General features: G+C 61.5%; 41 protein-coding genes, 1 tRNA gene and 1 riboswitch (1 of these 43 running past the window's edge). Of the genes, 27 read left to right on the top strand and 15 right to left on the bottom strand.

Going from position 1 to position 40,964, the window contains the following annotated elements; genetic code table 11:
• Together AC07RZ_RS20725 and AC07RZ_RS20730 are read left to right on the top strand one after the other, a co-directional pair.
• On the top strand, positions 1-275 hold the final stretch of the coding sequence (locus AC07RZ_RS20725) for a c-type cytochrome (protein ID WP_494669400.1). Its footprint begins 496 nt before the window's first position; 275 of the gene's 771 nt are visible here — the last part of the coding sequence; the start codon falls outside the window, past its left edge; the stop codon is at positions 273-275.
• Between the two features lie 16 nt (positions 276-291).
• Entirely contained in the window at positions 292-1,587 is a 1,296-nt protein-coding gene (locus tag AC07RZ_RS20730; protein WP_494669401.1) for a c-type cytochrome, read from the top strand.
• Between the two features lie 68 nt (positions 1,588-1,655).
• Here AC07RZ_RS20730 and AC07RZ_RS20735 read toward each other — a convergent pair whose 3' ends face one another.
• Complete coding sequence (locus tag AC07RZ_RS20735) at positions 1,656-2,633, bottom strand: NAD(P)H-quinone oxidoreductase (RefSeq protein ID WP_494669402.1); 978 nt, start codon at positions 2,631-2,633, stop codon at positions 1,656-1,658.
• Positions 2,634-2,811: 178 nt separating this feature from the next.
• Here AC07RZ_RS20735 and AC07RZ_RS20740 point away from each other — a divergent pair, with 178 nt between their 5' ends.
• From AC07RZ_RS20740 to AC07RZ_RS20775, 8 genes are all read left to right on the top strand, one after another.
• Positions 2,812-4,266, top strand: a complete 1,455-nt coding sequence (locus AC07RZ_RS20740) for a GGDEF domain-containing protein (protein WP_494669403.1) — start codon at positions 2,812-2,814, stop codon at positions 4,264-4,266.
• Positions 4,267-4,461: 195 nt separating this feature from the next.
• Entirely contained in the window at positions 4,462-5,115 is a 654-nt protein-coding gene (locus tag AC07RZ_RS20745) for a hydrolase (RefSeq protein ID WP_144741593.1), read from the top strand.
• A gap of 67 nt (positions 5,116-5,182) precedes the next feature.
• The gene (locus AC07RZ_RS20750; protein ID WP_494669404.1) at positions 5,183-7,030 is read left to right on the top strand and encodes an amidohydrolase; all 1,848 of its coding nucleotides are present in this window, start codon (positions 5,183-5,185) and stop codon (positions 7,028-7,030) included.
• 59 nt (positions 7,031-7,089) lie between these two features.
• Positions 7,090-7,281 carry a DUF1427 family protein gene (locus tag AC07RZ_RS20755; RefSeq protein ID WP_494669405.1) on the top strand — a complete coding sequence of 64 codons (192 nt, stop codon included), beginning with the start codon at positions 7,090-7,092 and terminating at the stop codon, positions 7,279-7,281.
• Positions 7,278-7,430, top strand: a complete 153-nt coding sequence (locus tag AC07RZ_RS20760; RefSeq protein ID WP_144741600.1) for a XapX domain-containing protein — start codon at positions 7,278-7,280, stop codon at positions 7,428-7,430. Before AC07RZ_RS20755 ends, AC07RZ_RS20760 begins: the two co-directional genes overlap by 4 nt.
• Positions 7,431-7,448: 18 nt before the next feature.
• A complete protein-coding gene (locus tag AC07RZ_RS20765) occupies positions 7,449-8,153 on the top strand; it encodes a YoaK family protein (RefSeq protein ID WP_494669406.1) in 705 nt (234 codons plus the stop codon).
• 86 nt (positions 8,154-8,239) lie between these two features.
• Complete coding sequence (locus AC07RZ_RS20770) at positions 8,240-9,163, top strand: rhodanese-like domain-containing protein (protein WP_342831480.1); 924 nt, start codon at positions 8,240-8,242, stop codon at positions 9,161-9,163.
• 25 nt (positions 9,164-9,188) lie between these two features.
• Positions 9,189-10,112: a LysR substrate-binding domain-containing protein gene (locus tag AC07RZ_RS20775; protein WP_342831479.1), complete on the top strand. Its 924-nt coding sequence runs from the start codon at positions 9,189-9,191 to the stop codon at positions 10,110-10,112.
• Positions 10,113-10,174: 62 nt separating this feature from the next.
• Here the strand turns inward: AC07RZ_RS20775 and AC07RZ_RS20780 are convergent, their stop codons facing one another.
• Positions 10,175-10,876, bottom strand: a complete 702-nt coding sequence (locus tag AC07RZ_RS20780) for a pirin family protein (protein ID WP_494669407.1) — start codon at positions 10,874-10,876, stop codon at positions 10,175-10,177.
• A 71-nt stretch (positions 10,877-10,947) separates the two neighbouring features.
• Here AC07RZ_RS20780 and AC07RZ_RS20785 point away from each other — a divergent pair, with 71 nt between their 5' ends.
• Positions 10,948-11,124, top strand: a complete 177-nt coding sequence (locus tag AC07RZ_RS20785) for a hypothetical protein (RefSeq protein WP_494669408.1) — start codon at positions 10,948-10,950, stop codon at positions 11,122-11,124.
• Positions 11,125-11,437: 313 nt separating this feature from the next.
• Here the strand turns inward: AC07RZ_RS20785 and AC07RZ_RS20790 are convergent.
• From AC07RZ_RS20790 to AC07RZ_RS20835, 10 genes are all read right to left on the bottom strand, one after another.
• Positions 11,438-11,513 (bottom strand) — tRNA-Lys (locus AC07RZ_RS20790).
• A gap of 90 nt (positions 11,514-11,603) precedes the next feature.
• On the bottom strand, positions 11,604-12,350 hold the full coding sequence (gene ybgF, locus AC07RZ_RS20795) for a tol-pal system protein YbgF (protein WP_371326611.1): 747 nt from the start codon (positions 12,348-12,350) through the stop codon (positions 11,604-11,606).
• 2 nt (positions 12,351-12,352) lie between these two features.
• Positions 12,353-12,871 (bottom strand): peptidoglycan-associated lipoprotein Pal, encoded by a 519-nt coding sequence (pal, locus tag AC07RZ_RS20800; protein WP_494669409.1) that lies wholly within the window; start codon positions 12,869-12,871, stop codon positions 12,353-12,355.
• A 51-nt stretch (positions 12,872-12,922) separates the two neighbouring features.
• Complete coding sequence (gene tolB / locus AC07RZ_RS20805; RefSeq protein ID WP_144741620.1) at positions 12,923-14,206, bottom strand: Tol-Pal system beta propeller repeat protein TolB; 1,284 nt, start codon at positions 14,204-14,206, stop codon at positions 12,923-12,925.
• 3 nt (positions 14,207-14,209) lie between these two features.
• A complete protein-coding gene (tolA, locus tag AC07RZ_RS20810; protein WP_494669410.1) occupies positions 14,210-15,136 on the bottom strand; it encodes a cell envelope integrity protein TolA in 927 nt (308 codons plus the stop codon).
• 10 nt (positions 15,137-15,146) lie between these two features.
• The gene (locus tag AC07RZ_RS20815; RefSeq protein WP_120234731.1) at positions 15,147-15,581 is read right to left on the bottom strand and encodes a biopolymer transporter ExbD; all 435 of its coding nucleotides are present in this window, start codon (positions 15,579-15,581) and stop codon (positions 15,147-15,149) included.
• The gene (gene tolQ / locus AC07RZ_RS20820) at positions 15,581-16,282 is read right to left on the bottom strand and encodes a protein TolQ (protein ID WP_092399746.1); all 702 of its coding nucleotides are present in this window, start codon (positions 16,280-16,282) and stop codon (positions 15,581-15,583) included. The genes AC07RZ_RS20815 and tolQ overlap by 1 nt, the downstream gene beginning before the upstream one ends.
• A gap of 223 nt (positions 16,283-16,505) precedes the next feature.
• Positions 16,506-16,970, bottom strand: coding sequence for a tol-pal system-associated acyl-CoA thioesterase (gene ybgC, locus AC07RZ_RS20825; RefSeq protein ID WP_494669411.1), 465 nt, complete (start codon positions 16,968-16,970; stop codon positions 16,506-16,508).
• A gap of 90 nt (positions 16,971-17,060) precedes the next feature.
• Positions 17,061-17,807, bottom strand: a complete 747-nt coding sequence (locus AC07RZ_RS20830; protein ID WP_494669412.1) for an SDR family oxidoreductase — start codon at positions 17,805-17,807, stop codon at positions 17,061-17,063.
• Positions 17,752-18,048, bottom strand: a complete 297-nt coding sequence (locus tag AC07RZ_RS20835; RefSeq protein WP_494669413.1) for a hypothetical protein — start codon at positions 18,046-18,048, stop codon at positions 17,752-17,754. Before AC07RZ_RS20835 ends, AC07RZ_RS20830 begins: the two co-directional genes overlap by 56 nt.
• A gap of 35 nt (positions 18,049-18,083) precedes the next feature.
• Here AC07RZ_RS20835 and AC07RZ_RS20840 point away from each other — a divergent pair, with 35 nt between their 5' ends.
• The 11 genes from AC07RZ_RS20840 (at position 18,084) to AC07RZ_RS20890 (ending at position 29,358) form a co-directional block, all read left to right on the top strand.
• The gene (locus AC07RZ_RS20840; protein ID WP_494669414.1) at positions 18,084-20,432 is read left to right on the top strand and encodes a TonB-dependent receptor; all 2,349 of its coding nucleotides are present in this window, start codon (positions 18,084-18,086) and stop codon (positions 20,430-20,432) included.
• Between the two features lie 133 nt (positions 20,433-20,565).
• Positions 20,566-20,691: riboswitch (ZMP/ZTP riboswitch) on the top strand.
• An 86-nt stretch (positions 20,692-20,777) separates the two neighbouring features.
• Complete coding sequence (gene glyA / locus AC07RZ_RS20845) at positions 20,778-22,025, top strand: serine hydroxymethyltransferase (RefSeq protein WP_494669415.1); 1,248 nt, start codon at positions 20,778-20,780, stop codon at positions 22,023-22,025.
• Positions 22,026-22,231: 206 nt separating this feature from the next.
• Positions 22,232-22,699, top strand: coding sequence for a transcriptional regulator NrdR (nrdR, locus tag AC07RZ_RS20850; RefSeq protein ID WP_014007375.1), 468 nt, complete (start codon positions 22,232-22,234; stop codon positions 22,697-22,699).
• A gap of 112 nt (positions 22,700-22,811) precedes the next feature.
• The gene (locus AC07RZ_RS20855) at positions 22,812-23,354 is read left to right on the top strand and encodes a GspH/FimT family pseudopilin (RefSeq protein WP_494669416.1); all 543 of its coding nucleotides are present in this window, start codon (positions 22,812-22,814) and stop codon (positions 23,352-23,354) included.
• Positions 23,348-24,271, top strand: a complete 924-nt coding sequence (locus AC07RZ_RS20860; RefSeq protein WP_494669417.1) for a PilW family protein — start codon at positions 23,348-23,350, stop codon at positions 24,269-24,271. The genes AC07RZ_RS20855 and AC07RZ_RS20860 overlap by 7 nt, the downstream gene beginning before the upstream one ends.
• Positions 24,272-24,383: 112 nt before the next feature.
• Positions 24,384-25,472 (top strand): bifunctional diaminohydroxyphosphoribosylaminopyrimidine deaminase/5-amino-6-(5-phosphoribosylamino)uracil reductase RibD, encoded by a 1,089-nt coding sequence (gene ribD / locus AC07RZ_RS20865; RefSeq protein ID WP_494669418.1) that lies wholly within the window; start codon positions 24,384-24,386, stop codon positions 25,470-25,472.
• A 17-nt stretch (positions 25,473-25,489) separates the two neighbouring features.
• Positions 25,490-26,116, top strand: a complete 627-nt coding sequence (locus tag AC07RZ_RS20870) for a riboflavin synthase (RefSeq protein ID WP_494669419.1) — start codon at positions 25,490-25,492, stop codon at positions 26,114-26,116.
• 19 nt (positions 26,117-26,135) lie between these two features.
• Positions 26,136-26,786 carry a Pr6Pr family membrane protein gene (locus tag AC07RZ_RS20875; RefSeq protein ID WP_494669420.1) on the top strand — a complete coding sequence of 217 codons (651 nt, stop codon included), beginning with the start codon at positions 26,136-26,138 and terminating at the stop codon, positions 26,784-26,786.
• 144 nt (positions 26,787-26,930) lie between these two features.
• Positions 26,931-27,251 carry a hypothetical protein gene (locus tag AC07RZ_RS20880; protein WP_144741649.1) on the top strand — a complete coding sequence of 107 codons (321 nt, stop codon included), beginning with the start codon at positions 26,931-26,933 and terminating at the stop codon, positions 27,249-27,251.
• 124 nt (positions 27,252-27,375) lie between these two features.
• Entirely contained in the window at positions 27,376-27,600 is a 225-nt protein-coding gene (locus tag AC07RZ_RS20885) for a hypothetical protein (protein ID WP_038492120.1), read from the top strand.
• A 162-nt stretch (positions 27,601-27,762) separates the two neighbouring features.
• Complete coding sequence (locus AC07RZ_RS20890; RefSeq protein ID WP_494669421.1) at positions 27,763-29,358, top strand: GMC family oxidoreductase; 1,596 nt, start codon at positions 27,763-27,765, stop codon at positions 29,356-29,358.
• Between the two features lie 500 nt (positions 29,359-29,858).
• Here the strand turns inward: AC07RZ_RS20890 and AC07RZ_RS20895 are convergent, their stop codons facing one another.
• Both AC07RZ_RS20895 and AC07RZ_RS20900 read right to left on the bottom strand, forming a co-directional pair.
• Positions 29,859-31,631, bottom strand: coding sequence for a M14 family metallopeptidase (locus AC07RZ_RS20895; protein ID WP_494669422.1), 1,773 nt, complete (start codon positions 31,629-31,631; stop codon positions 29,859-29,861).
• A gap of 139 nt (positions 31,632-31,770) precedes the next feature.
• Positions 31,771-32,613, bottom strand: coding sequence for an isocitrate lyase/PEP mutase family protein (locus AC07RZ_RS20900; RefSeq protein ID WP_494669423.1), 843 nt, complete (start codon positions 32,611-32,613; stop codon positions 31,771-31,773).
• A 128-nt stretch (positions 32,614-32,741) separates the two neighbouring features.
• Here AC07RZ_RS20900 and AC07RZ_RS20905 point away from each other — a divergent pair, with 128 nt between their 5' ends.
• From AC07RZ_RS20905 to cfa, 3 genes are all read left to right on the top strand, one after another.
• On the top strand, positions 32,742-33,590 hold the full coding sequence (locus AC07RZ_RS20905; RefSeq protein ID WP_494669424.1) for an aldo/keto reductase: 849 nt from the start codon (positions 32,742-32,744) through the stop codon (positions 33,588-33,590).
• A 44-nt stretch (positions 33,591-33,634) separates the two neighbouring features.
• Positions 33,635-34,282: a LysE family translocator gene (locus AC07RZ_RS20910; RefSeq protein ID WP_494669425.1), complete on the top strand. Its 648-nt coding sequence runs from the start codon at positions 33,635-33,637 to the stop codon at positions 34,280-34,282.
• Positions 34,283-34,653: 371 nt separating this feature from the next.
• Positions 34,654-35,814 (top strand): cyclopropane fatty acyl phospholipid synthase, encoded by a 1,161-nt coding sequence (cfa, locus tag AC07RZ_RS20915; RefSeq protein ID WP_494669426.1) that lies wholly within the window; start codon positions 34,654-34,656, stop codon positions 35,812-35,814.
• A gap of 82 nt (positions 35,815-35,896) precedes the next feature.
• Here cfa and AC07RZ_RS20920 read toward each other — a convergent pair whose 3' ends face one another.
• A complete protein-coding gene (locus tag AC07RZ_RS20920; RefSeq protein ID WP_494669427.1) occupies positions 35,897-37,483 on the bottom strand; it encodes a porin in 1,587 nt (528 codons plus the stop codon).
• 230 nt (positions 37,484-37,713) lie between these two features.
• On the opposite strand from AC07RZ_RS20920, the gene AC07RZ_RS20925 reads away from it, so the two are divergent.
• Positions 37,714-38,355, top strand: coding sequence for a LysE family translocator (locus AC07RZ_RS20925; protein WP_092399842.1), 642 nt, complete (start codon positions 37,714-37,716; stop codon positions 38,353-38,355).
• A 347-nt stretch (positions 38,356-38,702) separates the two neighbouring features.
• Positions 38,703-40,964, top strand: a 2,262-nt coding sequence (locus AC07RZ_RS20930) for a pertactin-like passenger domain-containing protein (RefSeq protein ID WP_494669428.1), incomplete at its 3' end; no start/stop codon positions are given.

Here is a 40,964-nt window from a genome sequence, read left to right on the forward strand (position 1 = left end):
TGACCGGCGTTTTGCCGACCACGCCAGGCTTGCTCGGCTTGCCGCGCGATTACCTGGTCGGCCAGATCGGCGCCTGGAAAAACGGCGCACGCCACGCGGTTGCGCCCGACTGCATGGCGCAGGTGGTGCAGCGCCTGAGTGCGGAAGACATCGGCGCCGTCGCCTCCTGGCTGGCGGCGCAGCCGGTGCCTGCCGACGCTACGGCGGCCGCCCCCGGCACGGCCAGATTGCCGCTGGCGTGCGGCAGCATTCCCCTCCCTTCGGCCAACCCTTGATCAAGCAGAGCGCAGAATGAAACGATTATTCAAGTGGGTGCTAGGCGGGTTGCTGCTGCTGATCGCGGTTGCTGCCGGCGTGCTGGTGGTCTTCAACGCCGATGACAACAGTGCGCCGCCACAACCGGCGCAAGCCGCGGCGAGTCCCGGCGACCAGATAAGCCGCGGCGCTTACCTGGTGCGCGGCGGCGACTGCATGGCCTGCCATACGGCGCGCGGCGGCAAGGAACTGGCTGGAGGGCGCGCAATACAGACGCCGTTCGGCGCCATCTATGCGCCGAATCTCACGCCCGACAACGACACCGGCATCGGCGCCTGGTCGGCCGACGATTTCTGGCAAGCCCTGCACAACGGCAAATCGAAAGACGGCAGCCTGCTGTATCCGGCCTTCCCGTACACGAATTACACCAAGGTCACGCGCAGCGACGCCGACGCCATGTTTGCCTACCTGCGCAGCGTGCCGCCGGTGCCGCAAAAGAACCGCCGGCACGAATTGCGCTTTCCCTACAACAACCGGTTCCTGCTCTACGGCTGGCGCGCCCTGTATTTCCGGCCTGGCGTATACCAGGCCGAGACGCAGCAATCGGTGGAATGGAACCGCGGCGCCTACCTGGTGCAGGGACTGGGCCATTGCAGCGCTTGCCACACCACCCGCAACGCCCTCGGCGGCACCGACCTGAAAGCGGACCTGGGCGGCGGTTTCATCCCGGTGGTCAACTGGTATGCGCCGTCGCTGACCTCGGACCAGGAAATCGGCCTCGGCGACTGGGACATCGAACACATCACGGGCCTGCTGAAAAACGGCGTCTCGCCGCGCGGCACGGTGCTGGGGCCGATGGCGGAAGTGGTCGGCGCCAGCCTGCAGCACCTGAGCGACCAGGATGTGCGCGCCATGGCGGTTTACCTGAAGTCCTTGCCGCGCCAGAAGGAGGCCGCGGAAACCGAGGAACGCGCCAGGCCGGACGAGGTGGCGCGGGTGATGGAGCTGGGCCAGAAGATCTACAAAAACCATTGCATCGATTGCCACCAGGCTTCCGGCAAGGGGCAGTGGCCGGCTTACCCGCCGCTGGCAAGTAATCACGCGATCACCATGCCGGCGCCGGTGAATGCGATCCGGGTGGTCCTGAACGGCGGCTTCGCACCCAGCACCGCTGCCAATCCGCGTCCTTACGGCATGCCGCCTTACGGGCCGACGCTGAACGATGGCGAAGTCGCCGCTGTGGTTTCGTACATCCGCAACAGCTGGGGCAACAAGGCGCCGATCGTGGGTGCGTCCGAGGTCAGCCGCTATCGCGCGGTGCCGCTGGATTAGCGCTGCGGTTCCTCCGTCCCTCCCCCCAAAAAAAAGCAGCCTCGGCTGCTTTTTTTACATGGCGCGGCTTAGACGGTCAGCATGATCTTGCCGATATGCGAACTGCTTTCCATCAGCGCATGCGCTTGCGCCGCCTGCTCCAGCGGAAAGGTCTTGAAGATCACCGGCTTGATCTTCTTTGCCGCCAGCAGCGGCCAGACGCGCTCCTGCAGCTGGGTCGCGATGGCGGCCTTGAAGGCGACCGGGCGCGGACGCAGGGTCGAGCCGGTAATCGTCAGGCGCCGCATCATGATGTGGCGGAAATCGATGCTGGCGCTGCTACCGCCCAGCGTGGCGATGAACACCAGGCGGCCGTCGTCGGCCAGGCAGCTGATTTCGCGCGGCACGTAATCGCCGGCCACCATGTCCAGGATGACATTCACGCCTTTGCCGTCGGTCGCGGCCTTGATGACGGCGGCGAAGTCTTCCGTGCGGTAATTGATCGCGCGTTCGGCGCCCAGCGCCTCGCAGGCGCGGCATTTTTCATCCGAGCCGGCGGTAGCGAATACCCGGTGGCCGAGCGCCGTGGCGATCTGGATCGCCGCGGCGCCGATGCCTGAGCTGCCGCCTTGCACCAGCAAGGTCTCGCCGCTCGCCAGTTTTGCGCGGTCGAAGACATTGCTCCATACGGTGTAAAAGGTTTCCGGCAGCGACGCCGCTTCCGCCGCGCTCCAGCCGTCGGGCAGCGGCAGGCATTGGACGGCCGGCGCGCAGCAGTATTCGGCATAACCGCCGCCTTGCACCAGTGCGCATACCAGGTCGCCTTTCTTGAACGGGCTGTTGCCGAAGTCGCCGTCGACGATTTCGCCGGCGATCTCCAGCCCCGGCAGGTCGGAGGCGCCCGGCGGCGGCGAATAATTGCCGGTGCGCTGGAACACGTCGGGCCGGTTGACGCCGGCAGCCTGCACCTTGATCAGCACTTCGCCTGGCTTGAACGAGGGCAGGGGGCGTTCGCAGATCTGCAATACTTCCGGGCCGCCGGGATGGGTGATTTCGATAGCGCGCATGGCATGGTTCCAAGGTAAAGAGGCCATTGTATGACAAGTCTTATTTCTCTTTTGAAAGCGAGAGTGATAGCTTTTCTGTATTAGCCCAGCGCAGGCATTCAAGTTATTATTTTAATGCTCAAAAACAAGATTTCTATACAGAAATTCTTTCAATCAAGGGCTTCATAAAGAACAGGCAATGACCGACCGTGCAAGCAATGCAGGTAACAAAGCCATATCCAAGCCGGCCTGGCACCACATGAACGCTTCGCCGGTGACGCGGCAAGCGACCAGCCGCCAGCGGCGGCGCGCATTGTGGACCTGCATCGGGATTGCTGCGGGAACATTGCTGCTGCTGCCGCTGGCGGCGGTCATGGGGCCGCGGGTGCCGGCCTTCCTGCCTTCCTACCAGACGGCGACGGTGGTTGCTTATGTCATCATCACCTACCTGATTTTTGCCCACTATCGCGCCACCAGGGCTCTCGATCTGCTGTTTGTCGGCGGCGCCTGCTTTTATTGCGCCGGGATCTTTTTACTGCAGTTCCTGGCCTTGCCCGACATGTTCCTGCCGCACGGATCGCTGCTGGGCGGCGAGCAGACTGCGATCTGGCTGTGGTTTTTATGGCATGCCGGCCTGGCGCTGGGGATCCTGGCCTATGCCGCCAGCAACTGGCGCTATCCGGCCCTGATGTACAGCTACTCCCAGCGCCTGGCGCATTGGCTGATGGCCGCCGTGGCGGCGGCGCTGCTTGCCAGCATGGCCCTGGTCACCGTATTCCATGCATATTTGCCGCGGCTCGACGACAACGGCGATTTCCGCCGGCTGGCCAGCAGCGGCGCCGGCCCTTTGCTGCAGTGCATGACCGGCCTTGCCTTCCTGGTCTTGTGGCAGGCCACGCGCTTCCGCGCGGTGTTGCACGTATGGCTGGGGGTTGCCCTGGTTGCGCTGCTGTGCGACAACGCCATCACCATGGCCGGCGGCAGCCAGTTCTCGGTGGGCTGGTACGTCGGCCGCTGCAACGCCCTGGCGTCGGCCACGCTGCTGCTGCTGATCTACCTGCGCGAAATGAACCAGGTCTACCTGAAGACGGTGCAAGACGCTCGCCTGCTGGCGCTCAACAACGCCATGCTGGAAGTCAGGATGGACCAGGTGCGGCTGGACGACTTGACCGGGCTGCCCGGCCGTTCGCTGTTTCTCGAACTGGCCGAAACCTTGCGCAGCCGCGATTTGGCGAGCCGCCAGGCGGTGGCCTTGCTGTTCATCGACCTGGACGGCTTCAAGCGCGTCAACGACGACCTGGGGCACGACCGCGGCGATACGGTGCTGGTCGAAGTAGCCGCCGCCCTCAGGTCGGTGCTGCGCGACAGCGATATCGCCGGCCGTGTCGGCGGCGACGAATTCGTGGTGTGCCTGGCGGCTCCCGCCGCTGCCGTCAAGGCTACCGCCACCGCGGTCGCCGGCCGCATCGTCAGCCGCGTCGCCGCCATCGGCGACGGCATCGGCTGCAGCATCGGCATCGCCCTGTGCCAGGCCGAGAACCTGGAGTGGGATGCCGCATTGCGCCAGGCTGACGCAGCGATGTACCAGGCCAAGCGCCAGGGTAAAAGCCGCTTCACGGTATACGGCCATGCGCTGCTGGACGAGATGGCCTGAAGCTTGACAGTTCCTTTGTGAAAATAGCATTAAATTAATGATCGATGAATTCGATCATTGGGCTATAAATTTTCCGTTTTTCTTTTGAATTCCTCTCGACCATACTGCAATTCATTGGCAATGACCCCATGCCAATCAACAGGAATCGATTCCTGTTTTAATTTCGAATTAATCGCATATAAGAGAGGAAACATCATGCCAATCGCAACCGCCAAACCAGGAAGCACGCTGCTGAACCCTGCCAACCACACCCTGATCATGATCGATCACCAATCGCAAATGGCGTTCGCCACCAAATCCATCGACTTGGCTTCGCTGCGTAATAACGTCGCCCTGGTGGCCAAGGCCGCCAAAGAGTTCGAGGTGCCGACCATCCTGACCACAGTCGCCGAAAAGTCGTTCTCCGGCCCCATCTTCGACGAAATCAAGACCGTGTTTCCAGGACAGGAAGCGATAGACCGCACCACCATGAATACCTGGGAAGATGCGCGCATTGCTGAACGCGTCAACGCGATCGGCAAGGACAAGATCGTGCTGGCCGGCCTGTGGACTTCGGTATGCATCGTCGGTCCGGCGCTGTCGGCCCTGGACCAGGGATTCGAGGTGTATGTCATCACCGACGCCAGCGGCGATGTCTCCGACGAGGCTCACCAGCGCGCGGTGGAACGCATGATCCAGCAAGGCGCGCGTCCCATGACCTCGCTGCAGTACCTGCTGGAACTGCAACGCGACTGGGCGCGCGGCGAAACCTACAACGAAACCGTGGCCACTTCGATTGCGCACGGCGGCGGCTACGGCCTCGGCTTGATCTATGCCAAGACCATGTTCAATGCCTCTGAAGCCCATTAAAGACCAAGAGGCCCTGTCCATTGGCGGGGCCGCGTTACACCAGATCCGATAGCGTGAGGAGAAAACCATGAGTGCAGACATGATTTTGTTGAACGGCCGCTTTCACACGGTCGACAAGGCACAGCCGCTGGCGACGGCGGTAGCGATACAGGACGGCAAGTTCGTCGCGGTCGGCGATGCGGAGGAAGCGATGCGCCATCGCGGCGCCGCGACCCAGGTGATCGACCTGAACGGCCGCACCGCGGTCCCGGGCCTGAACGACTCCCACCTGCACCTGATACGCGGCGGCCTCAACTACAACCTGGAATTGCGCTGGGAAGGCGTGCCTTCGCTGGCGGACGCCTTGCGCATGCTGAAAGAACAGGCGCTGCGCACTCCGCATCCGCAGTGGGTGCGCGTGGTCGGCGGCTGGACTGAATTCCAGTTCGCCGAAAAGCGCATGCCGACCCTGGAAGAAATCAACGCCGCCGCGCCCGACACGCCGGTATTCATCCTCCACCTGTACGACCGCGCCTTGCTCAACCGCGCCGCCTTGCGCGCCGTCGGCTACACCAAGGACACGCCGAATCCGCCCGGCGGCGAAATCCAGCGCGACGCCGGCGGCAATCCGACCGGCATGCTGATCGCCAAGCCGAATGCGATGATCCTGTATGCGACCCTGGCCAAGGGCCCGGCCTTGCCGCACGAGCAGCAAGTCAACTCCACCCGCCAGTTCATGCGCGAGCTGAACCGGCTCGGCCTCACCAGCGCCATCGACGCCGGCGGCGGTTTCCAGAATTATCCCGAGGACTACGCCATCATCGACCAGCTGGCGCGCGACCAGCAGCTGACGATCCGCATTGCCTACAACCTGTTCACCCAGCGCAAGGGGCAGGAGCTGGACGATTTCCAGAAATGGACCGGCATGGTCGCGCCGGGCCAGGGCGACGACTTTTACCGCCATAACGGCGCCGGCGAAATGCTGGTGTTTTCGGCGGCGGACTTTGAAGATTTCCTGGAGCCGCGGCCGGAGCTGGCGGCCGGTATGGAAAACGAGCTGGAGCAAGTGGTGCGGCACCTGGTCTCGCAGCGCTGGCCGTTCCGCCTGCACGCCACTTACAACGAATCGATCAGCCGCATGCTGGATGTGTTTGAAAAAGTGAACCGCGAGATTCCATTCGACGGCTTGCACTGGATCTTCGACCATGCGGAAACCATCACGCCGCAGAATATCGAACGGGTGCGCGTGCTGGGCGGCGGCATCGCGATCCAGCACCGGATGGCGTTCCAGGGCGAGTATTTTGTCGACCGCTACGGCGCTGAAGCTGCGGCCCACACGCCGCCGATAGCGCGCATGCTGGAGATGGGCGTGCCGGTCGGCGCCGGCACCGATGCTACCCGGGTGGCCAGCTACAATCCCTGGACCGCGCTCTACTGGCTGGTGTCGGGACGCACCGTCGGCGGCATGAAGCTGTACGACGCCGCGGCCAGCCTGCCGCGCGAAACCGCGCTCGAACTCTGGACCAACGGCAGCGCCTGGTTTTCCAGCGAGCAGGGCAAGAAGGGCCGCATCAAGCAAGGGCAGCTGGCGGACCTGGCGGTATTGTCGGCGGATTTCTTCAGCATCGACGAAGACAGCATCAAGGCGCTGGAATCGGTGCTGACGGTAGTCGGCGGCAAGATTGTCTACGGCGCCGCAGAGTTCGCGCCGCTGGCGCCGCCGCCTATCCCGGTGCTGCCGGACTGGTCGCCGGTGAAAACCGTGCCGGGCCATTACCGTCCTGTGGCGCAGCAGCGCCAGGCCCTGCCGCATCAGTGTGCCGGCGCCTGCGGCGTGCACGCTCACGCGCATGACGCAGCAAGGAAATCGACGGTGCCGATCTCGGATCATTCGGGGTTCTGGGGCGCGCTGGGGTGCAGCTGCTTCGCTTTTTAAACTTGCCGCGGACTTCCGCCCGGAAGTCCGTTTCTGTTAGGGACGGATTAAGGATTGCCATGCGCTATACAAAAATCATATTGGGTTTGCTGTTGTCGTTCGCGGTCGGCGCCGCCTGCCACCTGGCGCAGATTCCGGTGCCTTCGCCGCCGGTGCTGAGCGGCGCCATACTGGTGTTCATGATGAGCAGCGGCTACTGGCTGGTGGACCGCTACCTGGCGGCGCGCGCCGCGGCCGGGAGCAAGTTATGATTGCCCTGTTGCTGGGCATGGCGCTGGGTTTGCTGGTCGGCGCCTTGTGCCGCTGGTTCGACCTGCCGTCGCCGACGCCGCCGACCCCGGTCGGCGCACTGCTGGTGGTGGCGATGACATTGGGTTACCTGGCCGCCGGCCAGGTTTGACAGAGGGGAGGAGGCAGGATGGAGGCAGGCAATCGCAGGACCCACCAATCGGTCGTATTGAGTTTCCTGGCCGGTTATGTCGATACCGTAGGCTTCATCGCCTTGTTCGGCCTGTTCACTGCGCACGTCACCGGCAACTTCGTGCTGATCGGCAGCGAACTGGCCAATCATTCGCACGGCGTGCTGATCAAGCTGCTGGCGTTTCCGGCATTCATACTCGCAGTGGCGCTGACGCGCGTCACGCTGATCTGGCTTGAGCGCAGCGGCCGCCAGCCCATGCCCTACCTGCTGGTGCTGCAATTGATTTTCTTGCTGGGCTTCATGATCGCCGGCTGCCTGGCGCAACCGCTCGGCAATACCGAAGCGCCGCTGGCCCTGCTGGCGGGCATCTGCGGCGCCGCCAGCATGGGCGTGCAGAACGCCAGCAGCCGCCTGGTGCTGCAGCACCTGACGCCAACCACGGTCATGACCGGCAATGTCACCCAGCTGGTGATCGACCTGGTCGACATCCTGCGCGGCGCGGCGGACGAAACGGTGCGCCAGCGCTGCGTCAAGTTCTTCTGGCCGGTGGTGATGTTCGGCGTCGGCGCCATCGCCGGCGCCTTTGCCTACAAGTACCTGCGGTTCCTGTCCCTGCTGCTGCCGTCGGTGCTGCTGGCCTGGCTGGCGGTCACGGAATATCTTTCGGAAAAGAGCGAAGCCGGATCGCCATCAACTTTATAATGATCGAGGAATTGAACGCAGTACCCTGATATTGCCGACCTGGCAATTCTGGCAATTATCGACATGGCAACGAGGCGACGAAAGCGATGACCTACCTGTTTCATCTGATCGAGCAATATGGGCTGGTCATCGTATTTTTCAATGTGCTGGCGGAACAGCTGGGGGCGCCGGTGCCGGCCTATCCGACGCTGGTGATCACCGGCGCCTTGATGCATCGCGGCGAGTATTCGGCGCCGGTGCTGTTGCTTACCGCGGTGGCGGCGGCGCTGATCGCCGATTTCCTCTGGTACCTGGCGGGCCGGCGTTACGGCAGGAAGGTGTTGTCCACGCTGTGCCGGATTTCGCTGTCGCCCGATTCCTGCGTGCGGCAGACCGAATCCATCTATTCGCGCTGGGGCGCACGTTCGCTGCTGGTCGCCAAATTCATCCCGGGCTTTGCTTCCATCGCCAGCGCGCTGGCCGGCACCATCGGCACCAGCCGCACCACCTTCATCCTCTACGACAGCATAGGCGCGGCCTTGTGGGCCGGCCTGGCGATTTTCCTCGGTTCCCTGTTCAGCACCGCCATCGACGACCTGCTGAACGTGCTGACCGAGCTCGGCCAGTACGGCATGATGCTGGTGGCCGCCGGCTTTGCGATATTCGTCGCCAGCAAATGGTGGCAGCGCCGGCGTTTCCGCATGTCCTTGCGCATGGCGCGCATCTCGGTGGAAGAGCTGGACCAGCTGTTCAAGCAGGGCATCACGCCAGCCATCGTCGATGTCCGTTCGCCGGCTTCGCAGCAGGCCGGACGGATCCCCGGCGCACGCACCATCTCGCACCAGGAAATCAACAGCTTCGTGTTCGATGCGCCGGTGGACCAGGAAGTGATCGTCTACTGCGCCTGTCCCAACGAAGCCTCGGCGGCGCTGGTCGCCAAGCAGCTGATGCTGCGAGGCTACAAGAAAGTGCGGCCGCTGTCGGGCGGCATAGACGCCTGGATCGCGGCCGGCTACGCGATCGATTCCTAATTCTTTTCTCTCTATCGGGAGTTCCATGTTCAGAATCAGTCTCGATGCGCTGTTGATTCTCGACGCCATCGACCGCCGCGGCTCGTTCTCCGCCGCCGGCAGCGAATTGCACCGGGTCCCTTCGACCATCTCCTACACCGTATCGAAACTTGAGCAAGACCTGGGCGTGCAAGTCTACGAGCGCCAGGGGCCGAAGGTGGCGCTGACGCGCGCCGGCGCCGAGCTGCTCAAGGAGGGGCGCTACCTGCTGAAGGCGGCGGAAGACCTGGAGCACCGCGTGCGCCGCGTGGCCTCCGGCTGGGAGACCGAGCTGACGATCTGCATAGACTCGCTGTTTTCGGTAACGGCGCTGGAAACCGATATCGCCGCCTTCTGCGCGGTAGCCGACAAGACCCGCTTGCGCATCGCCAGGGAATCGCTGGCCGGCACCTGGGAAGCGCTGCTGGAGCGCCGTGTCGATTTGCTGATCGCGGCGCCGGGGCAGGGGCCTGCGGGCGGCGGTTATATCGCCGAGAAGATGGGAACGATTTCTTTCGTGTTCGTAGTGGCGCCAAACCATCCGCTGGCCAAGGTGAAGCGTGTGCTGGGCAAGGCCGAATTGTTGCCGCACCGCGCCATCAGCGTAGCGGATTCGGCGCGCAGGATGGCCTCGCGCACGGTCGGCCTGCTGTTCGGGCAAGACACGCTGACGGTGCCGGACATGCGCAGCAAATACGACTTGCAGCTGGCCGGCATCGGCTTCGGTTTTTTGCCGGAACCATGCGCGCGCGCGGCGATTGCGTCGGGCGCCTTGGTCGTGAAAGAAGTGGAAGAGCCGAAGCCGGACGAAACCTTTTCGCTGGCGTGGCGCACCGGCGACGACGGCGCCGCCTTGAGCTGGTGGATGGAGCGCATGCGCGGCAGCGACGCCATGGCGCGCCTGGTCCGGCATGTGCCTGGAGCGCTCTAAAAAACCAGGCCGGGCAGCTTGGCGCTGTCCCGGCCTGGTTCACTTCCGCTGCGCCTGCAAAATCAATACGGCAGGTCGAACAGCAATACTTCCGCAGCGTCGGCCTTGGCCAGCGTGACCGCAGTCTCGGCTGTCACCTTCACTGCGTCGCCGCCGTTCAGCGCGAGACCGTTGACGCTGACGCGGCCGCGTATCACATGCACATACGCGTTGCGTCCTTCGGCCAGCGTGTGCTGCAGCGGTTCGCCGCCGTTCAGGATCGCTGCATAGATCGACGCATCCTGGTGTATCAGCACCGAGTTGCCGCGGCCGTCGGCCGATGCGATCAGGCGCAGCTGTCCTTGTTTATCGGCGACGGTGAAATGCTTTTCTTCATAGCTGGGCGGGATGCCGGCGACATTCGGCTTGATCCAGATCTGCAGGAAATGCACCGGCGCCGTCGCCGAGTGGTTGAACTCGCTGTGGCGTACGCCGCTGCCTGCGCTCATCCTTTGCACATCGCCGTAATGCAGGACCGAGCCGGTGCCCATGCTGTCCTTGTGTTCCAGCGCGCCGTCCAGCACATAGGAAATGATTTCCATGTCGCTGTGGCCGTGCGTGCCGAAACCCTGGCCGGCTTTTACGCGGTCTTCGTTGATCACCAGCAGCGGCCCGAAGCCGGTATGCTCGGCGTCGAAATAATGGCCGAACGAAAATGTATGGTGCGAATTCAGCCAGCCGTGGTCGGCAACGCCGCGTTCCTCGCTTTTACGAATTTGAAGCATGGTTTTTCTCCGTCAATGACTGCAGGCGGCCCCATTTTTCACCATGAAGAATGATTGCGGCGGATGCAGTGTTGAAGCAACTGGAAGAAGTATGCGCGTTGCCAAATCAAAAGAAAAACGGAAAAAATAGGGATGTATGTTCGAATTTATCGATCATTGTGGAAGTGCCTTTGTTTATGCGGCTCACGGGATGGCAGGCTGATGCCTGCAAGCGTCTTGGGGGCAGGGAAACCGGCATTGCAACATAAAATTCGAAAATAGGTAGCCAGGCAGAAATTATTTGCAACAATAGGCGAGGGCCTGGTCTTGTAATGACACTAATGCTGTTCGTTGCTGACCTGTTTTTGCCTATAAATAAAACCAGCTCCTTAGCCCGTAAATTGCCCCGGGCAAGGAGCTGATTCTTTAACTCGAAACAGCCAGATCGAACACAACGAATAGAGCGGCAATGACCTTGCCAATTCAAATTTGGCGGGACTCGTCAAGAATTGCGGGGAACTGAGGAAGAGGGCAAAGAAAAAGGCCCCCATTGCTGGAGGCCTTATCTGTACTGCTTATTCGTGGTAGGCCGTGCGGGATTCGAACCTGCGACCAACGGATTAAAAGTCCGCTGCTCTACCAGCTGAGCTAACGACCCGAAAGACCGCTATTATATGTAAAGTGCATATGAGCTGTCAAACCCATATGCACCTTTATTTGCACAATCTGCAAAATTAAATTTTGCCGCTTACTTCAGCGTGGACAGCCGTTCCTTTGCAGTCTGGGCTGCCGGCGTGTTCGGATACTGTGACAGCAACTGTTCCAATGCGCGCTTGGACTGTGGCTTGTTCTTCAGCTCGGTATAGCTGCTGGAGATGTTCAACAGTGCATCGGCGGCCTTGGGATTGTCGGCATATTTAGTGACGACCACCTGCTGTGCCGCAATCGCATTCTTGTAATCGCGCAGGGCGTAATACGCGTTGCCCAGCCAGTACTGCGCTGACGGCGCCAGGCCTGAATCGGGGCTGGACCGTATGAAATTCGAAAACGCCGTTGCCGCGGTTTTATAGTCGCCGGCCTTGAAGGTCGCCAGCGCTGCATCGTAGGCTTTCTGGTCGTTGGCGCCGATGCTGACTTCCTGGCCGTCGACGCTGACCTTCTGCGGCTCCAGCTTGCGCAAGCGGGTATCGAGGTCGACGTAGAAATCTTTCTGGCGCTGCTGGGTATTGGCCAGTTCGTTGGTCAGGACTTCGATCTGTCCGCGCAGCTTGGCGATTTCCTGGTTCAGGTGTTCATTCTGGTCGGACAGGCTCAAGGAGCTGGTCTTGTCTGCCTTGGTGTCGACCCTGGCATTCACCGCATCGATCTTGCTGCGTATATCCAAAATCGCCCGACGTGCTTCATCGTCGTCAAACAGCCCGGCGCGGGCGGTCGGAGCGGAAAAAACCGCGGCCAGCATGGCCGCAGTCATCGTGGCTTTGAAGAACGTCCGCATCATTATTGATAAACGATGTCGGAACGGCGGTTTTCAGCGTAGGACGCTTCGTCGCTGCCGAGAGCCTTAGGCTTTTCCTTGCCCAGCGAAACTGCTTCGACCTGGGTATCCGATACGCCCAGCAATACCAGTGCCTTGCGCACTGCCTCGGCACGTTTTTGTCCCAGCGCCAGGTTGTATTCGCGGCCGCCGCGGTCATCGGTATTGCCTTGGATGATGATCTTGCGGTTCTTGTGGCTGTTCAGGTACTGGGCGTGGGCTTCGACCACGGACTTGAACTCGTCCTTGACGATGTAGCTGTCGAAGTCAAAGTAGATGCTGCGCTTGGAGAGGATGCCGCCTGGCTGGTTCAGCGGATCGCTGGAGCCGGCGTCAACCGTATTGACGGAACGGGTATCAGCGCCGGCAGCGCCGCTGTCGACGACCGGGACTGCCTTGTCGTCCAGCTTGACAGGGGACGAGCAAGCGGCCAGCAGAATGGCGCTGGCAATGACGAGGGCAAAGTTTCTGATATTTAGCATTTTTAATTCTCCAGAGTGGGAAACGAACGTCGATTCAAAGCAACTACGTGATTATTTCATGAAAGGACCCCAAGTAGGCTCCCGTATGTCGCCGGCTTGCATAGTTAAGCGCTGTTTTACGCGGCCGTCAACCGAGACCACCGCCAGCGAGCCGCGGCGGCCCGATTCGGTGGCGTACATGATGTATTTGCCGTTCGGCGAAAAACTCGGCGATTCATCCTTGACCGTATCCGACAAGCGCTGTTCCTGACCGTTGGTCAGGTCCAGCGCATACAGCTGGAAGCGGCCGCCGCGCTGCGAAATATAAGCCAGCGTCTTGCCGTCGGGCGAAATGCGCGGGCTGATGTTGTAGGTGCCGCCGAAGGTGACGCGCTGGGCGTCGCCGCCGTTGGCGCTCATCTTGTAGATTTGCGGGCCGCCGCTGCGGTCGCTGGTGAAATAGATGTTCTGGCCGTCGGCCGAAAACTGCGGCTCGGTGTCGATGCCGTTGGTCTGGGTCAGGCGCCGCAAGCCGCCGCCGTCGGAGTTCACCACGTAGACCTGGGTCAGGCCGTCGCGCGCCAGTGCGATCGCCAGCTTGCTGCCGTCAGGCGACCACGACGGCGCCGAATTGCTGCCCTTGTAGTTGGCCACCACGATGCGCTGCTTGGTGATCAGGTTCTGCACATAGACCACCGGTTTCTTGGCTTCGAACGAGACATAGGCGACCTTGGTGCCGTCCGGCGACCAGGCTGGCGAAATGATCGGTTCGTTGGAGCGCAGCGCGACCTGCGTGCCTTCGCCGTCGGAGTCGGCGACTTCCAGGCGGTATTCCTTGCCGGCCTTGATGATGTAGGCGATGCGGGTAGCGAAGGCGCCGCGCGCGCCGATCAGTTTTTCATAGATGTCGTCGGCGATCTTGTGGGCGGTAACCCGCGTGTACTGTGGCGCGGCAGCCATCGCCAGGGCCGACAGCTGGGCCGATTTTACCGTGTCCATCAGGCGGTAGCGGACATCGAAACGGCCATCGGCCAGGCGCTGCACGCTGCCGACCACCAGGGCGTCGGCGCCGCGCGCTTTCCAGTCGCCCAGGTTGACCTGGGTTGCTTCGGAGATGACGTCGCCGGTATCGATGATCTTGAAAAATCCGCTGCGCGCCAGGTCGGCTTTGATGATGGCTGTCACCTGTTGCGGCGCCAGGTCTTCGTTGCTGAAACCGGCGATCGCGATCGGAATCTGGGTAGCGCCGACGCCGGAGGTTTCGATACGCAATTGGGCATTGGCCGGGGCGCTGAATACCAGCGCGGTAAGCGCTAGCCCGATGACCGCGAATATCTGGTGCAGTTTATTTTTCATGGCTTACTGATCTTTCGGTTTATGGGTTCCGATGAAGCTGGACGGTACAGAACCCGTTTTGTCTTTTGGATAAGGCGCCGATTTCTCAATCGCTCGTTTGACCGCCTCGTCGAAACCGGACACCCCAGACGACTTCCTGAGGCGTACGCTTGCTACCGAACCGTCCGGGAGCAGTTGGACATCAAATTCCGCTGCAGGGTTTCCAGCCAGCCCTTCGGGCACATTAAAGATGATGTTCGACTTGATCTTGCTGGCGACCTTTTGCGCATAGCCGGGATCGCCGCGCGGCCCTTGCGACTGGGCTGCGGTGCCGGTGCTGTTGGCAGCGCCGTTGCCCACGGCCTGGCCCAGCATGCGCTTCATTTCATCGCTGCGGCGCTTGGTTTCGGCGGCGGCCTCGGTTGCTGCCTGTTTCTTCTTGGCATCGGCTTCAGCCTTTTTGGCGGCATCCAGCTTCTGCTTTTCCTGCGCGGCGGCCTTGTCCTTGGCGGCTTTTTGCTCGGCTTCAGCCTTCAGCTTGTCCTTGAGCTCATCCTCGGCTTGCTGTTTTTGCAATTTCTTCTGCTTTTCCAGCTCTTCCTGGCGCTGCAGGTCCTTGCGTTCCTGTTCTTTGCGTTTCTTTTCCTGTTCCAGCGCGATTTCCGGGTCCGGCAATGGCGGCGCCACCACTTTCGGCGGCGTGGTTTCCTGGATCACCGGTTCCGGCTTCGGTTCTGGCGTCGGCTGCGGCACGGGTTCCGGCGGCGTCGGCGCGGCGTCCTTGATCTGCGGATCCCAGATTTCAGCCTCGACCGCTATCGGCTGCGTGCTTTGCCAGTGGATGCCGAACCAGAGGAAGGCAAACAGGGCGGCGTGCACCGCCGCTGCAAGCAAGATGGCGCGTATGCTGCCGGGTTCTTTTGGTACGGAATACGGGGAGTTGCCTGTCATAACCAGATCGTCACTTTGTCGCCAGTCCGACGCGGTTAATGCCAAGCATCTTGGCTTCCGAAATGACCTTGATCACTTCGTCGTATTTAATATCCTTGTCGGCCGAAATCATCACCGGCATGTCGGGTTTGTCGGCATGCAGGAGCTGCAGCTTTTGCTTCAAGCCGTTCCTGGGCACGCTCTCGGCCTTGCTGGTGCCGCTTTTCTGGCCGTTGATGCGGACGCTGGTCAGGTCGCCGGGCTTGAGGGTGATCTCGATGTATTCGGTCGGCGGCGTCGCCGATTTCGCCGCATTCGGCAAATTGATCACGCTCGGGTTGGTCAGCGGCGCCGACACCATGAAAATCACCAGCAATACCATCATCACGTCGATGTACGGAACGACGTTGATGTCCGCCTTGAATTTGCGGGTGCGGCCGCCGCGCATGGATGAGGAGCCGGACATTAGCGCGCCTGACGTTGCAAGATGTTGGAGAATTCTTCGATGAAGCTCTCGAAGCGGATGGCCAGGCGATCGACATCATGCGAGAAACGGTTATAGGCAACCACCGCCGGAATCGCGGCGAACAGGCCGATCGCCGTGGCGATCAGGGCTTCGGCGATGCCGGGCGCGACCGCCGCCAGCGTCGCCTGCTGGACGTTTGCCAAGCCGCGGAATGCGTTCATGATGCCCCACACGGTGCCGAACAGGCCGACATACGGCGATACCGAGCCAACCGAGGCGAGGAACGCCAGGTGCGATTCCAGCGCATCCATTTCCCGCTGGTAAGCCGCGCGCATGGCGCGCCGGGCGCCGTCCAGCATGGCGGCGGAGTCGCCTGCGGCCTTGTGGCCGAGCGAAGCCTTGACCTTGTTGAACTCATCCATGCCGGCTTCGAAAATGCGTTCCAGCGCGCCGGTTTGTCCTGCGCCCTTGCGGCGGTTCGAGGTGGCGTCCTGGTACAGGGTGGCGAGGTTGCCGCCGGACCAGAAAGCACGTTCGAATTCTTCCGTCTGCGAACGGGCGCTGCGGATCGCGAACATCTTGCGGAAAATGTAAGTCCAGCTCATCACGGAGACTGCCAGCAGCAGCGCCATGACCAGCTGTACTAACACTGAAGCATTGGTGATGAGGGTAATAAACGAAAGATCTTGGGTGACATTCATGGATAGCGGTCTTGAGGAATGGTCTTAGGTTTAAGTAAAAGACTTAAACGGTGAATTGTAATCGTAAAGTGCTTACCGCAAAATTAGCAATTGCTGAAGAAATTGTTACCGGACGTTATCGCAGGCCCCGGGTTTGTTGCAATGTTGCTCAGACCATGCCCGGCGCCGGAAGGTTCAAGGGTTGCCGCCGCGAACTATTTGGCTGAGTGCATTCAAGCAAGCTTTATGCCGCTGCCGGCACGGAATCGGCGGCGCCGAGCTTGATCTTGTGCAGCACCTGCTTGGGAATGGCTTGTGGCCGGAAGCTGCTGGCGTTCACGCAGGCCACGCTGATGCGGCCGGTGGCCAGCAAGGTTGGTCCTTCCTCGCCGAGGCGCCAGGCTTGCTGGATGAAGTCGACTACCACCCGGCCGATGCGCTCGACCACTACGGTCAGCTGCAGCTCGTCGTCCAGCTTGGCCGGCGCATGGTAGTCGACGCTGGTGCTTTTGACCACAAACATGACGCCGTCGGCCTGCTCCAGCGCGCGCTGGCCGACGCCGGCCGCGCGCAGCCATTCGGTGCGGGCGCGCTCGAAAAATTTCAGGTAGTTGGCATAAAACACCACGCCGCCGGTATCGGTGTCTTCGTAATAGACACGGATGCGCCAGCTGAAGTCTGGGTGCGGGGCGGGGGTCGGGTTGCTCATCGTCTGGCTTGCTTCTGTCGTAGAGGGGAATCAGGAGGGGCGGGCTGCAGGCGGGAATCGCGCTGCAGCCGTTTCAGCTTGGCCTGCGGCTCAGTTGCGCTTGATGCTCATGCCGGCGAAACCCTGGCAGGTCGGCATCATTTCGATGCGGTTGATGTTGATGTGGGGCGGCAGCGTCGCGACCCAGTAGGCGGTGTCGGCGATATCGCCAGGCGTCAGCGGCTGGGTGCCTTCATACACCTTGGCGGCCGCTTCGTCGTTGCCGCGGTAGCGCACGTTGGAGAATTCGGTGCCGCCGCACAAGCCCGGCGCGATATCGGTTGCGCGCACGCCGGTGCCGACCAGGTCGGCGCGCAGGTTCAGCGTGAACTGCTTGACGAAAGCCTTGGTGGCGCCATACACATTGCCGCCCGGATAGGGATATTCGCCGGCGATGGAGCCGAGGTTGATGACGGTGCCGCGCCCGCGTTCCACCATGCCGGGCAATACCAGGCGGGTCATGGTCACCAGGCCCTTGCAATTGGTTTCGATCATGGTTTCCCATTCTTCCAGCGCGGCTTGCTGCGCCGATTCCACGCCCAGCGCCAGGCCGGCGTTGTTGACCAGCACGTCGATTTCCTGCCATTCCGGCGGCAGCGCCGCCAGCGCGCTGCTGATCGAAGCCTTGTCGGTGACGTCCATGACGATCGGCAGGACGGCCGCGCCCAGTTCGGCCGCCAGCTGGTCGAGCCGGTCCTTGCGGCGGCCGGTAGCGATGACCCGATGGCCGTTCTTGGTGAATTTACGTGCCATTTCGGCGCCGAAGCCGGCGGTTGCGCCGGTAATCAAGACAATCATGGTCAATGCTCCTGTCGTTGCGTATTGCGTTGCGGTGTAGGCCCAGCCGGAAATTGTAGCCCAATTTGGCAGGCTGCCATTGCCTATCGCAGAACGGCGGCCCGGTATGTGCCTTGGTGCAGGCCGCACCAGAACGTGGCACAGGAACCGGCGCCGGTTTTGGCCAGGCAAGATTGCTGCCGGTCTCGATGCCTGGTTTTGCCGGAAAGCGTGGCGTGGCATAAATATTGCTGATAAGCATTTTTCACTGCTGTCTACGATAGGGGTTATAAAACAATGAGACCTGGTTCCTCGAATCTGACCTGCGCGATTGCTGCGGCCGCGGCAACTTCCACCTTGCTGCTGGCGACAGCGACGGCTGCAGCGCAGCAGCTGCCTGCCGGCGCCGATCCCGCCACCGCGCCCGAAATGAAAAAAACGGCGAAGCAGAGCGAGCAGATTGAAGCAGTGGTGGTGACGGCGCAAAAGCGCAAGGAAGACGCCAGCAAGGTGCCGCTCAGCATTTCGGTGATCAGCGGCGAGGAACTGCAAGCCGCCCACATCAACAACTTCGCCGACGTCACGCGGGCCATGCCGAATATCTCGTTCTCCGGCGCCAGCGGCGCGGGCGCCGGCCTCAGCAACATCGAAATCCGCGGCATCAGCTCGGCTGCCGGCTCGGCCACCGTCGGCGTCTACCTCGACGACGTTTCGATGACCACCCGCAACCTGTACAGCATGGGCAGTTCCGAACCGAAGTTCTTCGACATCGACCGCATCGAAGTGCTGCGCGGCCCGCAGGGCACGCTGTATGGCGCCAGTTCGATGGGCGGCACCATCAAGTTCATCAGCAACCAGCCCAACCTGAAGGAGCGCGAAGCCAGCGTCTATTCCGAAGTGTCGGGGACCAAGGGCGGCGGCACCAACTACACCGTCAACGGCGTCGTCAACCAGCCGCTGATCCCAGGCGAGCTGGCGCTGCGCATCGGCATCCAGACCGGCCATGAGAGCGGCTATATCGACCAGGTATCGCCAACCACCGGCAACGTGATCGCTTCCGGCATCAACTCCCAGGATTCAAGCGTGGTGAAACTGGCCATGAAATGGCAGCCGACCCGCAACCTGAGCATCACGCCCTCGGTGTTCTACCAGGAAGTCAATTCCAAGGATATCGATGCTTCCTACCTGGCCCTGCCCAAGAACCAGACCAGCAAGCTGGTGCGCGAACCGGGCAACGACCGCCTGCTGGTGCCTAGCCTGACCGTCAATTACGACATGGGCAAGGCTGACCTGGTGTCGGTTTCCAGCTTTTACCAGCGCACCTTCAACCGCACCCAGGACGGCACCACCGTCAACAACCTCGGTTCCGCAGTGCCGGACACGCCGCCCGGCCTGGCGGCCGCGATCGGCGCCTTGCCGTCGGCGGTGTACCTGCAGAACCAGGTGCGGCAGTTCTCGCAGGAATTCCGGGTCGCATCCAAGCCGTATGACCAGAAGGTGTCGCCTTTCACCTGGCTGGGCGGCGTCTATTACGCCAACCTGCACACCAATGTGACCGACAACGAGCCGATCTTCGGCCTGAATGCGACTTACGCCGCGTTCGGCGCCAATCCGGCCGATCCGGGCCAGCTCGGGATCGCTTTCCCGAACGACAATTCCTACTTCAGCGAGCGCCACTACCGTACCGAGCAGAAAGCGGTGTTCGGCGAGCTCAATTACTATTTCGTGCCGACCCTGCACGGCACCGTCGGCCTGCGTTACCTGCAAGCCACCGACAGCCTGAGCCGCAACGGCGACGATTACTGGAACGGCGGCCCGACCAGTTCATCGGTCAGCAGCAGTTCTTCCAAGCTCACGCCAAAGTTTTCGCTGATCTGGGAAGTCGATCCCAACAACACCGTGTACACCTCGGCCACCGAAGGATTCCGGCTGGGCGGCAATACCCGCCCGATCCCGGCCTCGCTGTGCGCGTCCGACTTCGCCAATCTCGGCATCACCGAGGCGCCGACTTCGTTCAAGTCCGACAAGCTGTGGAGCTATGAGCTGGGCAACAAGTCGCGCCTGCTGGGCAACCGCCTGTCGGTCAACGCATCCGTGTTTTACATCCAGTGGGACGGCCTGCAGCAGGATATCCAGCTGCCAGGCTGCGGCTTCGATTACGAAACCAATGTCGGCAAGGCCAAGAGCTACGGCGCCGAGTTCGAGATCAAGGGCAAGCCGACTTCCAGCATCTTGCTCGGCCTGTCCGGCGGCTACACCAAGGCCACCCTGTCGTCCGACGTGCCGTCGCTGAAAGCGCACGCCGGCGATCCGATCCAGGGCGTACCTAAATACAACGTGAGCCTGACCGGCCAGTACTCCTTCAACCTGCCCGGCGACTATTACGGCTTCGCCCGCGCCGCCGCGCATTGGACCGGCAGCAGCCACGGCACCCTGGTGGCTACCGACCCGGATTACCAGCGCCCGGCCTACAGCACCGTCGATGCTAGCGTCGGCGCCACCTATGACCGTTGGGAGCTGACCCTGTTTGTCAAGAATCTAACCAATAGCGACAAGGTGATCCAGCGTCCGAACGTGCAATCGGTGTCGGAAGGCTACCGGGTCGCACCGCGCACCATAGGCGTCAGCCTGGCGGGCAAGATATAAATATCTGCAATAATTATCTTTTTGGTATGTTTCGTGCAAGAGCCGTCCTTCGGGACGGCTTTTTTTATTCCGCCTCAAGGCCTACGCCCAATCTTGCCCAAACCAGGTGCTTCGCTTACAATAGCCGCACCATTTCGTCTCACGTGACTGGCGAAAAAACCGGACCGCGCGGATTCATAAGATCGCGGCGGCTTCGGCAAAAGGTGGGCATCCACCGGGAAGCGTGAGATTTCATCCGCCGTGCGCCTGGGCAGCCCTAATGGAAAGTACGACTGAGGCTGCCGCATTTCCCCTTATCCTGGCCCTCATTCGATTTAGGCACACCCTTATCGTTTGGAGTATCACATGTTCGAAAAAAACCATACCATCGCCAATGTCGATCCGGAATTGTGGAGCGCCATCCAGAAAGAAAACCACCGCCAGCAAGAACACATCGAGCTGATCGCGTCGGAAAACTACACGTCGCCTGCCGTCATGGAAGCGCAGGGCACCCAGCTGACCAACAAGTACGCCGAGGGTTATCCAGGCAAGCGCTACTACGGCGGCTGCGAATTCGTCGACATCGCCGAGCAGCTGGCGATCGACCGCGTCAAGCAACTGTTCGGGGCCGAAGCCGCCAACGTCCAGCCTAATTCCGGCTCGCAAGCCAACCAGGGCGTATTCTTCGCCATGCTGAAACCAGGCGACACCATCATGGGCATGTCGCTGGCGGAAGGCGGCCACCTGACCCACGGCATGGCATTGAACATGTCCGGCAAGTGGTTCAACGTGGTGTCCTACGGTTTGAACGAAAAAGAAGAAATCGACTACGAAGCATTCGAGCGCCTGGCGCACGAAAAGAAGCCGAAGCTGATCATCGCCGGCGCCTCGGCCTACGCCCTGCGCATCGATTTCGAACGCATGTCCAAGGTTGCCAAGGCGGTCGGCGCTTACTTCATGGTCGACATGGCGCACTACGCCGGCCTGATCGCCGCCGGCGAATATCCGAACCCGGTGCCGCATGCCGACTTCGTGACCTCGACCACCCACAAATCCCTGCGCGGCCCGCGCGGCGGCATCATCCTGATGAAGGCTGAGTTCGAGAAAGCCATCAACTCGGCGATTTTCCCAGGCATCCAGGGCGGTCCGCTGATGCACGTCATCGCCGGCAAGGCAGTGGCGTTCAAGGAAGCGCTGACGCCGGAATTCAAGGCTTACCAGCAGCAAGTCGTGAAGAATGCCGACGCCTTGGCGAAAGCACTGATCGCGCGCGGCCTGCGCATCGTTTCCGGCCGTACCGAATCGCACGTGATGCTGGTCGACCTGCGCGCCAAGAAAATCACCGGCAAGGAAGCCGAAGCGATCCTGGGCGCCGCGCACATGACTTGCAACAAGAACGCGATTCCTAACGATCCGGAAAAGCCGTTCGTCACTTCCGGCATCCGTGTCGGCAGCCCGGCGTTCACTACCCGCGGTTTCAAGGAAGCGGAAGCGACCAAGGTCGGCAACCTGATCGCCGACGTGCTCGACAATCCGCATGACGCAGCGACCATCGAACGGGTCAAGGCCGAAGTCAAGAAACTGGCCGATGCTTTCCCTGTGTATGCAGCTTGATGCTTGAAACACCGGTTGCCGATGCGCTGCAGAGCCTGTCGGTAAGCGGGTAGAGCCATGGGCCCGGCGCAGCTTGAACTCTGCACGGGCCCATGCGCCATGTAACGCCGGTTTGTTTTGGATCGGCGCATGGCCGCAAAAAGGAATAATGTAGAGATGGAACTGCCGACACAGCCTGTTGCAATCACTTTCGGATTACCGCCATCATGAAATGTCCATTCTGCCAGCATGAAGAAACCCAGGTGCTCGACACGCGCGTGTCGGAAGAGGGCGATTCGATTCGCCGCCGGCGCCGTTGCATGCAATGCGACAAACGGTTCACCACTTTCGAGCGGATAGAACTGGCGATGCCGGTGATCGTCAAGAAGAACGGCAGCCGCACCGATTTCGATCCGCTCAAGCTGCGCGCCAGCCTGATGCTGGCCCTGCGCAAGCGGCCGGTCTCGGTCGAGGCGCTGGACGAGGCCCTGCAGCGCATCAAGGAAAAACTGCTGTCGAGCGGCGAGCGCGAAGTGCTGTCCGGCCATGTCGGCGAGCTGGTGATGCGCGAACTCAAGCGCCTGGACAAGATTGCCTACATCCGTTTCGCCTCGGTCTACAAGAGTTTTGAAGATGTGGCGGAATTCCAGAACATGATCGAAGAATTCTCCGGGCCGCCAAGCCGCAGGAAATAAGTCCTGCAGGAAGTCATTTCTTAAATGCGCTAGCGCCGGCCTGTCCGGCGCTATTTTTTTGTCAGAATGGTTATTCAAAATGAAATAAATATTTTCCAGCCAGGAGCACCTTATGCATTTGCTGCGAACCCCCATGCGCGTGATTGCGCCAGATTCGGGCTTGACCCTGATCGAGACAATGGTCGCGCTGGCAATCGCCGGCATCCTGCTGAGCCTGGCGGCGCCGGCCATGCGAGGGTTCCTGGTCCAGAACCGGCTGGCCGCCGACACCAGCCAGCTGGTAGCGGCGCTGACGCTGGCGCGCAGCGAAGCCATCCAGCGCGGCCGCGCGGTGCAGGTGTGCCGCAGCGTGGATGTCGACTCGGCCGCAGCCGCATGCAGTGCGGCCGCTACGGCCAAGCGCGCCGCCGACGACTGGGGCGCCGGCTGGCTGGTGCTGGTGGCCGGCAGCGGCCAGATCCTGTCGCGGCAGGGGGCGCTGGACGACAACAGCCGGGTCGCCGCCACCAGGAAAACGATCACCTATCACAGCGGCGGCAACGCCAGCAACAGTTTCGCCAGGCTGGCCGTCAGCCACAACGGCGAGTTCGTGCGCACGGTATGCATCTCCAGCACCGGCCGCATCAGCGTAAAGCCTGACACCGCCGAATGCTGAATCCTGCATCCATCTGCAACAGGCAAGCCGGACTTTCGATGGTGGAATTGCTGGTGGCGCTGGCGATTGCTTCCGGTTTGCTGCTGCTGTGCACGTCGCTTTATCTCGGCAGCAAAGCCAGCTTCCGTTTGAACGAGGATAAACGGCGGCTGCACCAGGACGGAAATTACGCCATGGTCCTGATGGAAAGGGATCTGCGGCAGGCAGGGTTTGGCAACCTGGCCAGCGCCACGCCCGGGGCCGCGCCCATCACCGATTTTATCCTGGCAGACGGTGCGCCGGCCCAGGGGCTGCGCGGCTGCGAGCATGGTTTCGTCAAGCCGCTGGGGCCGGGAGGCAAGGATTTCTCCTGCAGCACGGCGCCCGGGATGGCCGCTTTCGAAGTCCGCTACCGGACGGATGACTACCCGGACCCGGCCAGCGGCGCCGGCGTCGATTGCCATGGCGCGGGAGTGGCTGCCAGTACGGTGCCGCCAGGCCATCCGGCATACATGCTGGCGCCGTCCGTCGCCATCGCCGGCAATCATTATTTTGCTGCGGTGCGCGCCGGCAGCGGCGCCAGCTCGCTTTATTGCCAGGGCAACGGCAGCAACAGCGCGCAACCGATCGTCAATAATGTCGAGGACCTGCGGCTGACGTACGGCGTGGCGGCGGCCGGCGATGCGACGCCGCGCCAGTTCCTGGACGCAACCCAGGTAGCGGCTTTGTCCGACGACCAGCTGCAGAACTGGGAGCGGGTCGTCAGCGTCAGCCTGTGCCTGCAGCTGCATGGAGAAACGCAGCTGGCTACCGGCCCCCAGCGCTACGTCGATTGCAGCGGTACAGCCAGGCTGGCGGGCGACCGCCGCTTGCGGGCGGTATTCAAACGGGTGGTTACCTTGCGCAATCGCGCCGCGGCGAGCCTGGCGCCGCCTTGAAACCGGCAATACCCGGCATCGCATTTTAATTAACGATGGCGGCGGCATATTTTTGTACAATCAACGCATCTATCCTTTCTCACGGCTTTCACATGATTTCCAGGTTTTTTCCATGAGCGCGGCCGAACAGTTGATGTCGCAAGCCCTGCAGCTCGCCGAAAACGGCCTGCTGTCGAGCGCGCCGAATCCCGCCGTCGGCTGCGTGATCGTCAAGGACGGCCAGGTCATCGGCAGCGGGTTCACCCAGCCGCCGGGCGGCAACCACGCCGAGATCCAGGCGCTGCAGGATGCCGCCGCCAAGGGCCACGATGTGCGCGGCGCCACCGTCTACGTCACGCTTGAGCCATGCAGTCATTTCGGCCGCACGCCGCCTTGCGCCGACGCCTTGGTGCAGGCCGGCGTGGCCAAGGTAGTTGCGGCCATAGGCGACCCCAACCCGCTGGTGGCGGGGCAGGGCATGGCGCGCCTGCAGGCGGCAGGGATCGCGGTCGAATCGGGCGTCCTGGCGGCGCAGGCGCGCGAGCTCAATATCGGGTTCTTCACGCGCATGCAAACCGGCAAGCCCTGGGTCAGGCTGAAAGTGGCCGCCAGCCTGGACGGCAAGACCGCACTGCACAACGGCCTCAGCCAGTGGATCACCTCGCAGGCGGCGCGCGACGACGGCCACATGTGGCGCGCCCGCGCCGGCGCCATCCTGACAGGCATCGGCACCGTGAAAGAAGACAATCCGCAGCTGACGGTGCGTACCGTGCCGCCGGTGTCGCGGCAGCCGCTGCGGGTGATCGTCGACAGCAAGCTGAGCATCAGCCCGGACGCAAAGATCCTGGTGGGCGGCGGCAACCTGGTTTTCAGCGCTGCCGCCAATCCGGAAAAGCAGGCTTTGCTGGAGCAGCAGGGCGCCGAAGTGGTGGTGCTGCCGAACGCCGCCGGCAAGGTCGATTTGCCGCAAGTCATGCGCGAACTCGGCAAGCGCCAGATCAATGAATTGCATGTGGAAGCCGGCTCCAAGCTGAATGCTTCGCTGATCGGCGAACATTGCGTCGACGAATTGCTGGTCTACCTGGCGCCCTCGATCCTGGGCGACGGCCGCGGCATGTTCAGCCTACCCGCGCTGGAAAACCTCGACGACAAGCTAAGCCTGAAATTTCATGAAATCAAGCAGATAGGCGAGGATTTGCGTATCCTTGCACGATTCCGCTAATTTTTTATATTGCCATCATGTTCACTGGTATCGTCGCCGCCGTCGGCAAAATCACTTCCGTCAAACCGCTGGGCTCCAGCACCGATGATGGGGTCCGGCTCAAGATCGACGCCGGCGCCCTGGCGCTGGCCGATGTCGCGCTGGGCGATTCGATTTCCCTCAACGGCGCCTGCATGACCGTGGTCGAGAAGAGCGCCGGCAGCTTTGAAGTCGACGTCTCGCGCGAAAGCCTGAACCGCACCGTCGGCCTCGACGCCACCGGCGAAGTTAACCTGGAAAAGGCCTTGACCCTGGCCGACCGCCTGGGCGGCCACCTGGTGTCGGGCCATGTCGACGGTCTCGGGCTGGTGCAGAAATTCGAGCCGGTGGGGGAGTCCTGGGAGCTGGTGATCAAGGCTGCGCGCGATCTTGCCAAATATTTTGCCTACAAGGGCTCGGTGGTGGTCAACGGCGTCTCGCTGACGGTCAACCGGGTCGACGATGTGGCCGACGGCTGCCTGTTTTCGATCAACCTGATTCCGCACACGATCGAAGTGACAACGCTGAAACATCTGCGGGTCGGCAAGCAGGTCAACCTGGAAGTGGACCTGATCGCACGCTATGTGGAACGCATGCTGAGCGTCGACCAGGGCGCGGCTTCTTAAAACATCCCGGAATGCGCCCATGAAAAAAGCTATCGCGCCGCAGCTGTTGCTGCTGCTGATTGCGCTGGTTGCATGGTTCTCCATCGCCGCGCAATTTTCCATTTCGATCCCGATCCTGGTGGCCAAGGGCATGACATACGGCGAGGCCGTCTGGCGCATGTTCGGCTACCTGACCATCTTGACCAATGTCCTGCTGGCGGTGTGCTGCACGCTGCTGCTGCTTCAGCCGGATTCCGCGCCCGGCCGGTTTTTCTCGCGGCCCGGGGTGCTCACCGCGATGGCCCTGTACATCATCTTTGTCGGCCTCGGCTACAACCTCCTGCTGCGCAACCATGCGCCGTTTACCGGCCTGCACAGGCTGTCGGACGAGGGTTTGCACACCGTGGTGCCGTTGCTGTTCGTGTTGTACTGGCTGCTGTTCGCGGTCAAGAGCGGCCTGCAGGCAAAAGACAGCCTGCTGTGGCTGATCTACCCGCTGGCTTATTTCGTGATGGCAATGGTGCGCGGCAGCTTGTCGGGGTTTTATCCCTATCCGTTCCTGAATGTCGTCCAGCTCGGTTATCCGCGGGTGATGGCCAATGCCGCCATGCTATTGGTGGGATTTTTCCTGATTGCAATGGCCCTGGTTGCGATTGCCCGGTACAGGCGCCAGGACTTGGCGATCGATTAAGTTCGCGTTTCGCGTGTACGAAAAAAGCCACAGTTCATATACGGCGATACATGTTGTTACAGGCCTTACGACTTGTACGTAGCGCCACCTTCAAAAATTAGGTTAAATATAGTCATGTTTAACTCAAAGCCATCGAGAATTGCCATGAAAAACCCCATGCGCGTTGCCCTGTTCGGAATGCTTGCTGTCGGCATGTTCGCGGCGGCCCCGGCGTTTGCCGGAGCACATTGGTCGGTGAATATCGGTGTGCCTGGCCCCGCCTACTATGCCCCGCCGCCGGTCTACTATGCCCCGCCACCGGTTTATTACGCACCGCCGCCGCCCGTGTATGTGCGGCCGCCTCCGGTCGTGGTGTATGGCGCCCCTGGCTACTATCCGCCCGCATATTACGGCCGTCCGGCTTATTATTGGCGCGAACGCGGCTGGCATGACCATTACTGGCATGACCGCGGCTGGCGCCGTTAATTAGAATCACGTCACGCTGCCGGCCCGCAGCGTGACTAAAAACAGACACACTGCAATTTACTGTATGCATATACAGTAGTTATGGTACAGTGCAATTCCCTTCAACGAGATTGGAATTGCTGCCATGACGAACTTGGACATTACCTCCGGCTCCCGCTTTGGTATGGAGTCTACCCCTTCCTCAATCCTGATGCGTTTCGGCAAGCGTGAGCTGTTCATCTGCCGCGATTTTTACAAGCGCCTCTATCGAAGCAATCCCGTGGTCGAATGCAACGCCGGCATCCAGGCTGGCCATCTCGAAATATTGCTGTTTCGCAAATGGCTGGTGGTCATGTCGAAAGCCCATTGAAGCGATTGCCGCATTTCCCTCCGATTGTTTCCAGATTGCATATTTTGCGTAATTGAAACAAATGTTCTAGCCCGCCACGTGGCGTGATTCTCCCGCAGCTGTTAAATTTGTTGCCGTTGGCTTGTCCAGGCACATAAATATAACCAGAGCGGGAGGCGCACAGTGAGCGATGAGTTCGACTTCGTGGTGATAGGCGGCGGTTCGGCCGGCAGTGTCATGGCAGGCCGCCTGACGGAAGATCCTGAGATATCCGTATGCTTGCTGGAAGCCGGCGGCAGCGGCGACAGCTGGGTGGTGAAGATGCCGGTCGGCACGGTTGCCATGGTGCCGACCCGGATCAACAACTGGGCGTTCGAGACCGTGCCGCAAGCCGGCCTGAACGGCCGCCGCGGCTACCAGCCGCGCGGCAAGGCGCTGGGCGGATCGTCTGCCATCAACGCCATGGTCTATGTCCGCGGCCATCGTTCCGATTACGATCGTTGGGCCCAGCTCGGCAACAGCGGCTGGTCGTTCGACGATGTGCTGCCCTATTTCAAGAAATCAGAGCATAACGAACAGTTTTCCAATGCCTGGCACGGCCAGGACGGGCCTTTATGGGTCAGCGGCCTGCGCAGCGACAACCCGATCCAGCAGCACTACCTGGAAGCCGCGCGCCAGGCCGGTTATCCGCTGAGCGCGGATTTCAACGCCGAGCAGCAAGAAGGTCTCGGCGTTTACCAGGTCACGCAGAAAAACGGCGAACGCTGGAGCGCCGCGCGCGCTTACCTGATGCCGCACCTGGGACAGCGCAGCAACCTGCGGGTGGAAACCGGCGCCTATGCCGAACGCCTTGTCATCGAGCAGGGGCGGGCGGTCGGCGTTGAAGTCCGGCAGGGCGGCACATTGCGTGTGCTGCGCGCCCGGCGCGAAGTGATCCTGGCCGCCGGCGCTTTCCAGTCGCCCCAGCTGCTGATGCTGTCGGGGATCGGCGACGGCACCGAACTGCGCAAGCTGGGCATCCATGTACAGCACCACCTGCCGGGCGTCGGCAAGAACCTGCAGGACCATCCCGACTTTGTGTTTTGCCATCAGTCCGACAGCCTGGACACCTTCGGCATTTCCGCCGGCGGCGCGCTGCGCATGTTCAAGGAGCTGCAGCGCTATCGCAAGGAGAGACGCGGCATGTTGAGCAGCAATGTCGCCGAGTGCGGCGGTTTTTTAAAGACCCGGCCGGATTTGCCGGCGCCGGACCTGCAATTGCATTTTGTCGTCGGCTGCCTGGAGAACCACGCCCGCAAGCTGCGCTGGGGACACGGCTTTTCCTGCCATGTCTGCCTGCTGCGGCCGAAAAGCGTGGGGCAGGTCAGCCTGCGCAACACCAATCCGCAGGACGCGCCGCTGATCGACCCCAAGTTCCTGGACCATCCGCAAGACCTGGAAGACATGGTGGCCGGCTTCAAGGCCACCCGCAAACTGCTTGAAGCGCCGGCGCTGGCCGCCTACAGCACACGCGACATACGCACCGCAGGTGTGCAGTCGGACGAACAGATACGCGCCATCCTCAGGCAGCATGTCGATACGGTCTACCACCCTGTGGGCACCTGCAAGATGGGCGTCGACCAGGCCGCCGTGGTGGATCCGACCTTGCGGGTGCGCGGCGTCCAGGGCCTGCGGGTAGTCGACGCCTCTATCATGCCGACCCTGATCGGCGGCAATACCAATGCTCCCACCATCATGATTGCCGAGAAAGCGGTCGATTTCATACGGCAAGGGCGATGATGCCAAAGGCGCCGGCAACGGCAACGGCGAATTTCGCTGCCGCTACGCGAAAACAGGCCGGCAAGGCAAGCGGCATATGCGCCTGTTGGCGCAAAACAACGCTATGTTGCGGCGCATGATGACGGTTAAAGTTTTTTGGCTCAGTATCGCTTCACGCAAAAAAGAGTCCATCTCTCTAGAGGTGAGGAGACAGGGAAAGCCCGCATCGTTAAAGATAGCGGGCTTTTTATATGGTGGAGCCGGTTCGGCGGCGAGAGTGATATTCACGAACCTTATATAAGGAATCAGAAATAACAATTGGCAATAAGTCCTCCGTTTTTATATGCTGCGATGCATCAACACAGTCTATCTAATCGGAGCCCTGCCATGACTTTCGTTCAAACCCTGCCTTTAATCGCCGTTGTCGCCGCCTTTGCCCTGCGTTTCTACCTGTCGAAAAAAATCGGCAACAACCAGAAGTAATTCCCGGCCGGCAGCCCCGGCTGCCCAGCCAGGCAAGTTTATCCCGGCACAACCGCGGTCCGCATCACCGGATACAGGTTAAAGCGCTCATCCCAGGAAGAGTGACGGCGCGCGAAGAACTCCAGCCGCGCCGCCGGATCTTTGGCAAACGCCGGATCGTCGGCCAGTTTCTGCTTGAACTCGGCCGCCAGCGCCGGATCCGCCGCCAGCTGTTCGCGCGCGACATCTTCCGCCACATACGCTTCCATATACTCCTTCTTTTCGAAGGCATTGTTGAAACGGCCCCACGCCGCCAGCGAGTCCGGCGCCTGCGGTTCCAGCAAAGCCATCACCAGCCGTGCCTTGGCCTGGGCTATCGGCACGAACAAGGCGCCGGCGCCGAGGTCGCGCGTTTCGCTGCGCCATGCGCCTTGCAGCTTGAGCAGCTGGTGGCTTTCCAGCGATTGCGCATCGAAGGTGCACTTGGTGGCGCGGAAAGTTTCCAGCGTTACCCGGTTCAGCGCCGCCGGCAGCACGCGGAAAGCGATGCCGTGCTGCTGCAGTTTTTGCCCGACCCAGGCGGCGTGCGCCGCCGGCACCAGGTAACCGGCCTGCGGCGCGTTGACGCTCAGGTCCGGCTGCAGGTCGTCGCGCACCGTCACATTCCAGATCTGCGGTTTGCTTTCGTCGTAGCGCGTCATCAGCGCGCCCGAAATATCCGACTCGGTGCGCGTATATTCATATCCGCGGAACGCCACCGGACGGGTCTTTTCGCTTGCCTCGTAAGCCAGCGCAACCGGCTGGCCGCCCAGCCTGGCGGCGCGCAGGTCGGCCTGCTGCGCATTCTTTAGCCAGGCGTCGCCGTGCGCGGCGATCTGCGCCATGATCGAGACAATGGTGTTGTGCGTGATGCGCACCCGGGTCGGGTAATCTTTCCAGGAATGGGTTTCCACCAGCATGCCGAAGCGGTTGCGCAGATGGAAATAGCCGGTTGAAAAACGCGGCGGCGAGACGCTGTCGACAAAACCGGAACTGGGATCGTCGTCGACCTTGAACGACATGTAGAACGGTAGCGGCAGCGAACCCTGCTTGCTCAAATCGCTGATGACAGCGTCGCGCAAAGCCTCGCCGTCCTTGCGCTGGGCGAGGTCGCTGGCGTGCACCGGTTCGACCTGGATCGAAACGTCGTGCTCGAACTTGGCGCCGTCGGTGACATGCAGGTCGATATACGCCAGCGGATCCCAGCGGTTGACCAGCTGCAGCATGGCCTGCATTTCCGGCGCGTCGGCCTTCGCGTAGTCGCGGTTCAGGTTGAAGTTCTGGCCGGTGGTGCGCCAGCCCATTTCTTCCGGACCGCGCTGGTTAGGGCGGTTCCAGCGGCCAAAGCGCTCATGGCCGTCGATATTGAACACCGGCACGAAGACCAGCACCTGCTTGTCCAGCACGCTGTTGGCGGAGCTGTCCTGCAGCGCTTCACGCAAGGCCAGGAAACCGGCGTCCTTGCCGTCGATCTCGCCGGCGTGGATGCCGCCCTGTACCAGCAGCACCGGCAGGTTGCGCTTGTGCGCGGCTTCCGCGGTCAGCGCGCCGCTGCGCGAGGCGATCAGCGCCAGCATCGGCCGGCCTTCCGGCGTACGGCCGAACTCGGTGCAGCGCACCTGCTTCGGATAGGCTTTCTGGAAAGCGGCGCAGAGCGCGATGACTTCGTCGTAGCGTCCGGTTTTCTGGAAACCGGAACGCTCGGCGACCGTGCTCAGGGCAGGGTCGGCGGCGTGGGAGAAGGGAGTGGCGGAGAGGGTAAGCAGGGCGGACAGCACGGCAGAACGCAGCATGAATCAAGCTCCAACGGTTAGGTGACGGACAACAAAATGATGGAGGGATTCTAGCGCGCCTGCCGGAATATTGCTTGGCGGCATCTGGTTGTTTGCCTGTCGCCGCCCGCGGCCGGATCCTCGCAGGCTGGCGGCGAAATTACCTGGAAAAAAGGGCGTTGATTTCGCCGGCTGCAAGCATGCCGTCGCCCATGGCGCCGAAGCTGCCCTGGCCGAGCGCCTCCCCGGCGATCCGGTGCAGCAGGCCGAGCGCCGACTGCATGGGGCCGCAGCCAACACTGATGCGCCGCACACCGGCCTGCCTGAACACATCGACCGCAGGCGCGCCGGCGTAACCGGCGTAGATATTCACCGGCAGCGAAATCGTTTGCATGAAGCGGGCGATCTCCTCGATGCGCGCCAGGCCCGGCACGAAGATGCTGTCGGCGCCGGCCGCAGCATACATCTGCGCGCGCCGCACAGTGTCTTCATAACGTGCCACGGGATCATCGTTGGCGGCAAAATAGGTGTCGCTGCGGGCATTGATGAACAGCCGCGCATCCATTTGCGCCAGCATCTTGCGCAGCGCGCCTATGCGTTCGCACAGGATCTCCGGCGGCGCCAGCCGGTGCGTTCCGGGCAGCACGCCGTCCTCGATATTGATGCCGGCCACGCCCATCCCTACCAATGCCCGCACCACATCGCACACTTCCTCGGTGCTGCGGCCGAAACCGCGCTCGATATCGACGCTCATCGGCACGCCGGCGACCCGGCAGATGCGGGCGCAGGCAGCCAGCAGTTCAGCCGCCGGCATCTGCTCGCCGTCGGCGTAACCGGCGGCCCAGGCCATGCCGGCGCTGGTGGTGCCGATGGCCGGGGCGCGGGCGCGTTCGAGGATGCGAGCGCTGACGGCATCCCAGGCATTCAATAAAGTCAGCGGCGCAGGGCCGAGGTGCAGCTGGTGAAAGGCGTTGGCATGCTGCTGGGCGGCGCTGGATTGCATGGTTTTCTCCATTTGATTACGTTGTAGAATGACATCGAGTTTAAGAGCAATACTGCTTCAAAACTTGGAAAAAACTGCTGTTCCCGACCCGTGGCGCAAAATCAACCATACGGATTGCAATTCCAGCAATGAAAACTTTGCTTTTACCTTCAGGCGTCGTCATCCCCGCATTGGGACAGGGAACCTGGTACATGGGAGAAGACCAGGCGCAAAAAAAGCGTGAAGTCGACGCGCTGCGGCTAGGCATGGAGCTCGGCATGACGCTGGTCGATACCGCCGAGATGTATGCCGACGGCGGCGCCGAGAAAGTCGTGGGCGAGGCCATTGCCGGGCGCCGCGACCAGGTCTTCCTGGTCAGCAAGGTCTATCCGCACAACGCCGGCCGGCGCAGCATGCAGGCCGCCTGCGAACGCAGCCTGAAGCGGCTCGGCAGCGACCACATCGATCTCTACCTGCTGCACTGGCCCGGTTCGGTGCCGCTGGCGGAAACGCTGGAGGCGTTCGAATCGCTCAAGAAGGCCGGAAAAATACGCGATTTCGGCGTCAGCAATTTCGACCGCGACGGCATGCAGGAAGCGAGCGAATTGCCCGGCGGCGCAGAGGTCGCGGTCAACCAGGTGCTGTACAACCTGAAGCGGCGCGGCATCGAATGGGATTTGCTGCCGTGGTGCCGTGAACGCGCGATACCGGTGATGGCGTATTCGCCGCTGGAGTCGTCCGCCAACGAACAGCGGCGCCTGCTCGGCAACCCGCATCTGCTGGCGGTCGCGGCAAGGCACGCAGCCAGCCCGGCGCAGGTCGCGCTGGCGTGGCTGCTGCAGCAAGAGCAGGTGATCGTCATTCCCAAGGCAGTCGATCCGGCGCATGTGCGCGAGAACCGCGCGGCGCTCGATATCATGCTTACGGCGCAGGACCTGGCGGAGCTTGACCAGGCGTTCCCGCCGCCGCGGCATGGCAGCGCGCTGGATATGAGATAAGCGGAGATAAGCGTTTTTCTAAAAACCACTGAGAGGCACATCCGATGTCATTCCAGAACTACTGGCTTTTCCTGCCCGCCTGTTTCGCACTGAACATGGCGTTCGGTCCGAACAACGTGCTGTCGCTGTCGAACGGCGCGCGCGACGGCATGCGCTATTCGGTCCTTGCCGCGTTTGGAAGGCTGCTGGCGTTTGCGGCCATGATCGCCATTTCCGGCCTCGGACTGGGAGCGCTGCTGCTGGCGTCGGAAACGCTGTTCACGTTGCTGAAATTCGGCGGCGCGGCTTACCTGGTCTGGCTCGGCATCAAGCTGTTCCGTGCCGCGCCGGTCGCGCTGGCAGGCGCGGCCGATAAGATCCCGGCCAGCCTGGAAACGCCGGCGGACAAGCTGCGCCGGCTCGCCAGGCAAGAGTTCCTGGTAGCGGCGGGCAACCCAAAAGCGATCCTCATCTTCACCGCATTCTTCCCGCAGTTTGTCGACCGCTCGGCCTACGCCGCCAGCTTCGTCGTGCTCGGCGCGACCTTCCTGCTGCTTGAACTGATCGCGATCGCCATCTACGCCGCCATCGGCGCCAGGCTTGGAACCTTTACCGGCGCCGCCGGACGCTTCCGCTGGTTCAACCGCGCCAGCGGCACGCTGATGATCGGCTTCGGCTTGCTGCTGGCGTTCCTGCGGCGTCCTGCAAGCTGAGGCCGACATGTCTGTCTTGTTCTTATTGAGAGTTGCATAATTCATGACATCGCGACGGTAAGAGTCATCTGGGGTCAGAGTCAACTTTCGCAGCGCTTCATCGCGAAACTTGACTCTGACCCCACATGACGGATTCGGAGAAAGACAGAGTGCACCGCGCGGTTTTTTTTAACGATGAGGCAGGTGCTCCGTGGCCCGCTAAGTGGGGTCAGAGTGAAGTTTCTGCAAAAAGCGTGCAGAAAGTTCACTCTGACCCCACTTAGCTGCGTTGGTTAATCGCGCAGAAAAAGCGGGCAAGGGCATTGTCATGTTTTATGAAACTCTCAGTAGGCTCTTCTGTTCTTTAGCGCTGCCCTTGAAGGAAGTACTACATGGATAAAGTGAAGGTCGTCCCCGCAACGTTCGACATGACGGCGAATGCGCCGAGGATCATCCGGCAGCTGTTCGAGCATGCCGGCATCCGGCTCAACGGCGACCAGCCGTGGGACATGCAGATCCACGATCCGGCGTTCTTCCAGAAGATGTTTACGAAATGGGAGCTCGGCATCGGCGAGTCCTACATGGATGGCGACTGGGATTGCGACAGGCTGGATGAATTCTTCTTCCGGGTCACCAGCCACGACCTGGAACAGACGGTGGTCGGCCCCGCGAAGATCGGCTTTTTCCTGGAAATCCTGCGCCAGAATTTTTTCAACCTGCAAACCAAGGGCCGCGCTTTCCAGGTCGGCGAGCAGCACTACGATATCGGCAACGACCTGTTCGAGAGCATGCTCGATCCGTACATGATGTATTCCTGCGCGTATTGGCCGCGCGCCGCCAACCTTGAAGAAGCGCAGCAGCACAAGCTGGAACTGATCTGCCGCAAGCTGGAGCTCAAGCCCGGCGAGCGCCTGCTGGATATCGGCTGCGGCTGGGGCGGGCTGGCCCGCTATGCGGCCGAACGCTACCAGGCGCAAGTGACCGGCATCACGATTTCCAAGGAACAGCAAAAACTTGCGCAAGCGCGCTGCGTCGGCCTTCCGGTCACGATTGAATTGACCGACTACCGGCAACTCAGCGGGCAATACGACAAGATCGTTTCCGTCGGCATGTTCGAGCATGTCGGCGCCAAGAATTATGCCGAGTACTTCGATGTCGCCGGCAAGCTGCTGGCGCCTGAGGGTTTGTTCCTGCTGCATACGATCGGCAACTACGTCACCGAAAAGAAGCGCGACGTCTGGCTCGACAAGTACATTTTCCCGAACGGCCACCTGCCTTCGGCGAAGGAAATCACGCAGGTGCTGGAAGGACGTTTCCTGATCGAAGACTGGCATAACTTCGGCCGCGACTACGACTTGACCCTGATGGCCTGGTGGGACAATTTCGAGCGCGCATGGCCGCGCCTGTCGGAAAAATACGACCAGCGCTTTTACCGCATGTGGAAATACTTCATCCTCTCTTCAGCAGGTTTCTTCCGTTCTGGCCAGGGCCAGCTCTGGCAGCTGGTATTAAGCAAGCGCGGACGCAGCGCCCCCTATCGTTCGATACGATAGGGGAAGAAGAGAGTAGGCGGGCAAGGATTCTTGCCCGCGCGCTACCGGGCTGGATTCATGTGGGTGCAACTGCACGCCCTGCTCAGAATTTGTAATTCACGCCCGCCGATATGCCCTGCAGGCGTCCTCCCGCATAACAGTTCGGCGCACCCGCCGCAATCGTTTGGCCGTCGTGGCAGTCGGCCGTCACGCCGCGTCCGCCCGCCCCCAGGTCATAGTGGGCCAGGGCGTGGTTGGCGGTCACCGCATAGTTCGCATACCAGGTGGTCTGCTTGTCGATCTTGTGCTTATACGCCACGGTGTACATGTTGGCGGCATTGTCCGGGCTGATGGTGCCGATGCCGTCGGCCGCGCTGGTATTGTGCTGGCCTGGATCGCCAGGCGTAGCGTTGGCGTGGGCCCAGCCGACCGAGATGCTGTCGTCCGGCGTCAGCTCCTGCGTCAGCGCCAGCCAGTAACCGTTGCGCGAGCGCTCGTTCTGCTCGTTCAGGTAGGCCGGGATATTCCTGCGCATCACCTCGTAGATGGCGCTCAGCGTGGTCTTCGTCGGGAAGGCGTACTGGGCGCCGATCTTGTAGGCATACTCGTTGCCGACATCGTTCGGATCCAGTCCTATCGGGCTGGCCAGCGCCTGCGGCGTGCCGGCCACATCGCCGGTGCGGTTGACCCTGGAATGCAGCTCATAGGCGCCGGTCACGTACAGCGGCCCGTTTTCATAGGCGACATTGGCGCTGTAGGCGGTGCCGTAGCTGCCGTCGACGCAAGCGATCGCGCCGCCGCCGCTGCCCGGGATATTGCCGCCGGTGCAGCTCGATTCGCCGCTGGCCTGGATCGAGTTTTCATAACCGCGGTTCTGGCCCGGCGAGATCAGCGCATTGAAACTCCAGCCATGCCACTTGGGCGATTCGTACCAGAGCGCATGGTCGAGGCGGGTGCCGAATTCGACCCGGTTGTCGCCGCCGGTATTGCCCATGATGACCGAGTAGTCGCCCCACATGCCGGAGAAAGGATTCATGCGCGCGGTGGAGGTCTTGTACGGCGCGTCGGTCTTGCCGATCTTGACGGCGCCCCACCTGGCGTCGGCCAGCCCGACATAGCTGTTGCGCGTGGTCAGCGCGCCTTTGACGGTGGTGTCCTGGGCGCTGGTGGAATTGGCGGAACCGGCGGTCGCAGTGATGTCGATCTGCGTTTCCAGCTGGTAGACCAGCGACAAGGTGTCGCCGATCGGATGCTTGCCGCGTATGCCGACGTAGGACAGGTTGGTGGACAGGTCGGACTGCCAGCCGTTTTGCCCGACCGGCGACACCACCCGGTTGCCGCCGACGTCGTTATAGGAATTCTTCAAGCCCTTGGTGCTGCCGTCGACCGATACATCCAGGTTGCCGTAGAACTCGACATCCTTGATCGCCTCGAAGAACTTGCGCGCCCGTTCGCCCAGCGCCGGCGACGCCGCAGGTGCGGCGGCCACTTCCGCCGCAGCCGCAACTGGAGCGTCTTGTTTGGTCGACACCTGCTGCAGTTTTGTCGTCAGCAGTTTTACCTGCTGCTCCAGCGCTTCGATGCGGGCGTCGGTTGCCGGGTCGGCCTTGGCGGCGGTGGACAGTGTCAGTGAGGGAAGGGAAAATGCAACGATAAATGCCGCTTGCAGCGGCTTCAGTCTGAACGTCATGTTGTCTCCATCGTTATAGGAAAATTTTTTTGTACGACGGTTCAGAGTGCTGCCATCGACGGCTGCATTGCGTTGACTTAGCTCAAGTTTTTTAAAAATAATCGCAGCGCGGGGCGCGTGCTGAAAAGTCCCTGTGGTAATTTTGCAGCGCTTGCGCGCAAGCCTGGATCGGCGGTCGGTGATATCCTCCTGAATTCCGTCCAAGGCCGTTAAATCCTCTTTTTTTGATCATGAACTTCCATACCTGGTTTACCTTTTTCGCCGCCTGCTGGCTGATCGCCATTTCTCCCGGTTCCGGCGCGGTGTTGTCGATGTCGCATGGCTTGTCGTACGGCGTCAAGAAAACCTCGGCGACCATCGCCGGCCTGCAGCTGGGTTTGCTGCTGATCCTGTTTGTGGCCGGCGCCGGCGTCGGCTCGATCCTGCTGGCGTCGGAGACCATGTTCACGGTGGTCAAGACGGTCGGCGCGCTGTACCTGATCTACCTCGGCCTGAGCCAGTGGCGCGCCAAGGTCGACGCCGCCGCGCTGCAGCAGCCTGAACCGGCCCTGCAATCGACGCCGCCGACCATGCGCAAGCGCATGCTGCTGGGTTTCATGACCAATGCCACCAATCCCAAGGGAATCATTTTCATGGTGGCGGTGCTGCCGCAATTCATCAGCGCCGGCAGCGCCTTGCTGCCGCAGTTGCTGCTGCTGGCCGTCACCATGTGCACGGTCGACCTGGTGGTGATGCACAGCTATGCCTTTGCCGCATCGACCATGCAGGGTTATTTCCGCGATGCGCGCGCGGTCAGGAAACAGAACCGTTTCTTCGGCGGCGTGCTGATGGGAGTGGGGACGGCCTTGTTTTTTGTCAAGCGCAGCGCCTGAGCGCGCCCAACTGCATCTGACGAGCTCGGACATGCGGATGTCCGGGCCGCGTTCTAAGTTTTTTCTTAAATATCAGCGGGGCGGCATCGCGCCCGATTCTCCCGCGCGCCACGTTGTGGGTAATTCCCAGCTGGCGTAAGAATTTTCTTGTTCCCTTCAGCAAGCCGGCCTCATGCCGGCTTTTTTGTTTCCTCTGTGTATGTTTCTCGCAGGAATTTAAGAATCACCTTAATTAAAGATTAGGCATTTCCTTAATTAAGACTTTTCTTATATTCGATAACGAGTCGGTTCCGCATAGTTGCAAGTTGCTTATTCCAGGCATCACTTTCAACTAACTGTAAAGAACCATGAGTACACTGACTTCACCACCGCAATTCCGAAAGCACACCCTGGCGCTTGCCGTCAGCAGCCTGCTGTCCATGCCGCTGGCCTCCGCCCATGCCGCCAATCCGCCTCTGCAGGCGGGCCCCGGCGTGGATCTTGTTGCATCGGGGGATTACGAGTCGAACACGGGTTTTGCGCTGCGCGCCTTCGGCGGCGGCACCATCGTCACCAGCGGTCTGGTCAATGTGCTTAACACCAACACCGTCAGTGGCGTGGGCTTGTCCACCAATGGTGCCGGCAGCCGGATCAATTTTCAGGGCGGCACCATCGACGCCAAAGTCGGGGTGCAGATGGGCCAGGGATCGCGCATCGACATCAGCGATACCACTATTAATGCGAGCGATACGGGCATTCTCCTGGGTCTCCCGGATTTTGGTTCGATGCAGGTGTTCGTGACGAACAGCCAGATTAACGCGTCGGCAACAGCGGGTGTCGTTCCTGAGATGGGAGTTGTTGTCGGCATCGGCAGCTATTTCGGCCGCGCCGTCGGTAGTCGTGTCGAGATCACCGACAGCGCCATCCAGGTCTCCGGGGGAGCCGGTATCGGCGCCATCGGTCTTTTCGGGCACGGTCTCACCATCATCATGAACGGCGGCAGTATCGTAGCGAGCAACGGCGGCGTAGGCGTGGACGTGTCAGACGGCTATACCGAGTTGAATAATGTCGATATATCAGCCGATGCAGGTGGCGTCCATATCTCAGGTGGTAATGTTGCCACGGATACTGTGATTAATGGCAGCCGGATCATCAGCAATGGAGGCCCTGGTTTGAGTATCTCCTCGTTGGGTCTTGAGTCCGTCCGGACAGTGGTGAATGATACGCAGATTGTCACCACCGGTCCGGGTGGCATCGGTGCTGCGGTCCGTGGTGCAAACAACTCATTGCAGCTGTCTAACAGTACGATTTCCACGGCTGGCACGGGAAGTTCTGGTATTCAAGTGGGTGGTGGAGCAGTAGGGACGGCGCAGGTAACACTATCCAACACGGATATCGTGACAACGGGCGATCAGGCCGATGGCGTGCGCGCCAGCCAGGGAACCATCTTGCAGACGAGTGGCGGTAGCATTCAGACTTACGGCGCCAACGCCAACGGAGTCTATCTCAATGCAAGTTACACTGGCGTCGGTGTATCGGCCAGCATGAATGGCACCGCGATTGCCACGCACGGCACCGGTGCGAGCGGTCTGTTTGTTTCGCAGTCCGATATGCTCTTCGCCAACGCCAGCGTCACGACCGGTGGCGATGACGCACCGGCGGTCTGGGCCGCTTCTGGAAATACCACGATCTTGCTCGGTCAGGACGATGTGATCAGCACGCAGGGTGTCAACAGCGATGGCCTGCGGTCAGGTAATCCGCTGACGGGCGAGGCCGGTACACTGACGCTGCAAGGCGGTACGGTGCGGGTCAGCGGCGATGCAGCGTCGGGCGTGCAGGTCCATGCAGGCGCCAGCGCTACCTTACTGGACACCAACATCGAAGCTAGCGGCGCGAACGGCAGCGCCTTGTCGATGGTTGGCGGAATGAGCGCCGCGGCCACGGCACAGATCAGCAACAGTACGTTGCATAGCACACAGGGAGCGGCGATCCAGGTCGGCGGCGCCAGCGGCGGACAGGTCGCCATTGATCTGCTGAATGGCACGCAGGTCAGCAGCGGCACTGGCGTTCTGCTCGATGCCGGCGCCGGCACCCAGTCGATGCTCAATCTGAACGGCCAAGTACATGCTGTTGGCGATATCGTCGCCAACGGTAACGCCATCGTCGATGTATCGTTGGAGAAGCGGTCGTTATGGAACGGTGCGACCAGTACCGTGCGCAATGTGTCGCTGGACGCCGGCAGCCAGTGGCAGATGGCAGGCAGTTCGACGGTGCAGAACCTGAACCATGCCGGCCTGGTATCGTTTGCCGCCCCGGTGGCGGGCAACTACCATACGCTGACTGTGCAAGGCGACATCGCCGGTCAGAACGGCGTAGTGGCTTTGAACACCGTGCTCAACGAAGGCGGCGCGCTGAGCAACCAGCACACCGACCGCCTGCTGGTCGAAGGCAACGCCACCGGCACCACCCTGATCGAAGTCAAGCAGACCGGGCAGGGCGGCTTGACCGACGCTAACAAGAACGGCGTGGTCGATGCCGACGAAGGTATTTCGGTGGTGCAGGTGGGCGGCGATTCGCGCGCCGATGCGTTCGCGCTCAAGGGCGGTTATGTGGCCGCCGGTCCGTGGCAG

This window comes from Collimonas sp. GW821-FHT07E08, from assembly GCF_059418905.1.

What these genes read in the sequence shown, in the direction of transcription:
- AC07RZ_RS20730 (WP_494669401.1), top strand. Translation starts at nt 292, where the DNA reads ATGAAACGATTATTCAAGTGGGTGCTAGGCGGGTTGCTGCTGCTGATC.
- AC07RZ_RS20735 (WP_494669402.1), bottom strand. Translation starts at nt 2,633, where the DNA reads ATGCGCGCTATCGAAATCACCCATCCCGGCGGCCCGGAAGTATTGCAG.
- AC07RZ_RS20740 (WP_494669403.1), top strand. Translation starts at nt 2,812, where the DNA reads ATGACCGACCGTGCAAGCAATGCAGGTAACAAAGCCATATCCAAGCCG.
- AC07RZ_RS20745 (WP_144741593.1), top strand. Translation starts at nt 4,462, where the DNA reads ATGCCAATCGCAACCGCCAAACCAGGAAGCACGCTGCTGAACCCTGCC.
- AC07RZ_RS20750 (WP_494669404.1), top strand. Translation starts at nt 5,183, where the DNA reads ATGAGTGCAGACATGATTTTGTTGAACGGCCGCTTTCACACGGTCGAC.
- AC07RZ_RS20755 (WP_494669405.1), top strand. Translation starts at nt 7,090, where the DNA reads ATGCGCTATACAAAAATCATATTGGGTTTGCTGTTGTCGTTCGCGGTC.
- AC07RZ_RS20760 (WP_144741600.1), top strand. Translation starts at nt 7,278, where the DNA reads ATGATTGCCCTGTTGCTGGGCATGGCGCTGGGTTTGCTGGTCGGCGCC.
- AC07RZ_RS20765 (WP_494669406.1), top strand. Translation starts at nt 7,449, where the DNA reads ATGGAGGCAGGCAATCGCAGGACCCACCAATCGGTCGTATTGAGTTTC.
- AC07RZ_RS20770 (WP_342831480.1), top strand. Translation starts at nt 8,240, where the DNA reads ATGACCTACCTGTTTCATCTGATCGAGCAATATGGGCTGGTCATCGTA.
- AC07RZ_RS20775 (WP_342831479.1), top strand. Translation starts at nt 9,189, where the DNA reads ATGTTCAGAATCAGTCTCGATGCGCTGTTGATTCTCGACGCCATCGAC.
- AC07RZ_RS20780 (WP_494669407.1), bottom strand. Translation starts at nt 10,876, where the DNA reads ATGCTTCAAATTCGTAAAAGCGAGGAACGCGGCGTTGCCGACCACGGC.
- ybgF (WP_371326611.1), bottom strand. Translation starts at nt 12,350, where the DNA reads ATGCGGACGTTCTTCAAAGCCACGATGACTGCGGCCATGCTGGCCGCG.
- pal (WP_494669409.1), bottom strand. Translation starts at nt 12,871, where the DNA reads ATGCTAAATATCAGAAACTTTGCCCTCGTCATTGCCAGCGCCATTCTG.
- tolB (WP_144741620.1), bottom strand. Translation starts at nt 14,206, where the DNA reads ATGAAAAATAAACTGCACCAGATATTCGCGGTCATCGGGCTAGCGCTT.
- tolA (WP_494669410.1), bottom strand. Translation starts at nt 15,136, where the DNA reads ATGACAGGCAACTCCCCGTATTCCGTACCAAAAGAACCCGGCAGCATA.
- AC07RZ_RS20815 (WP_120234731.1), bottom strand. Translation starts at nt 15,581, where the DNA reads ATGTCCGGCTCCTCATCCATGCGCGGCGGCCGCACCCGCAAATTCAAG.
- tolQ (WP_092399746.1), bottom strand. Translation starts at nt 16,282, where the DNA reads ATGAATGTCACCCAAGATCTTTCGTTTATTACCCTCATCACCAATGCT.
- ybgC (WP_494669411.1), bottom strand. Translation starts at nt 16,970, where the DNA reads ATGAGCAACCCGACCCCCGCCCCGCACCCAGACTTCAGCTGGCGCATC.
- AC07RZ_RS20830 (WP_494669412.1), bottom strand. Translation starts at nt 17,807, where the DNA reads ATGATTGTCTTGATTACCGGCGCAACCGCCGGCTTCGGCGCCGAAATG.
- AC07RZ_RS20835 (WP_494669413.1), bottom strand. Translation starts at nt 18,048, where the DNA reads ATGCTTATCAGCAATATTTATGCCACGCCACGCTTTCCGGCAAAACCA.
- AC07RZ_RS20840 (WP_494669414.1), top strand. Translation starts at nt 18,084, where the DNA reads ATGAGACCTGGTTCCTCGAATCTGACCTGCGCGATTGCTGCGGCCGCG.
- glyA (WP_494669415.1), top strand. Translation starts at nt 20,778, where the DNA reads ATGTTCGAAAAAAACCATACCATCGCCAATGTCGATCCGGAATTGTGG.
- nrdR (WP_014007375.1), top strand. Translation starts at nt 22,232, where the DNA reads ATGAAATGTCCATTCTGCCAGCATGAAGAAACCCAGGTGCTCGACACG.
- AC07RZ_RS20855 (WP_494669416.1), top strand. Translation starts at nt 22,812, where the DNA reads ATGCATTTGCTGCGAACCCCCATGCGCGTGATTGCGCCAGATTCGGGC.
- AC07RZ_RS20860 (WP_494669417.1), top strand. Translation starts at nt 23,348, where the DNA reads ATGCTGAATCCTGCATCCATCTGCAACAGGCAAGCCGGACTTTCGATG.
- ribD (WP_494669418.1), top strand. Translation starts at nt 24,384, where the DNA reads ATGAGCGCGGCCGAACAGTTGATGTCGCAAGCCCTGCAGCTCGCCGAA.
- AC07RZ_RS20870 (WP_494669419.1), top strand. Translation starts at nt 25,490, where the DNA reads ATGTTCACTGGTATCGTCGCCGCCGTCGGCAAAATCACTTCCGTCAAA.
- AC07RZ_RS20875 (WP_494669420.1), top strand. Translation starts at nt 26,136, where the DNA reads ATGAAAAAAGCTATCGCGCCGCAGCTGTTGCTGCTGCTGATTGCGCTG.
- AC07RZ_RS20880 (WP_144741649.1), top strand. Translation starts at nt 26,931, where the DNA reads ATGAAAAACCCCATGCGCGTTGCCCTGTTCGGAATGCTTGCTGTCGGC.
- AC07RZ_RS20885 (WP_038492120.1), top strand. Translation starts at nt 27,376, where the DNA reads ATGACGAACTTGGACATTACCTCCGGCTCCCGCTTTGGTATGGAGTCT.
- AC07RZ_RS20895 (WP_494669422.1), bottom strand. Translation starts at nt 31,631, where the DNA reads ATGCTGCGTTCTGCCGTGCTGTCCGCCCTGCTTACCCTCTCCGCCACT.
- AC07RZ_RS20900 (WP_494669423.1), bottom strand. Translation starts at nt 32,613, where the DNA reads ATGCAATCCAGCGCCGCCCAGCAGCATGCCAACGCCTTTCACCAGCTG.
- AC07RZ_RS20905 (WP_494669424.1), top strand. Translation starts at nt 32,742, where the DNA reads ATGAAAACTTTGCTTTTACCTTCAGGCGTCGTCATCCCCGCATTGGGA.
- AC07RZ_RS20910 (WP_494669425.1), top strand. Translation starts at nt 33,635, where the DNA reads ATGTCATTCCAGAACTACTGGCTTTTCCTGCCCGCCTGTTTCGCACTG.
- cfa (WP_494669426.1), top strand. Translation starts at nt 34,654, where the DNA reads ATGGATAAAGTGAAGGTCGTCCCCGCAACGTTCGACATGACGGCGAAT.
- AC07RZ_RS20920 (WP_494669427.1), bottom strand. Translation starts at nt 37,483, where the DNA reads ATGACGTTCAGACTGAAGCCGCTGCAAGCGGCATTTATCGTTGCATTT.
- AC07RZ_RS20925 (WP_092399842.1), top strand. Translation starts at nt 37,714, where the DNA reads ATGAACTTCCATACCTGGTTTACCTTTTTCGCCGCCTGCTGGCTGATC.